Origin of the sequence: Arthrobacter sp. 135MFCol5.1, assembly GCF_000374865.1 — a bacterium.
Taxonomy (GTDB): Bacteria; Actinomycetota; Actinomycetes; order Actinomycetales; family Micrococcaceae; genus Arthrobacter.
The window spans coordinates 1-56,420 of sequence record NZ_KB895468.1 but is presented as its reverse complement, the minus strand read 5'-3'; the positions used below and the strand labels follow the sequence as shown (position 1 = coordinate 56,420).

General features: G+C 67.8%; 54 protein-coding genes (1 of these 54 running past the window's edge). 40 read left to right on the top strand and 14 right to left on the bottom strand.

Features of this window, described 5'->3' with window-relative positions:
• The 3 genes from pgsA to C563_RS0118850 all read left to right on the top strand — a co-directional run.
• Window positions 1-82, top strand: partial view of a CDP-diacylglycerol--glycerol-3-phosphate 3-phosphatidyltransferase gene (gene pgsA, locus C563_RS0118860; protein WP_018763634.1) — the 3' end only. Its footprint begins 557 nt before the window's first position; only the last 82 of its 639 coding nucleotides appear in the window; its start codon lies beyond the left edge, outside the window; the stop codon is at window positions 80-82.
• A complete protein-coding gene (locus C563_RS0118855; RefSeq protein WP_018763633.1) occupies window positions 79-558 on the top strand; it encodes a CinA family protein in 480 nt (159 codons plus the stop codon). The genes pgsA and C563_RS0118855 overlap by 4 nt, the downstream gene beginning before the upstream one ends.
• A gap of 165 nt (window positions 559-723) precedes the next feature.
• Window positions 724-1,176, top strand: coding sequence for a helix-turn-helix domain-containing protein (locus C563_RS0118850; RefSeq protein WP_018763632.1), 453 nt, complete (start codon window positions 724-726; stop codon window positions 1,174-1,176).
• A gap of 79 nt (window positions 1,177-1,255) precedes the next feature.
• Here the strand turns inward: C563_RS0118850 and C563_RS0118845 are convergent, their stop codons facing one another.
• A complete protein-coding gene (locus tag C563_RS0118845) occupies window positions 1,256-1,786 on the bottom strand; it encodes a MarR family winged helix-turn-helix transcriptional regulator (protein WP_018763631.1) in 531 nt (176 codons plus the stop codon).
• A 41-nt stretch (window positions 1,787-1,827) separates the two neighbouring features.
• On the opposite strand from C563_RS0118845, the gene C563_RS0118840 reads away from it, so the two are divergent.
• From C563_RS0118840 to dapF, 6 genes are all read left to right on the top strand, one after another.
• Complete coding sequence (locus tag C563_RS0118840; RefSeq protein ID WP_018763630.1) at window positions 1,828-2,052, top strand: DUF3046 domain-containing protein; 225 nt, start codon at window positions 1,828-1,830, stop codon at window positions 2,050-2,052.
• Between the two features lie 251 nt (window positions 2,053-2,303).
• Window positions 2,304-3,359 (top strand): recombinase RecA, encoded by a 1,056-nt coding sequence (gene recA, locus C563_RS0118835; RefSeq protein WP_026265110.1) that lies wholly within the window; start codon window positions 2,304-2,306, stop codon window positions 3,357-3,359.
• Window positions 3,360-3,470: 111 nt separating this feature from the next.
• On the top strand, window positions 3,471-4,019 hold the full coding sequence (locus tag C563_RS21625; RefSeq protein WP_018763628.1) for a regulatory protein RecX: 549 nt from the start codon (window positions 3,471-3,473) through the stop codon (window positions 4,017-4,019).
• 3 nt (window positions 4,020-4,022) lie between these two features.
• Entirely contained in the window at window positions 4,023-5,579 is a 1,557-nt protein-coding gene (miaB, locus tag C563_RS0118825) for a tRNA (N6-isopentenyl adenosine(37)-C2)-methylthiotransferase MiaB (RefSeq protein ID WP_026265108.1), read from the top strand.
• 3 nt (window positions 5,580-5,582) lie between these two features.
• A complete protein-coding gene (gene miaA, locus C563_RS0118820) occupies window positions 5,583-6,479 on the top strand; it encodes a tRNA (adenosine(37)-N6)-dimethylallyltransferase MiaA (protein WP_018763626.1) in 897 nt (298 codons plus the stop codon).
• Window positions 6,480-6,523: 44 nt separating this feature from the next.
• On the top strand, window positions 6,524-7,468 hold the full coding sequence (gene dapF / locus C563_RS0118815; protein ID WP_026265106.1) for a diaminopimelate epimerase: 945 nt from the start codon (window positions 6,524-6,526) through the stop codon (window positions 7,466-7,468).
• Here the strand turns inward: dapF and C563_RS0118810 are convergent.
• On the bottom strand, window positions 7,440-8,063 hold the full coding sequence (locus C563_RS0118810) for a class I SAM-dependent methyltransferase (RefSeq protein ID WP_018763624.1): 624 nt from the start codon (window positions 8,061-8,063) through the stop codon (window positions 7,440-7,442). The two genes, dapF and C563_RS0118810, sit on opposite strands and share 29 nt — an antisense overlap.
• A 437-nt stretch (window positions 8,064-8,500) precedes the next feature.
• Here C563_RS0118810 and hflX point away from each other — a divergent pair, with 437 nt between their 5' ends.
• Complete coding sequence (gene hflX / locus C563_RS0118805) at window positions 8,501-10,081, top strand: GTPase HflX (RefSeq protein WP_018763623.1); 1,581 nt, start codon at window positions 8,501-8,503, stop codon at window positions 10,079-10,081.
• Window positions 10,074-12,134, top strand: a complete 2,061-nt coding sequence (locus tag C563_RS0118800; RefSeq protein WP_018763622.1) for an ATP-dependent DNA helicase — start codon at window positions 10,074-10,076, stop codon at window positions 12,132-12,134. Before hflX ends, C563_RS0118800 begins: the two co-directional genes overlap by 8 nt.
• 32 nt (window positions 12,135-12,166) lie before the next feature.
• Here the strand turns inward: C563_RS0118800 and lexA are convergent, their stop codons facing one another.
• Window positions 12,167-12,895 carry a transcriptional repressor LexA gene (gene lexA / locus C563_RS0118795; protein WP_018763621.1) on the bottom strand — a complete coding sequence of 243 codons (729 nt, stop codon included), beginning with the start codon at window positions 12,893-12,895 and terminating at the stop codon, window positions 12,167-12,169.
• 353 nt (window positions 12,896-13,248) lie between these two features.
• Between lexA and C563_RS0118790 the strand changes: the two genes are divergently transcribed.
• The 8 genes from C563_RS0118790 to C563_RS0118755 all read left to right on the top strand — a co-directional run bounded on the left by C563_RS0118790 (window position 13,249) and on the right by C563_RS0118755 (window position 19,641).
• Window positions 13,249-13,665, top strand: a complete 417-nt coding sequence (locus C563_RS0118790) for a LysM peptidoglycan-binding domain-containing protein (RefSeq protein WP_231369931.1) — start codon at window positions 13,249-13,251, stop codon at window positions 13,663-13,665.
• Between the two features lie 165 nt (window positions 13,666-13,830).
• Window positions 13,831-14,949 (top strand): histidinol-phosphate transaminase, encoded by a 1,119-nt coding sequence (locus tag C563_RS0118785; protein ID WP_018763619.1) that lies wholly within the window; start codon window positions 13,831-13,833, stop codon window positions 14,947-14,949.
• Window positions 14,950-15,010: 61 nt separating this feature from the next.
• Window positions 15,011-15,637: an imidazoleglycerol-phosphate dehydratase HisB gene (hisB, locus tag C563_RS0118780; RefSeq protein ID WP_018763618.1), complete on the top strand. Its 627-nt coding sequence runs from the start codon at window positions 15,011-15,013 to the stop codon at window positions 15,635-15,637.
• Window positions 15,634-16,401 carry an imidazole glycerol phosphate synthase subunit HisH gene (hisH, locus tag C563_RS0118775; RefSeq protein WP_018763617.1) on the top strand — a complete coding sequence of 256 codons (768 nt, stop codon included), beginning with the start codon at window positions 15,634-15,636 and terminating at the stop codon, window positions 16,399-16,401. The genes hisB and hisH overlap by 4 nt, the downstream gene beginning before the upstream one ends.
• Window positions 16,402-16,560, top strand: coding sequence for a hypothetical protein (locus tag C563_RS22675; RefSeq protein WP_018763616.1), 159 nt, complete (start codon window positions 16,402-16,404; stop codon window positions 16,558-16,560).
• 76 nt (window positions 16,561-16,636) lie between these two features.
• The gene (gene priA, locus C563_RS0118765; RefSeq protein ID WP_018763615.1) at window positions 16,637-17,383 is read left to right on the top strand and encodes a bifunctional 1-(5-phosphoribosyl)-5-((5-phosphoribosylamino)methylideneamino)imidazole-4-carboxamide isomerase/phosphoribosylanthranilate isomerase PriA; all 747 of its coding nucleotides are present in this window, start codon (window positions 16,637-16,639) and stop codon (window positions 17,381-17,383) included.
• A 20-nt stretch (window positions 17,384-17,403) separates the two neighbouring features.
• Window positions 17,404-18,288 carry an SseB family protein gene (locus C563_RS0118760; RefSeq protein ID WP_018763614.1) on the top strand — a complete coding sequence of 295 codons (885 nt, stop codon included), beginning with the start codon at window positions 17,404-17,406 and terminating at the stop codon, window positions 18,286-18,288.
• Between the two features lie 57 nt (window positions 18,289-18,345).
• Window positions 18,346-19,641 carry an MFS transporter gene (locus C563_RS0118755; RefSeq protein WP_018763613.1) on the top strand — a complete coding sequence of 432 codons (1,296 nt, stop codon included), beginning with the start codon at window positions 18,346-18,348 and terminating at the stop codon, window positions 19,639-19,641.
• Between the two features lie 127 nt (window positions 19,642-19,768).
• Here C563_RS0118755 and C563_RS0118750 read toward each other — a convergent pair whose 3' ends face one another.
• On the bottom strand, window positions 19,769-20,155 hold the full coding sequence (locus tag C563_RS0118750) for a DUF1844 domain-containing protein (protein WP_018763612.1): 387 nt from the start codon (window positions 20,153-20,155) through the stop codon (window positions 19,769-19,771).
• 281 nt (window positions 20,156-20,436) lie between these two features.
• Between C563_RS0118750 and infC the strand changes: the two genes are divergently transcribed.
• From infC to C563_RS0118730, 4 genes are all read left to right on the top strand, one after another.
• Entirely contained in the window at window positions 20,437-21,546 is a 1,110-nt protein-coding gene (gene infC / locus C563_RS0118745; RefSeq protein WP_255414774.1) for a translation initiation factor IF-3, read from the top strand.
• Window positions 21,547-21,667: 121 nt separating this feature from the next.
• Window positions 21,668-21,862, top strand: coding sequence for a 50S ribosomal protein L35 (gene rpmI / locus C563_RS0118740; protein ID WP_009358635.1), 195 nt, complete (start codon window positions 21,668-21,670; stop codon window positions 21,860-21,862).
• Window positions 21,863-21,980: 118 nt separating this feature from the next.
• Complete coding sequence (gene rplT / locus C563_RS0118735; RefSeq protein WP_018763610.1) at window positions 21,981-22,370, top strand: 50S ribosomal protein L20; 390 nt, start codon at window positions 21,981-21,983, stop codon at window positions 22,368-22,370.
• Between the two features lie 70 nt (window positions 22,371-22,440).
• The gene (locus C563_RS0118730) at window positions 22,441-23,352 is read left to right on the top strand and encodes a TrmH family RNA methyltransferase (protein ID WP_026265103.1); all 912 of its coding nucleotides are present in this window, start codon (window positions 22,441-22,443) and stop codon (window positions 23,350-23,352) included.
• A gap of 119 nt (window positions 23,353-23,471) precedes the next feature.
• Here the strand turns inward: C563_RS0118730 and C563_RS0118725 are convergent, their stop codons facing one another.
• Together C563_RS0118725 and C563_RS0118720 are read right to left on the bottom strand one after the other, a co-directional pair.
• Window positions 23,472-23,747 carry a GlsB/YeaQ/YmgE family stress response membrane protein gene (locus tag C563_RS0118725; protein ID WP_018763608.1) on the bottom strand — a complete coding sequence of 92 codons (276 nt, stop codon included), beginning with the start codon at window positions 23,745-23,747 and terminating at the stop codon, window positions 23,472-23,474.
• 240 nt (window positions 23,748-23,987) lie between these two features.
• Window positions 23,988-25,196 carry an MFS transporter gene (locus tag C563_RS0118720; RefSeq protein ID WP_018763607.1) on the bottom strand — a complete coding sequence of 403 codons (1,209 nt, stop codon included), beginning with the start codon at window positions 25,194-25,196 and terminating at the stop codon, window positions 23,988-23,990.
• 155 nt (window positions 25,197-25,351) lie between these two features.
• On the opposite strand from C563_RS0118720, the gene C563_RS0118715 reads away from it, so the two are divergent.
• Window positions 25,352-25,798, top strand: coding sequence for a (deoxy)nucleoside triphosphate pyrophosphohydrolase (locus C563_RS0118715; RefSeq protein ID WP_018763606.1), 447 nt, complete (start codon window positions 25,352-25,354; stop codon window positions 25,796-25,798).
• 67 nt (window positions 25,799-25,865) lie between these two features.
• Here the strand turns inward: C563_RS0118715 and C563_RS0118710 are convergent, their stop codons facing one another.
• The 3 genes from C563_RS0118710 to C563_RS0118700 form a co-directional block, all read right to left on the bottom strand.
• Window positions 25,866-26,963, bottom strand: a complete 1,098-nt coding sequence (locus tag C563_RS0118710) for an Rv2578c family radical SAM protein (RefSeq protein WP_043424442.1) — start codon at window positions 26,961-26,963, stop codon at window positions 25,866-25,868.
• 77 nt (window positions 26,964-27,040) lie between these two features.
• Complete coding sequence (locus tag C563_RS0118705) at window positions 27,041-27,694, bottom strand: SIMPL domain-containing protein (RefSeq protein ID WP_018763604.1); 654 nt, start codon at window positions 27,692-27,694, stop codon at window positions 27,041-27,043.
• Complete coding sequence (locus tag C563_RS0118700) at window positions 27,691-28,146, bottom strand: hypothetical protein (protein WP_051083587.1); 456 nt, start codon at window positions 28,144-28,146, stop codon at window positions 27,691-27,693. The genes C563_RS0118705 and C563_RS0118700 overlap by 4 nt, the downstream gene beginning before the upstream one ends.
• 200 nt (window positions 28,147-28,346) lie before the next feature.
• Here C563_RS0118700 and pheS point away from each other — a divergent pair, with 200 nt between their 5' ends.
• The 3 genes from pheS to C563_RS0118685 are packed head-to-tail and all read left to right on the top strand — an operon-like array spanning window position 28,347 to window position 32,690.
• Entirely contained in the window at window positions 28,347-29,408 is a 1,062-nt protein-coding gene (gene pheS, locus C563_RS0118695) for a phenylalanine--tRNA ligase subunit alpha (protein WP_018763602.1), read from the top strand.
• A 2-nt stretch (window positions 29,409-29,410) separates the two neighbouring features.
• The gene (gene pheT / locus C563_RS0118690) at window positions 29,411-31,954 is read left to right on the top strand and encodes a phenylalanine--tRNA ligase subunit beta (protein WP_018763601.1); all 2,544 of its coding nucleotides are present in this window, start codon (window positions 29,411-29,413) and stop codon (window positions 31,952-31,954) included.
• 31 nt (window positions 31,955-31,985) lie between these two features.
• Window positions 31,986-32,690 (top strand): 4'-phosphopantetheinyl transferase family protein, encoded by a 705-nt coding sequence (locus tag C563_RS0118685; protein WP_155845221.1) that lies wholly within the window; start codon window positions 31,986-31,988, stop codon window positions 32,688-32,690.
• Here C563_RS0118685 and C563_RS0118680 read toward each other — a convergent pair.
• The 3 genes from C563_RS0118680 to C563_RS0118670 form a co-directional block, all read right to left on the bottom strand.
• Window positions 32,654-34,015 carry a M1 family metallopeptidase gene (locus C563_RS0118680; RefSeq protein ID WP_018763599.1) on the bottom strand — a complete coding sequence of 454 codons (1,362 nt, stop codon included), beginning with the start codon at window positions 34,013-34,015 and terminating at the stop codon, window positions 32,654-32,656. The genes C563_RS0118685 and C563_RS0118680 overlap by 37 nt on opposite strands.
• Complete coding sequence (locus tag C563_RS0118675; RefSeq protein ID WP_026265100.1) at window positions 34,012-37,935, bottom strand: Pls/PosA family non-ribosomal peptide synthetase; 3,924 nt, start codon at window positions 37,933-37,935, stop codon at window positions 34,012-34,014. The genes C563_RS0118680 and C563_RS0118675 overlap by 4 nt, the downstream gene beginning before the upstream one ends.
• Window positions 37,936-38,179: 244 nt before the next feature.
• Window positions 38,180-39,145: a quinone oxidoreductase family protein gene (locus C563_RS0118670; protein WP_018763597.1), complete on the bottom strand. Its 966-nt coding sequence runs from the start codon at window positions 39,143-39,145 to the stop codon at window positions 38,180-38,182.
• A gap of 159 nt (window positions 39,146-39,304) precedes the next feature.
• On the opposite strand from C563_RS0118670, the gene argC reads away from it, so the two are divergent.
• From argC to C563_RS0118610, 10 genes are all read left to right on the top strand, one after another.
• The gene (gene argC, locus C563_RS21620; RefSeq protein WP_018763596.1) at window positions 39,305-40,336 is read left to right on the top strand and encodes an N-acetyl-gamma-glutamyl-phosphate reductase; all 1,032 of its coding nucleotides are present in this window, start codon (window positions 39,305-39,307) and stop codon (window positions 40,334-40,336) included.
• Window positions 40,333-41,499, top strand: coding sequence for a bifunctional glutamate N-acetyltransferase/amino-acid acetyltransferase ArgJ (gene argJ / locus C563_RS0118650; RefSeq protein WP_018763595.1), 1,167 nt, complete (start codon window positions 40,333-40,335; stop codon window positions 41,497-41,499). The genes argC and argJ overlap by 4 nt, the downstream gene beginning before the upstream one ends.
• A 42-nt stretch (window positions 41,500-41,541) precedes the next feature.
• The gene (gene argB, locus C563_RS0118645; RefSeq protein WP_018763594.1) at window positions 41,542-42,501 is read left to right on the top strand and encodes an acetylglutamate kinase; all 960 of its coding nucleotides are present in this window, start codon (window positions 41,542-41,544) and stop codon (window positions 42,499-42,501) included.
• Window positions 42,498-43,769 carry an acetylornithine transaminase gene (locus tag C563_RS0118640; RefSeq protein ID WP_018763593.1) on the top strand — a complete coding sequence of 424 codons (1,272 nt, stop codon included), beginning with the start codon at window positions 42,498-42,500 and terminating at the stop codon, window positions 43,767-43,769. Before argB ends, C563_RS0118640 begins: the two co-directional genes overlap by 4 nt.
• Entirely contained in the window at window positions 43,766-44,770 is a 1,005-nt protein-coding gene (gene argF / locus C563_RS0118635) for an ornithine carbamoyltransferase (RefSeq protein WP_018763592.1), read from the top strand. The genes C563_RS0118640 and argF overlap by 4 nt, the downstream gene beginning before the upstream one ends.
• Window positions 44,767-45,297: an arginine repressor gene (locus C563_RS0118630; protein ID WP_018763591.1), complete on the top strand. Its 531-nt coding sequence runs from the start codon at window positions 44,767-44,769 to the stop codon at window positions 45,295-45,297. Before argF ends, C563_RS0118630 begins: the two co-directional genes overlap by 4 nt.
• A 45-nt stretch (window positions 45,298-45,342) precedes the next feature.
• Window positions 45,343-46,548 (top strand): argininosuccinate synthase, encoded by a 1,206-nt coding sequence (locus tag C563_RS0118625; RefSeq protein ID WP_018763590.1) that lies wholly within the window; start codon window positions 45,343-45,345, stop codon window positions 46,546-46,548.
• Window positions 46,549-46,553: 5 nt separating this feature from the next.
• Window positions 46,554-48,038, top strand: coding sequence for an argininosuccinate lyase (gene argH / locus C563_RS0118620; RefSeq protein ID WP_018763589.1), 1,485 nt, complete (start codon window positions 46,554-46,556; stop codon window positions 48,036-48,038).
• Between the two features lie 160 nt (window positions 48,039-48,198).
• Window positions 48,199-48,747: a pyridoxine/pyridoxamine 5'-phosphate oxidase gene (locus tag C563_RS0118615; RefSeq protein WP_018763588.1), complete on the top strand. Its 549-nt coding sequence runs from the start codon at window positions 48,199-48,201 to the stop codon at window positions 48,745-48,747.
• A 36-nt stretch (window positions 48,748-48,783) separates the two neighbouring features.
• Window positions 48,784-49,521 carry a maleylpyruvate isomerase family mycothiol-dependent enzyme gene (locus C563_RS0118610; protein ID WP_018763587.1) on the top strand — a complete coding sequence of 246 codons (738 nt, stop codon included), beginning with the start codon at window positions 48,784-48,786 and terminating at the stop codon, window positions 49,519-49,521.
• A 2-nt stretch (window positions 49,522-49,523) separates the two neighbouring features.
• On the opposite strand, the gene C563_RS0118605 is transcribed toward C563_RS0118610, so the two are convergent.
• Together C563_RS0118605 and C563_RS0118600 are read right to left on the bottom strand one after the other, a co-directional pair.
• The gene (locus tag C563_RS0118605; protein ID WP_026265096.1) at window positions 49,524-50,018 is read right to left on the bottom strand and encodes a methylated-DNA--[protein]-cysteine S-methyltransferase; all 495 of its coding nucleotides are present in this window, start codon (window positions 50,016-50,018) and stop codon (window positions 49,524-49,526) included.
• Window positions 50,015-51,490: an AlkA N-terminal domain-containing protein gene (locus C563_RS0118600; protein ID WP_018763585.1), complete on the bottom strand. Its 1,476-nt coding sequence runs from the start codon at window positions 51,488-51,490 to the stop codon at window positions 50,015-50,017. The genes C563_RS0118605 and C563_RS0118600 overlap by 4 nt, the downstream gene beginning before the upstream one ends.
• 117 nt (window positions 51,491-51,607) lie before the next feature.
• On the opposite strand from C563_RS0118600, the gene C563_RS0118595 reads away from it, so the two are divergent.
• Genes C563_RS0118595 through tyrS form a run of 3 tightly spaced genes read left to right on the top strand, consistent with a single transcriptional unit; the run spans window position 51,608 to window position 55,928 of the window.
• Window positions 51,608-52,300 carry a DNA-3-methyladenine glycosylase gene (locus C563_RS0118595; RefSeq protein ID WP_018763584.1) on the top strand — a complete coding sequence of 231 codons (693 nt, stop codon included), beginning with the start codon at window positions 51,608-51,610 and terminating at the stop codon, window positions 52,298-52,300.
• 51 nt (window positions 52,301-52,351) lie between these two features.
• The gene (locus C563_RS0118590) at window positions 52,352-54,580 is read left to right on the top strand and encodes a HelD family protein (protein WP_018763583.1); all 2,229 of its coding nucleotides are present in this window, start codon (window positions 52,352-52,354) and stop codon (window positions 54,578-54,580) included.
• Between the two features lie 34 nt (window positions 54,581-54,614).
• Window positions 54,615-55,928, top strand: coding sequence for a tyrosine--tRNA ligase (tyrS, locus tag C563_RS0118585; protein ID WP_018763582.1), 1,314 nt, complete (start codon window positions 54,615-54,617; stop codon window positions 55,926-55,928).
• The last annotated feature ends 492 nt before the right edge of the window (window positions 55,929-56,420 follow it).

Sequence of the window (56,420 nt, the reverse complement as noted above, 5' to 3'; positions counted from 1 at the left end):
CGGCGTCGAGTATGTCATCGAAGCCCTGCGCCTGCGCGCGAAGGGGCGGCAGGCAGGAACGGCGAAAGGGCAGGAACCGTGAGCAACCTCCACCATCTCGCCGGACAGGCCGTGCGGCAGGCACTTGACGCGGGACTGACCGTTGCCACGGCAGAGTCCCTGACCGCCGGCATGGTCTCCGCCGTCCTCGCCGACACCCCCGGCGCCTCCGGCATGCTTCAGGGCGGCGTCGTGGCGTACCAGAATTCGGTCAAGGAAGGCGTACTCCACGTCCCCGCCGGGCTCCTGGCAAGGGTCGGCTCCGTCGACCCGGACGTCGCCCGCGCCATGGCGGCAGGAGCCCGCGACGTCCTGGGCGCCCACCTCGGGGTTTCCACCACCGGCGTGGCCGGTCCGGAGCCGCACGACGGCAAACCCGTGGGGCGGGTCTATGTCGGGATTGCCACCGCCGCCGGTACCGCGGCATTTGAATACTCCTTCACCGGCAGCAGGCCTGATATCCGCGCCGAAGCGTGTGCGGCGGCCCTCGAACGACTCCTCCAGGCGATCTCCGCCTGACGCTTGCCCGCTCAAGTTACCGCACGTAAAGTTGCCGGGAACAAAAGCCGGTACCGATTAGTTATTACATTGTGTCGCTTCCGGAGAGCGGAGGCGCCTAGGATGAAACGACCAGACGGTCCGCCTTTCGGCGGACCTGACCAATGAGGGAGCAAGGCGATACAGATGGTAAAGCAGCCCGTATCCGTAAACGGCGTTGTCCGCTGGAAGGATGTGGGCCTCGCCGAACAGGCTAAGAGCGAACAGAAGGAGCGCAAGATGGTGGTACTTCGTCACGAAATTGGTGATGTGCTGCGCGATGTCCGCCAGCGTCAGGGGCGCACGCTCCGTGAAGTTTCGCACAGCGCCCGCGTTTCCCTGGGGTACCTCAGCGAAGTGGAGCGTGGCCAGAAGGAAGCCTCGTCGGAGCTCCTGTCCTCGATTTGCTCGGCCCTGGACGTGCCGTTGTCCAGCATGCTTCGGGAGGTCAGCGACCGGGTGGCGGTAGCCGAGGGCGTTGCAGTTCCGGACACCGTACCGCAGGAATTCTCCCAGCGTTACGGCCGTGACCTGGAACGCGACCTCAACGCTGAACTGAACGACGAACTCTCCACAGGCCTTCTCTCCGGCGCCCGTTAGGGGCAGCCCCCACCCGTTGGGTGGGCCGTGGAACCAGGAAGCCCCCGGCATGGCCGGGGGCTTCCTTGCGTGAAGGCGGTTAGCTCTCCTGTGCCGGCGACGCGCCCGGTGCTTCCTTCGGGAATCCGTCGGGCTCGTAGGTGGCGTTCAGCTTGGCCATGTAGCGGGCCAGCTCCTGCAGGTCCTCCACCGGCCATTCCCGCAGCCGTTCCTGAAAGACCTGGCGCCGGGCGTCCTGGACCTGGTGCATCTTTTCCTCCCCCTTGGGCGTCAGCCGGATGGCCTGCGCCCGGCGGTCCAGCGGATCGGCCTCCTTGGAAACCAGCCCCAGGCCTTCAAGGAATGCGATCTGCCGGCTGACGGAGGGCTTGCCCACCCCGATGTTCATTGCCAGTTCGGTCAGCCGGATGGGCCCCTCCCGGCGGATCACGGTCAACAGCCCGTACGCCGCAGGCTCCATGTCCGGGTGCACTTCCCGGGACAGCTGGTTCGAGATGGCCCGGGCCCGCCGCCAAAAAAGACTGATCTGGTGTTCGACGTTCTGCAGGGCCGTGTCGGCGGCAGCCTCGATTGAGACATCAGCCGGCGTGCGATCGGGGGAGTTGCTCATGGCAACAATTCTAGGGTCCCCAATCATGAGAGGATTTACCGATGCGAATCAGCGACTACTGGCGGCTCATGGATGACGAGTTCGGCGCGGGCTACTCCCGAGTGCTGAGCAGTACCCTGGTCCTGGCCGGGGTGGGCGGGCGAACCGCGGACCAGGCACTGGCCGCCGGCGTGGAACCGCGCAAGGTCTGGCTTGCCGTCTGCGACCTCCAGGACGTGCCGGCGGACCGCCGGCTCGGCCGGGACATAGCCCCCCGCCGCGACTGATTCCCGCGGGGCACCCTCCATCCGCCGGCCGGCCGGGCCCTCCTGCCGACCGGTCCGGGAACCCTTGCCGGACACGCCGCGCGACCATCCTCTTCGAATACCTGTTCGGATAACGCTATGCTCTTTCTATTGGGTTTATCCACATAGCCGATGTCCTGAGGCCGGAATGTCAGTGGGTCCCCTTAGCGTCAGAGATGACCAACAAGACGGCCGCACAGGCCACCATCGAGAAAGCATTAGAGGTGTCAACCATGGCGGCAGCCCCGGATCGTGCAAAAGCGCTGGAAGCAGCACTTGCCCAGATTGACAAGCAGTTCGGCAAGGGATCGGTGATGCGCCTGGGCGACGAAGTCCGTGCCCCCATCGAAGTCATCCCTACCGGGTCCATTGCCCTGGACGTCGCCCTGGGCATTGGCGGGCTGCCCCGTGGCCGTGTGGTGGAGATCTATGGGCCGGAATCGTCAGGTAAGACCACCGTGGCACTGCACGCCGTTGCCAACGCCCAGCGGCTGGGTGGCATCGCTGCCTTCATCGACGCCGAGCACGCCCTGGACCCGGACTATGCCGCGAAGCTCGGCGTGGATACCGACGCCTTGCTGGTCTCGCAGCCGGACACCGGTGAACAGGCCTTGGAAATCATGGACATGCTGGTGGGCTCCGGCTCCTTGGACATCGTCGTCATCGACTCCGTCGCCGCCCTGGTTCCGCGTGCTGAAATCGAAGGCGACATGGGCGACAGCCACGTTGGCCTCCAGGCACGGCTCATGAGCCAGGCACTGCGTAAAATTACCGGCCGCTTGAGCCAGACCAAGACCACCGCCATCTTCATCAACCAGCTCCGCGAAAAGATCGGCGTGTTCTTCGGTTCCCCCGAAACCACCACCGGTGGCAAGGCGCTGAAGTTCTACGCGTCGGTCCGCATCGACGTCCGGCGCATCCAGACCCTGAAGGAAGGCGCTGATTCGGTCGGCAACCGGACCAAGGCCAAGATCGTAAAGAACAAGATGGCCCCGCCCTTCAAGGTGGCCGAGTTCGACATCATCTACGGCCAGGGCATCTCCCGCGAAGGCGGCATTATCGACATGGGCGTCGAGCACGGCATCATCAAGAAGTCCGGCTCCTGGTTCACGTACGATGGCGACCAGTTGGGCCAGGGCATGGAGAACTCGCGCCGGTTCCTCCGCGACAACCCCGAGCTTGCCGCCGAACTGGAGCGCCTCATCAAGGAGAAACTCGGTGTGGGCGTGAAGCCGGCGGAGGACGAGTCCAAGGACACGCCCAAGCTGAAAGCCGTCGACGGGTTCTAGCCCTTGACATGGTCTCCCGAGGCGCATCCTCCCGACGCCAGGTCACCCAAATCCGGTTCCCGGCGGCGCCGCTCCGCCAACCCCGCCCGTGGGGCAACGGAGCGGTCTGCTGTGCCCGAAGATCCCCTGGCAGAGGACGCCGAACCGGATCCTGCCGGGGTGGCCAAGGCCATCGTGTACCGGCAACTGACGGCCTCGCCGAAGAGCAGGCTGCAGCTTGCCCGGAAACTGGCCGAACGGAACATTCCGGAACGCGTTGCAGAGGAAGTCCTGGACAAATTCCAGGAAGTCCGCCTGATCGATGACGCCGAATTTGCTGACATGTGGGTCAGGAGCCGATCCCAGTCCCGCAAGCTCGCCAGGGGAGCCCTCCGGCGCGAGCTGTCGGAGAAGGGCATCGACCCCGAAACCGCTGCCGCGGCCCTGGAACAAGTGACCGACGCCGACGAGGAAACTGCCGCCAGGACCCTGGTTGAGCGCAAGCTGCGGCCCGGAACAAACCTGTCAGACCCGGCCGAACGGGATAAAGCAGTGCGCCGTCTGGCGTCCATGCTGGCGCGAAAGGGCTACCAGCCCGGGCAGGCGTTCAGGATCGTCAATGAGGTACTCGGTTCAGTCCAGGATCCCGACGGTGACCCGCTCCAAAGCCGGTACCCTTAACGGGTGAGTTTGACCATTCCTTCCCCCCATTCCGGCACCACCCCTTCCGTTGAACCCGGGACGGGTCCGCAGCCCGGAGCCCGGCCGCGTACCTACCAGGTGCGGACGTTCGGGTGCCAGATGAACGTCCACGACTCGGAGCGGATGGCGGGACTCCTTGAAGACGCCGGGTACGTTCCCGCGGAAGGCGAGCAAGCCGACGTCGTGGTGTTCAACACCTGCGCGGTGCGCGAAAACGCTGACAACAAGCTCTACGGAAACCTCGGGATCCTGGCGCCCGTCAAGGCGGCGAACCCCGGGATGCAGATCGCCGTGGGCGGATGCCTGGCCCAGAAGGACCGGGAAACCATCCTCAAGAAGGCGCCCTGGGTCGACGCCGTTTTCGGCACCCACAATGTTGGTGCGCTCCCGGCCCTGCTCGACCGGGCCCGGCACAACGACGAAGCACAGCTGGAAATCCTGGAGTCCCTGGACGTGTTCCCGTCCACGCTGCCCACCAAGCGCGACTCCGTGTACTCCGGCTGGGTGTCCATCTCCGTTGGCTGCAACAACACCTGCACGTTCTGCATCGTGCCGGCCCTCCGGGGTAAGGAAAAGGACCGCCGCCCGGGTGAGATCCTCGCCGAAATCCAGGCCCTCGTGGACGACGGCGCCATCGAAGTCACGCTGCTTGGCCAGAACGTCAACTCCTACGGAGTGGAGTTCGGCGACCGCCAGGCCTTCTCCAAGCTCCTCCGTGCCTGCGGCGAAATCGACGGGCTGGAACGGGTCCGTTTCACCAGCCCGCACCCGGCGGCGTTTACCGACGACGTCATTGAGGCCATGGCGGAAACACCCAATGTCATGCCCCAGCTGCACATGCCGCTGCAGTCCGGCTCGGACAGCATCCTGAAGGCCATGAAGCGGTCCTACCGGTCCACCAAGTTCCTCGGCATCCTGGACAAGGTCCGGGACAGGATCCCGGACGCCGCCATCTCCACCGACATCATCGTCGGCTTCCCCGGCGAGACGGAAGAGGACTTCCAGGCCACGCTCGACGTCGTCGAGAAGTCGCGCTTTGCCACCGCCTTCACCTTCCAGTACTCCAAGCGGCCGGGGACCCCTGCCGCCGACCTGCCGGACCAACTGCCCAAGGCCGTGGTCCAGGAAAGGTTCGAACGGCTCACCGCACTGCAGGACAGGATCGCCGCGGAGGAGAACCGGAAGCAGCTCGGCCGGCGGCTGGAGGTCATGGTCACCGCCCAGTCGGGGCGCAAGTCTGAGGAGACGCACCGGCTCTCCGGCCGGTCCAGGGACCAGAGGCTGGTACATTTCTCGGTTCCTGAAGGCGCGCCGGCCCCGAGGCCGGGCGACCTCGTAACAGTCACCATCACCGAAGCCGCTGCCTTCCACCTGGTGGCCGACCCCACGCCCGAGGACTACAGCCTGCGCAGGTCGCGCGCCGGGGACGCGTGGGACCGGTCGCAGGCCGATTCCTGCGGCGCGCCGGTGCCGGGGAGCGGGGCTGGACAAAAGGGTGTCTCGCTGGGCATGCCTTCGCTGCCGCTGCGCACCCGCTGACCGGTGGTCGCCCCGCCCGTCATCGCCGTCGTCGGTCCCACTGGCTCCGGCAAATCGGATCTTGCCGTCAACCTTGCCCTGGAACTCGACGGCGAGGTCATCAACGCCGACGCCATGCAGTTCTACCGGGGAATGGACATCGGCACCGCGAAGATCTCCGTGGCCGAGCGCAAGGGCGTGCCGCACCACCTCCTGGACGTCATGGACGTCACGCAGGAAGCGAGCGTCTCCACATTCCAGGAGCAGGCCCGCAACGTGATAGCGGCTGTCCATGCCCGCGGCAAGAGGGCCATCCTCGCCGGCGGCTCGGGGCTCTACGTACGGGCCGCCCTGGACGTACTGGAGTTCCCCGGTACGGACGCCTCATTGCGCGCCCGGCTTGAGGCCGAATACGCGGAACGCGGGACGGCAGAACTCCTGGCAAGGCTCCGCGCGGTGGATCCCGTGTCGGCCGAGCGGCTCTCTGATGCCCGGCGGATCATCCGCGCCCTGGAAGTCCACGAACTCACCGGACGGCCTTTCAGCTCCTTCATGCCCCGCCGGGAGTACCACCAGCCGGCTGTCCAGGTGGGCCTGGCCGTGAACCGTGATGTCCTGCGGGAGCGCCTGGCAGCCAGGGTCCACCGGATGGTGGACGCCGGGCTGCTGGCAGAAGTGGGGACGCTTGACGCCCAAGGCCTGCGGACCGGGAAGACAGCCTCCCGGGCCCTCGGCTATTCACAGTTCCTGCGGGTCCTCGACGGCGCCTCAACCGTGGCGGACGCTGCGGAGGAAACCATTGTGGCCACCCGCCAATTTGCCCGCCGCCAGCTCACATGGTTCCGCGCCGACCCCCGCATCACGTGGCTGGACTGGCAGGATCCGGAACTTGCCGGCAAGGCTGCACTGCTCTGCAGGTAGCCGCGGTTTCAGCGGCAGCGGCATCCGCCGCTACGCTTGGGACCATGAATGCTACCCCCGTCGAAACGTCCGGATCCGCCCTTCGTGCCATGGGCGGCCTCCGCTTTTCCAAGGGGCACGGCACGGGCAACGACTTCGTCCTGGTGGCCGATCCTGAGGGCACCCGCAGCTTCGATGCGCACCAGGCAGCGGCCCTTTGCGACCGGCACCAGGGAATCGGCGCCGACGGGCTGATCAGGGCCGTGCCCTCCCGCTTCCTGACGGAGGGCAGGGAACTGCTGCTGGACACCCCCGGCGCGGAATGGTTCATGGATTACCGGAACGCGGACGGTTCGCTGTCCGAAATGTGCGGAAACGGGGTCCGGGTGTTCGTCCACTTCCTGCGCACCGAGGGGCTGATCGACCTGCCCGACGGCGGTTCACTTGCCATCGGGACGCGCGGCGGGGTAAAGACCGTGGTCCGTACCGGGAACGACTACGCGGTGGACATGGGCCCCTGGGAGTTCATCTTTCCCGGCGAAGCCAGTGCCAAGGCCATGGATTCCCTCGTCGCTGCCGACGGGCTGGAGGTTCCCCGGCCGGCCTTGTCCGTGAGCATGGGCAACCCGCACACCGTGGTGGCCCTCGCCGAGCTGTCCGAGCTGGCCGGCACCCGGCTTTTCACCGCGCCGAAAGTCGATCCCGTCCCGGCAAACGGTACCAACGTGGAGTTCGTCGTTCCGGCTGAGCCCCTTGTGCACGACGGCGTCGGATCGGTGACCATGCGCGTGCATGAGCGCGGTGTGGGGGAGACGCAATCCTGCGGCACGGGCGCCTGCGCGGCCGCCGTCGCCATCCGGCACTGGGCAGGTGCCGAGGCTCCCGACGTCTGGCGCGTCCATGTTCCCGGAGGGGTTGTAGGCGTCAAGTTCTTCGCCGGACCCGGCGGCCACGAGCATGTTGAGCTCAGCGGTCCGGCGGTCATTGTGGCGAGCGGGACGCTTTCCTGACCTTCAGGATCCGGAAGGACTTGGCGGTCGATTCGCGCGTCACGGTGAAGGAGCTGTCCAGTTCGGCGGCCAGCCAGCGCTGCAGCGAGTCCGAGCCCAGGTTCTTCTGGACCACCAGCCACGCCGTCCCGCCCTCAGCCAGGCGGGGGAGCCACAGCTTCAGCAGGGCATGCAGTTCTTCCTTGCCGATCCTGATGGGCGGATTGGACCAAATGGTGTCGAAACGCACTTCGGGGTCTACGGCCTCAGGCGTGCTGGCAACGACATTGGACAGGCCCAGCGCCTCGGCATTCTCGTTGGTCAGGGTGATGCACCGTTCGTTGACGTCCACCGCGTAGACCCTTGACTGGGGCGCCAGCAGAGCCATGGTGAGGGCCACCGGCCCCCAGCCGCAACCAATGTCCAACAGGTTGCCGTGGGGGTTCGGCGCAGGGACCTCCGCCAGAAGTACTGCAGTGCCCTTGTCGATGCCGTCCGGGCTGAAAATGCCCGAGGAGGTCTGGAGCCTGCGCGTTCCGCCGGCCAGTTCCACGGTGAGGGGCTTGCGGGTAAAGGGCCCGGCGGGGGACGTGCTGAAATAGTGAGCGGACTCCATAACTGGCCAGAGTAGTTCCCCCTGCAGCGTAATGGGAAACTGTGCCTGCGCCCCTCTGTTAGGCTAATGGGCATGTTCTTGATCTTCGAGTAGCCGGTACGGGCCCCGCCCGTTCCTGCCGCTGCCCAGCAGAGGCAGCCCGTCCCACAGCGACGCAGGTTCCCATGCCTTCCGCTTGTGCACCGGACCGGACCATTCCGTCCAGGCCCGGCCGCCGGACAGTACTCGAACGTCAGCCTTCTGCTGCGCTTCCTGCAATTCTCCGGCCTCGCCCGCCCAGCCGCCCCTGCAACGCGGCATCCCGGCCCCGGCACCGCCGCCGGCGGCCCCACCATCAGGAGGACTGCATGACCGCAGGCCGTCAGCCCAGCGCGAATTCTTCCCACCTTCCAACTAATCGGCACTATTCTGGAAATGCCGAATCTTCAAAGGAGACCATGACCAGCCAGCCAAACACCGGGTCCGATCCAGCCGCCCAGGACATGAGTCCCGAGGAAATCCAGGCTGTCATCGACCGGATCCTCGCCAAGGACGTACCGGCCCGGAAAGTCAGCACGCCCAGCGGCGACGGCAGCGGCACCGGAAAAGCCGTGCTCGGCAAGGCCCAGGCCATATCCCGCCTCGACGAAGAACATTCAACGTTCGACGGCGACCAGCAGGACCTCGAGGAACGCCGGGCCCTGCGCCGCAGGGCAGGGTTGTCCACCGAACTCGAAGACGTCACCGAGGTCGAATACCGCCAGCTCCGCCTGGAACGCGTGGTCCTGGCAGGGCTCTGGTCCGACGGAACACTGGCCGACGCCGAAAATTCGCTGCGCGAGCTTGCCGCCCTCGCCGAGACGGCCGGCTCCGAGGTCCTCGACGGGCTGGTACAGCGGAGGGCCAAGCCGGATCCCGGAACGTTCCTGGGCTCGGGCAAGGCGCTCGAACTCAAGGACATCGTCATGTCCACCGGTGCGGACACCGTGGTGGTGGACGCCGAGCTCGCACCCTCGCAGCGTCGTGGCCTCGAAGACATCGTCAAGGTCAAGGTGATCGACCGTACGGCCCTGATCCTGGACATCTTCGCCCAGCACGCCAAGAGCCGCGAGGGCAAGGCCCAAGTGGAGCTGGCACAGCTGGAATACCTGCTTCCCCGACTCCGCGGCTGGGGCGAATCGATGTCCCGCCAGGCAGGCGGCCAAGTGGGTGGCGCCGCCGCCGGCATGGGCTCGCGCGGCCCGGGTGAAACCAAGATCGAACTGGACCGGCGCCGGATCCGTACGCGCATGGCCAAGCTTCGGCGCGAGATCGCCGCGATGAAGCCGGCGCGGGAAACCAAGCGGGCCAACCGCCGTCGTAACGAGGTACCGTCGGTGGCCATTGCCGGGTACACCAACGCGGGGAAATCCTCCCTGCTCAACAGGCTCACCGACGCCGGCGTCCTGGTGGAGAACGCCTTGTTCGCCACCCTGGATCCCACCGTCCGCAAGGCCGAAACCGCTGACGGCCTGGGTTACACCCTGGCCGACACCGTGGGCTTCGTCCGCTCGCTGCCCACCCAGCTGGTGGAGGCCTTCCGCTCCACCCTCGAAGAGGTGGCCGATTCGGACCTGATCCTGCACGTGGTGGACGCCTCGCACCCCGATCCCGAGGGCCAGATCGCCGCGGTCCGGAAGGTCTTCAGCGAAGTTGACGCCCGCAAGGTGCCTGAGATCATCGTGCTGAACAAGGCCGATGCCGCCGATCCCTTCGTGATTGAGCGGCTGAAGCAGCGCGAACCACGCCATGTGGTGGTCTCGGCCCGGACGGGTGAGGGTATTGCCGAGCTGCTGAAGGCCATCAGCGACGCCATCCCGAGGCCCAGCGTGAAGCTTGAACTGCTCATTCCGTACGACCGGGGCGACCTGCTCAGCAAGCTGCACGAATCCGACGCCGAAATCATCCACCTCGACCACGTTGAGGAAGGTACCAGGGCCGTGGTGATGGTCCGCGAGGGCCTGGCATCCGAGCTGGAACCATTCGCCCTCAATGACTGACCTCGCGGCCGGGGAAGCTGCGCAGGCGGCCGGCGAGCAGTTCGTCCTTGAACTGCTCGACCGCGCCGTCGCCGGCATGGGCGGACAAAGCCGCACCGGACAACACGAAATGGCCCGCCAGGTGGCCCGGGCCATCAGTTCGGGCAACCATCTCCTGGTCCAGGCCGGCACCGGGACCGGCAAGTCCCTGGCCTACCTGGTACCGCTCATTGCCCACGCGTTGGAAAGCAATAAGCCCGCCCTGGTGTCCACGGCCACGCTGGCCCTGCAAACCCAGATCGTGGGCAGGGACCTGCCCCGCCTCCTGAAGAACATCACCCCGGCCCTGGATCGGCCCGTCAAAGTGGCCCTGGTCAAGGGGCGGTCCAACTACGTCTGCCGCCACAAGGTGGAGGGCGGGTTCCCTTCCGAAGAGCCTTCGGAGGGCCAGCTGTTCTCCCTGGGCGAGGACACCAGCGTGCCGCACTTCGCCGCATCTGTGGGCGGTCCCGCCTCCCAGCTGGGCAAGGAAGTGGTGCGGCTGCGGGAGTGGGCCGAAAAAACGGCCACCGGCGACCGTGACGAGCTCCTTCCCGGCGTGACCGACCGTGCATGGCGGCAGGTGTCCGTGACCTCCATGGAATGCCTGGGGGCGCAAAAATGTCCCATGGCCGCTGAGTGCTTCAGTGAACTGGCGCGGCAGGACGCGGCCGAGGCAGACGTCGTGGTGACCAACCACGCCATGCTCGCCGTCAGCGCCTTCGAGGGGCTCGCCGTGCTGCCCGAATATGACGTCGTGGTAGTGGACGAGGCGCATGAACTGCAGGACCGCGTCACCGGGGCCGTCTCCGGGCAGTTGTCCGTCGCCATGGTGCACGCCGCCGCATCAGGTGCCCGCAAACACACGGCCATCACCGTTGACGCCCTGAACGCTGCGGCCGCCAACCTTGAGCTGGCCCTCGCCGGGGCCCCGAACGGCCTGCTGCCCAACGGCCTGAACGACGAACAGCTGGACTGCGTGGACCAGCTGCGTGAGGCCTGCCGCGCGGCGCTGTCCGATTCCAAGGGGGACAGCAACACCACGGCCGACGGCGGGCGGCAGCTCGCCCGGTCCCGCCTCATGCTGATCCTTGAATTATGCGAACGGCTGCTGGCTGCCCGGGAGAACCGCGAAGTGGTCTGGTTCTCGCGCGCGAGCACCTTCGACCCCGGCCAGGGTTACTCCCAGCCTGACGAGAATGCGCCGGTGCTGGTCAACATCGCGCCGCTGTCCGTTGCCGGGCGGCTGAGGGAAGGACTCTTCGCCGGCCACACTGTTGTGCTGACCTCTGCCACCCTGGCCATCGGGTCCGCGTTCGAACCGGCAGCGGGCGGGCTGGGACTGATAGGCGACGGAGCTCCCAGCTGGACGGGGGTGGATGTCGGCTCACCCTTCGACTACCCCAAACAGGGCATCCTCTACGTGGCGGGACACCTGCCCAAACCGGGCCGGGGTGTTTCGCCGGAAGCCCTGGAGGAGCTCGAGGCGCTCATCAAAGCATCCGGTGGCGGGGCTCTTTGCCTCTTTTCCTCGCGTCGGGCTGCGGAGGAGGCCGCCGATGCCCTGCGGCCCAAGCTCGATATGACCGTGCTCTGCCAGGGCGAGTCAACCATGACCGCCCTGGTCAAGCAGTTCGCGGACGAACCGGATACCTGCCTCTTCGGGACTATGTCCCTGTGGCAGGGGGTGGACGTTCCGGGCGGGTCGTGCCGGCTCGTGGTGATCGACCGGATTCCCTTCCCCCGGCCGGACGATCCCCTCATGACAGCTCGGTCGCGGGCCGTGGCCCAGGCCGGTGGCAACGGTTTCATGTCGGTGTCGGCTACCCACGCGGCCATCCGGCTGGCGCAGGGCGCCGGGCGGCTGATCCGGTCAACCGGCGACAAAGGAGTGGTGGCGGTGCTGGATTCGCGGCTGGCAACCGAACGTTATGCGGGCTTCCTGCGGGCCGCGCTGCCGCCTTTCTGGTCCACTACGGACCGCAGCAAGGCGCTGGCCGCACTCACCAGGCTCGGCGCGGAGGCCTCTGAATAGAGGCCTGCCGCGGCCGGAGGTGACAGGCGGTGTCAGAGGGACCGCAGCACCGAAACCACTTTGCCCATGATGGTCGCGTGGTCGCCCAGGATGGGTTCGTACTGCGTGTTCTGCGGGAGCAGCCAGGTGTGGCCGTCCCGCTGGCGGAAGGTCTTGACGGTTGCTTCGTCATCGAGCAGGGCAGCGACGATATCACCGTTGACGGCGTCCGCCTGGCGGCGCACCACGACCCAGTCTCCGTCGCAGATGGCGGCGTCCACCATGGAGTCCCCGGCCACCTTGAGCATGAACAGTTCACCCTGGCCCACAAGTTGGCGGGGGAGCGGCATGACATCCTCAACGAGCTGCTCGGCGAGGATGGGACCGCCGGCGGCAATCCGGCCCACGAGCGGAACCATGGCGGTGTCCAGCGCGGTAGGCAGCTCCGTTACGGTGGCGCCGGGTGTCTGCGGCGCTGAGGCGGCAATCGGCTCCCCGCCGCCGCCGTCAAGCGTGAGGGGCATGAGCACCTCCATGGCTCGCGGCCGCTTCGGGTCGCGCCGGAGGTAGCCCAGCTTCTCCAGCTGGGACAGCTGATGGGTCACGCTGGACAAGCTCGCAAGGCCCACCGTGTCGCCGATCTCGCGCATTGAGGGCGGGTAGCCGTTGTCATTGACGGACCGCTGGATGGTCTCGAGGATCTTCTTCTGCCGCGGGGTAAGCCCCTTCGGAGTCCTCTTTGGTTGCGGGGCCGTCCTGCCCCCGGCGGCTGCTGCTGCCATGTTCGCCAATGCCTTTCGCTTGCCGCCGGATCTTCCGCCCCACGCCGTAGGCCGGCGTTGCGTGAAGGGTCACCGCTGTCATTGTCAGACCCTGCTGTTCAACTTCAGTGGTGGTTGTTCTTGGTTTCCAAGCTAGGCCAGCCACATTGCTTTTTCAAACATTTGTTCTAGCGAGTCTCGACATTGTTCGTTGATAGGTGCTAAAACTTAGTAAGCAAAGTTCGAATATGTGTTCTAACCATTGCATGGCCTGTTCGAAGACCTGGCCGGAAGAGATTGGTATTCCGGCACGGCAGGCAGGACGGCAGCGGCGGACACCCGGGCAGCACGGCAGGTCCAGGAGGGCTCAGTTCATGTCAGCTTTAACTCTTTCCCACATATCGCGTCCGGAGTTCCTGGCCGGGGAGCGCCACTCGTCCGGCAGCCGGCGGATCAGTGCCGGAACTGCGCCATCACCGGCGCCGCTTCGGTTGACCCGGCGGGGGCGGATCGTCCTGGTGGGAGTGCCGCTGATTCTCCTCGCGGTCCTGCTGCTCTCCTTGGCGGGACTTTTCCACTCCCCGGCCAAGGCCTCCGATTCCGCCGCGGACCTCGCCGTGACGCCCACGGTGACAGTCACGGTCCAGCCCGGCCAGTCCCTTTGGTCCATCGCCGGTGCCGTGGCCCCGAACCGGGATGCACGGGACGTCGTGGCGGACATCGTCCAGCTCAACAACCTGTCCGCCGGCGCGGTCCTGCCCGGGCAGCAGCTCTTCGTCCCCAGCCACTGACCCCTTCTTGAGCGGGTACCGCGGAGCGGCAGCCTGGCGCCGCGGCCTGGTGACTGCGGGTGCGCGTCCCCCGGAGGCTGCCGCCAGCTCTTCGTCCGGGCGTTTCCGAGGCAGGCCAAAAGTGTCATATTTTCCGGTAGTTGCCACGGCAACTAAACTGTTCAGGTGAACGACCAGCTAGAACGCCTGAACCGGCTACCCCTCCGCAGCAACCTTCGCGGGCTGACTCCCTACGGGGCGCCCCAACTGGACGTCCCCATTCTCCTGAACGTCAACGAGAACACCCATGGCGTCCCGGCGGACGTGCGTGCCGCCATCAGCGCCGCCGTGACGGAGGCCGCCGCCGGCCTGAACCGCTACCCGGACCGGGAGTTCACCGAGCTCCGCAAGGCCCTGGCCGAATACCTTGGCCATGGCCTCGACGAAACCAACCTGTGGGCCGCCAACGGCTCCAACGAGGTCCTGCAGCAAATCCTCCAGGCGTTCGGCGGCCCGGGCCGCACCGCCCTGGGCTTCCCGCCCACGTACTCCATGTACCCGCTGCTGGCGAGCGGCACCGACACCGAATACATCACCGGTGTCCGGGCCGAGGGCTACGACCTCAGCGCAGAATCCGCTGCCCGGCAGGTCAGGGAGCTGCAGCCGAACATCGTGTTCCTCTGCTCGCCGAACAATCCCACCGGCACCGGCCTGGGACTGGACGTCGTCGAGGCTGTCTACGAGGCCGGTGCTCCAAGCCAGACCATCGTCATCGTGGACGAGGCGTACCACGAATTCGCCCACGACGGCACGCCCAGCGCCCTGACCCTGTTGCCCGGCAGGGAGCGGCTGATTGTCTCCCGCACCATGAGCAAGGCCTTCGCACTCGCCGGCGCACGCCTCGGCTACATGGCCGCGGCCCCGGAGGTCACCGATGCCCTGCGCCTGGTGCGCCTTCCGTACCACCTGTCCGCGATCACCCAGGCAACCGCCCTGGCAGCCCTGCAGCACCGCGAAGCGCTCATGGCCGATGTGCAGGACATCAAGCAGCAGCGCGACCGCATTGTGGCTGAGCTGACCAGGATGGGCCTCAAGCCTGCCGCGTCCGACTCCAACTACGTGTTCTTCGGCGGCCTGGAGAACCCGCACCAGGTCTGGCAGGAACTGCTGGACGCGGGCGTGCTGATCCGCGACGTGGGAATTCCCGGGCACCTGCGGGTCACGGCCGGTACCGAGCCGGAAACCACGGCCTTCCTCACGTCCCTGGAGCGCATCCTTGCGGGCCACGCCGCGCTTCCCGCCTAGACTTGATACAGCGGCGCTGGGCGCCCTGAACCACTCCTTCTCCCACTAAGGATCCTTCACCATGAGTTCAACCGGTTCGAATACTGCTGCGGCCCGGACCGCCCGCATGGAGCGCGCCACCAGCGAGTCCTCCGTCCTCGTGGAGATCAACCTCGACGGTACGGGTGTGTCCAACATCGACACCTCGGTGCCGTTCTACGACCACATGCTGACCGCCCTGTGCAAGCACTCGCTGATCGACATGACCGTCAAAGCCACCGGCGACACCCATATCGACGTCCACCACACCGTGGAGGATGTCGCCATCACGTTCGGCGAGGTCCTGCGGACCGCGTTGGGAAACAAAGCCGGGATCCGCAGGTTCGGCGAGGCCACCGTGCCGCTGGACGAAGCCCTCGCCAACGCGGTGGTGGACGTCTCCGGCCGTCCCTACCTGGTCCACGGCGGCGAGCCCGCTGGCCAGGAGTACCACTTGATAGGCGGCCACTTCACCGGCTCCCTGACCCGCCACGTCTTTGAGGCCATCACGCTGCACGCCGGCATCTGCCTGCACATGAACGTCCTGGCCGGCCGGGACCCGCACCACATCGTGGAGGCGCAGTTCAAGGCCTTCGCCCGCGCGCTCCGCGCCGCCGTCGAACCCGATCCCCGGGTTGAAGGCATCCCCTCCACCAAGGGTGCGCTGTGAGTGGGCAGGTCCTCAAGGACGGAGCGATCATCGATCCCACCGCCTCACAGAAGCTCCCGTCGCCCGAGGGCAAGCCGACGGTGACGGTGCTCGACTACGGGTCCGGGAACGTCCGCTCCGCCGTGCGCGCCCTGGAGCGCGCCGGTGCGGAAGTGATCCTCAGCGCCAAACCGGACGATGTGCTCAACGCCGACGGCCTGGTGGTGCCCGGCGTCGGCGCATTCGAGACCGTGATGCGCGAACTCAAGGCCGTGGACGGCATCCGCCTCATCGGCAGGCGCGTCGCAGGAGGACGCCCCGTGCTGGGCATCTGCGTGGGTTTGCAGGTCCTCTTCGAGGCTGGCGTGGAACATGGCACGGAAGCCGAGGGCATCGGTGAATGGCCTGGCAAGGTGGAGGCATTGCGCGCCGAAGTTGTCCCGCACATGGGCTGGAACACCGTCAAGGTGCCCGAGGGATCCAAGCTGTTCGCCGGCGTCGAAAATGAACGGTTCTACTTCGTGCATTCCTACGGCGTGCAGGAGTGGAACTTTGAGGTGATCCAGCCGCGGATGGCGCCACCGCTGGTCACCTGGTCCGAGCACGGCGGCCCCTTCATTGCCGCCGTGGAGAACGGGCCGCTCTGCGCGACGCAGTTCCACCCCGAAAAGTCCGGCGACGCCGGCGCCCGGCTCCTGCGCAACTGGGTGGAAGGCCTCCGCAAGCCTGCCACCGGCGAGGCCGGCCATGGCACCTCCCCGGCCGAAGCCGGCAGTGGCGCCTAGATGTGGTCCGTACTCCTGATGGGCCTCGCCGGCATCCTGATTGGCGGCGGCATCTCGTTCCGTCAGCAGCACAAGCCGCTCTGGACGCAGGTGTCGTTCTACGTCCTGGCCGCCATGTCGCTGCTGGCCGCCTATTTGCTCACGCTGCCCGCCAGCTGACCCCGCCGGCCGCCGGCGACCATGCCGGCGTCGGCGCCCCAGCCCCTGTCCCGAAGAACCAACACTGAGGATGAGTATGACCACCGCACATGACCTGCCGGTCCTTGAACTGCTGCCTGCCGTCGATGTCGTCAACGGGCAGGCCGTCCGGCTGGTCCAGGGGGAAGCCGGCAGCGAAACCAGCTACGGCACGCCCTTGGACGCGGCACTGAACTGGCAGCAGCAGGGCGCCGAGTGGGTGCACCTGGTGGACCTGGATGCGGCGTTCGGGCGCGGCTCCAACGCGGACCTGCTCCGCGACGTGGTGGGCCGCCTGGACATCAAGGTGGAGCTTTCCGGCGGCCTGCGCGACGACGAGACCCTCGAAGCGGCCCTGGACCTGGGCGTGGCCCGGGTCAACCTGGGCACCGCTGCGCTGGAGAATCCGGAGTGGACCGCGCGGGCCATCGAACGCTTCGGCGACAAGATCGCCGTCGGCCTTGACGTCCGGGGCACCACCCTGGCCGGCCGGGGCTGGACCAAGGAAGGCGGAGACCTCTGGGACGTGCTGGGCCGCCTCGAGGAGGCCGGGTGCTCCCGCTATGTGGTGACCGACGTGACCAAGGACGGCACCCTGCAGGGACCCAACGTTGAACTCCTGCGCCAGATGGTGGAGAAGACCGGCAAACCCGTGGTCGCCTCCGGCGGCATCTCCAGCCTCGATGACCTCAAGGTCCTCCGCTCGCTGGTGCCGCTGGGCGTGGAAGGCGCCATCGTGGGCAAGGCCCTGTACGCCGGGGCCTTCACGCTGCCCGAAGCCCTCGACGTCGCCGGCCGGCGCTAGGCGCCCGGAAGGTCCAGCCAATGCCCAGCGCCCAGGAACCGGGACATCCCCCAGCCCGCCATCTGCCAGGACATATCGCCGCAGCCCTTGCCGGGGCCGGCGGGCCGGCGGACTCCGCGGGCCGGCCATGGGCCGGGCGCAGCCTAGCCGGCGCAGACGGCAAGATCCACAACTTCGAAGACGACGACGGCACGGCCGACGCCGGCTACCTCACCGCTGTTGCGGCGCTCCGGCAGGGGAGCGGCAGCGAGGCCGGGGTGGTGGCGGCGCTGGCAACGGCCCGGGTCTTCATCCCCATCGTGGCGCAGCTTGCTGAGGAAGCGGAGACGGACCACGGGCTGCACGCCGACAAGCAGGCGGACATGGCCCTGGTCACGCTGAAGGCCGCCGACGGCCGGACGGCGCTCCCGGCATTCACCTCTTCAGCCGCGCTCTCCGCCTGGCACCCCGAGGCCCGGCCGGTTGCCGTGTACGCGGCCCGCGCCGCGCTCTCTGCCGTCGCGGAGGGTGCCGAACTCCTGGTCCTGGACCCGGGGGCAGACTTCACCTTCGTGGTCCGCCGCCCGGCCGTCTGGGCCCTGGCCAAGCAGCACCACTGGGTCCCTTCCTACGAGGACGGTGAGCTTGCGGGTGAACTTGGCCGCGCCTCCTCCGGGTTTCCCGCGGTGCGCGGTATCGAACTCCTGCCTGGCAGGGGAGTGTCCGCCACTGCTGCCGACGGCACCGTGGTTCCCGGCGGCGGCGCCGGACCCGAACTCCAGGTGGTGCTCTACCTTGAGGACGGGTTGGACGCCGCCGGGGTCCAGGAACTGGTGGCCGGCCTGCAGGCGGAGTGGTCCCGGAATGTATTGTTTGGGGAGCGCGTCGATTCCCTGGAGATCAAGCTCAGGCGCGCTCCCGACTAGCTGCCGGCCGGATGGGTGAACCCCGCCCGCGCCGGGGCGGACCCTAAGGATCGCTTCGTGAATTTCGCTCTCTACCGGGAGTTGCTCGCCGTCCGGCCCATCCGGCGGCTGCTGCTGGTGGGCATGGTTGCCCGGATCCCGCACTCGGCTGCCGGAGTCCTGCTCACCCTGCATATCGTCCTGACCCTGGGCCAGGGCTACGCGGCGGCCGGCGCCGCCGCGGCGGTGATGACCATTGGCATTGCCCTTGGCGCCCCGTGGCGTGGCCGGCGCGTTGACACCGTGGGCCTGCGGACGGCGCTTATTCCGTCGGTGATCTCGGAGACCATCATCTGGTCCGTGGTGCCCCATGTGTCCTACCAGTGGCTCCTGCCGCTCGTCTTCGTCGGCGGCCTGCTCACACTGCCCATCTTCAGCGTCGTCCGGCAGTCCTTGGGCGTCCTGGCCCAAGGCGACCAGCGCCGTACGGCCTTTGCCCTGGACGCCATCACCACCGAAATGGTGTTCATGATCGGCCCGGCCGCGGGCGCCGTGGTGGCCACCAGCGGGTTCACCACCGCAGGCTTGACCGTCGTGGGCATAGCGACGTCGCTGGCCGGACTGTTCCTCATGTGGTTCAACCCGCCCACCCGCAGTGCGGACCCGGGAATGGGACGCGAAGCTGACGAGCAGCACGCGGCGGAGGCCGCCGTCGTCTCCACCGCCCCGGCCCATGTCCAGGAAGCCGCCGCGGAACTGGCGGCGCCCGCGGGTGCCGCTGCACCGCAGGAGGGCTCGAGGGGAAGGCCGGCGGGCGGCTTCTCCTGGTTCACCGCCACAGTGGCGGCCCTCTTCGCGGTCGCCGCCGGCGCCGGCATGGTCCTGAGCGGCACCGACGTTGGCATTGTTGCCGCCTTGGAGATCGGTGGACACCAGAGCGAAATCGGCATCGTCTTCGTCTTCTGGTGCGCCGCCTCAGTGGTGGGCGGCATCATCTACGGCGCCATGCACAGGCCCGTCCCGCCCGTCATCCTGCTGCTGGGCATGGCGGCCCTGACGCTGCCCATGGCACTCGCCCACGACACCTGGACGCTCGCTTTCGTCTCCGTCCTGCCCGGCTTGCTGTGCGCCCCGGTGCTCTCGGCGGCCTCCGAGAAGGTGGCGGACCTGGTCCCGGAGGAGCGGCGCGGGGAGGCGATGGGCTGGTACGGCTCGGCCCTCACCGCCGGGGTTGCACTCGGTTCGCCGCTCGCCGGCATCTTCATCGACCTGATGGGCCCCTCCGGCGGCTTCGTCTCGGTCGGGGGCGCGGGTGTGCTGCTGTGCCTGGTGGGGCTGGCCCTGCAGCTGCGCCGGCGCAGGGCCGCCGCCTGAACCCGCTTCCAACGGTTGCTCCCCGCCCGCGTGGATGAGCCGCGGGCCATGTTCAGGGGAAACGACGACGGCGGGACGACCTCGGATGGTCGTCCCGCCGTCGGGCGCTGCGTGGGGGAGTCCGGCGTTAGTTCACGGCCCCGGTGTACTTTTCGCCCGGGCCCTTGCCCGGAGCATCGGGAATCAGGGACTCCTCACGGAAGGCGAGCTGGAGGGAGCGGAGGCCATCGCGCAACGGTCCGGCGTGCTGGGAGCCGATTTCCGGGGCGGCCGCGGTAACCAGGCCGGCAAGGGCGGTGATCAGTTTCCGGGCTTCGTCCAGGTCCTTGAGTTCGGCTGCGTTGTCTTCAGCGGCGAGGCCCAGCTTCACGGCGGCGGCGCTCATGAGGTGCACGGCGGCCGTGGTGATGACCTCGATGGCGGGGACCTCCGAGATGTCGCGGATCTGCTGTGAAACGTCCGCGCCTGCGTCAGCGGGCTCGAAAACGTACGAATTACTGTCTGAGGTGCTCATACTGGTAAGCTTGACACAGACCGACTGGATGTCGTTATTTCAGAGATCGTTCCAAGCGATGGGGTTCCCAGCAGCGCTTCGCGGCGTTGGCGGGAATTTTTTTCTGTAGAATGGCATCCAGTTTGCAAGCGGAGTTCTCTCCCACCCGCGTCAGCCGCTGTTTCCCAGGTTCCTTGCGAACCGCCAGGGGACGAAAGGTTGCCGGGTACCTGGTTGGGCATGGAACCGGTAACAACCGGAGCTGTGCGCGTGCTTCCCGTTTTCGGGACGGCTTCGCCAACCTGTTTGAGGCCTTCGATTGCTCCGGCAATTGGGGGCCTTCTCTATTTGCCGGACACAACAACAAACACAGGAGCTTTAACATTAGCGAGCCAAGAATCAATGAGCGTATCCGCGTCCCCGAGGTGCGGCTGGTCGGACCTGCAGGTGAACAGGTAGGAATCGTCCGTATTGAGGATGCCCTGCGCCTGGCTGCCGAATCCGACCTTGATCTCGTTGAAGTTGCACCTCAGGCGAAGCCTCCGGTGTGCAAGCTGATGGATTTCGGCAAGTACAAGTACGAAGCCGCGGTCAAGGCACGTGAGGCCCGGAAGAACCAGACGAACACCGTTCTGAAGGAAATCCGCTTCCGCCTCAAGATCGACACCCACGACTACGAGACCAAGCGGGGCCACGCCCTTCGCTTCCTCGGCGCCGGGGACAAGGTCAAGGCCATGATCCAGTTCCGCGGCCGCGAGCAGCAGCGCCCCGAAATGGGCATCCGCCTGCTCCAGCGCTTCGCGGACGACGTCGCCGAAGTTGGCGTGGTGGAGTCCAGCCCCCGCATCGATGGCCGGAACATGGTCATGGTTGTCGGTCCGCTGAAGAACAAGGCCGAGGCAAAGGCTGAAGCCCGTCGCGCCACCCAGCGCGCCGAGGCGAAGGCACAGAACGAAGCCAAAGCCTCCGGCCGTGTGGACACGTCCGGCACGGACCAGGCGCCCATGACCCAGTCACTGGCTGACCTCCTGCCGGAAGGCTTCACCGTTTCCACCGAACCGGAGACGGCTCCGGAGGAAACTGCCGCTGCCGAGGCGCCTGCTGCACCGGCTCCCGAGCAGGAAGCCGCCAAGGAGGAAGCTCCCAAGGCTGCCCCGGCTCCCCGGCAGGAAGCACCTAAGGCCGCCGCGCCCAAGGCTGCTGCACCCAAGCAGGAGGCTCCGAAGCAGGAGGCTCCGAAGGCTGCCGCAGCACCGAAGCCCGCGACCGCCGCCAAGCCGGCGGCAGCGGCGCCGAAGCCCGCCGCCGTGCCTGCACCGCCGAAGCCGGTGGCCAGGCCTGCTGCACCGAAGCCTGCTGCCCGCCCTGCCCCCAAGGCAGTGCCCAAGCCGGCGGGTAAGAAGACCAACTAGTTCACAGCTGCCGGAGGTTCCGCCCTCCGGCAGTCAGCAACCAGCATGCTGCCCGCAGGGGCGGCTGCGCGATAGAACTGCCGGCCCCAGGGCCCGCAGACACGTAAGGAGATCGGTTCCCATGCCGAAGATGAAGACCCACAGTGGTGCTAAGAAGCGCTTCAAGCTGACCGGCAGCGGCAAGCTGCGCCGCCAGCAGGCCAACCGCCGCCACTACCTGGAGCACAAGTCCAGCCGCCTGACCCGCCGCCTCGCCGGCGACAAGATCGTCTTCAAGGGCGATGCCAAGGTCATCCGGAAGATGCTCGGCATCTAGTTTCCAAGTTTATTGATGGGCCGCCCCCTGGCGGTTCGTCTTCTGCCAAACAGCCTTCTCAGGCCGCCGGATTTCCGGCAACAGATGCTTGGGATCAGATTTTCGAAGGAGTACGCACGTGGCACGTGTGAAGAGGGCGGTAAACGCCCACAAGAAGCGCCGGGTTGTCCTTGAGCGGGCAAAGGGTTACCGCGGACAGCGTTCGCGCCTGTACCGCAAGGCCAAAGAGCAGCTGCTGCACTCGTTTGTGTACAGCTACGGTGACCGCAAGAAGAAGAAGGGCGACTTCCGCCGCCTGTGGATCCAGCGCATCAACGCTGCGTCCCGCGCCAACGGCCTCACCTACAACCGACTGATCCAGGGCCTGAAGGCCGCTGAGGTCGAGGTTGACCGCCGCATGCTGGCCGAGCTCGCCGTCTCGGACGCCAACGCATTTGCCGCACTGGTCCAGGTGGCCAAGGACTCCCTGCCGGCTGACACCTCCGCCAAGAAGGTCGCCGCAGCCTAGAGGCCGCGCAGTGCTCCTCCCTGAGGGGCCGGTTCAAGAACTGGTGGCAGCAGCTACTACAGTTTCTTGTATGAACGACACCGGGCGCCCGCAAGATTTTCCATTGTCCAACCCCCGAGCCGATCGGGTCAGGGACGTGGCAAAGCTTGCAGGGCGCCCGGCCCGTTTAAAGCGTGGCCAGTTCCTTGCTGAGGGGCCGCAGGCAGTGCGCGAGGCACTCAAGCTCCACCAGCAGCGCCTTGCGGCCGGAGCCCCGGGCATCGTCACGGACGTCTACGCAAGTGAAAGCTGCCTGGACCGTTTTCCCGAGTTCGAGGAGCTTGCCGAGGGGACCACGGCACGGCTGGCCACCGATGAGGTCCTGTCGGCCATGGCCGACACGGTCAATCCGCAGGGAATCGTGGCCGTCTGCCGCTTCGTGGACGTTTCCCTGGCGGACGTGCTCGACGCCGGACCACGCCTGGTAGCCGTGCTCTGCCAGGTCAGGGATCCCGGTAACGCCGGAACAGTGCTCCGCGCCGCCGATTCCGCCGGGGCCGACGCCGTGGTGTTCACTGCGTCCAGCGTCGATATCTACAATCCCAAGGCAGTCCGCTCTACGGCCGGTTCCCTGTTCCACCTGCCCGTTGTCCTGGCTGCCGACCCGGCAGAACTCGCGGCTGCGTGCAAGGCCCGCGGCATCGGCATCCTCGCTGCGGACGGCTACGGACAGTTGGACCTGGATGTCCTCCAGGACGAGAGCGCCCGCCGCAGGCTCACCGGAAAGGGCCCGGATTCCGTGTACGATCTGGCCGGGCCCACAGCCTGGTTCTTCGGCAACGAGGCGCAGGGGTTGTCGGAGGAAGAACTTGCCCTGGCCGACCACCGGGTGGCTGTCCCCGTCTACGGGGCGGCGGAGAGCCTGAACCTCGGTACTGCGGCCACCGTCTGCCTCTACGCCAGCGCCAGGTCCCAACGCCGGGATGGGGCAGTTCCGGAATAAGTTGCCGGCGGCCAGCCAGGAGGGCGCCGCCGACGAAGGAGTGGCCGGGGAAGAAGCGGCCGGGCAAAAAGAAAGGCCCCGGATATCCGGGGCCCGGTGGTTATGTGGTGACGGAGTGGTCAGGGCGCGCGGGTGGCTTTTCCGCGTCCGGTGACGAATCCGTAGATGCCGGCGACAATGAGGCCACCGACGATAGCGAGAATCCACGTGCCGAGGTCGAAGAAGCCCATGTCGCCCTTGGCGAAAAGGAGGCTGCCAATCCAGCCGCCAACAATGGCACCAACAACACCGAGGATGAGGCTGGTGACCCAGCCGCCGCCGACCCGTCCGGGCATAACGGCCTTAACGATGGCCCCGACAATCAGGCCCAAAATAATCCAAGCAAGAAAACCCATGTCTCCTCCTTATTGTGACCGGGAAAAATAGTCCCGATGAGCCTCAAGCTAACATAAGGGCCCCGCAAAGTCAGTAGCCGAACCTGCGCCGTTGCTGCATCGTTAGGGGCGTCCCGGTACGGTATGGACCGGGTGGGGCCACGGCGGGATCCTGCACTGTCCAGCAGCGAAGAACCGGCGACTAGGAAGCTCCCTGGCTGTACATGGCGGTACCGCGGCGATGGTGGGTCGCGGGCGGGATCAGGCTGCCAGCGGACGCTTGCGCTCCAGCACGCCACTGAGCAGCGCGACGCCGAACCCGAGGACGGCGAGTACGGCGCCCACGAGCGCCGGGGCTACGAAGCCCCACCCGAGGGAAATGACGAGGCCGCCGAGAAAGGCCCCCAGGGCGTTGGCAACGTTGAGCGCGGCGTGGTTGAGCGAGGAGGCCAGGGACGGCGCATCCGGTGAAGCATCCAGCAGCCGGGTTTGCAGGGCGGGGACCAGCATGGAACCGGCGGCCCCCACCACGAACACCATGACCAGGGCGCTCCATGCCCAGTGTGCTGCCACGGCGTAGAGCACCAGGGCAACTGCAATCGCGGGCAGGACGCGGTAGAGGGTGCCCATCACCGACTTGTCGGCCAGCCTGCCGCCGATGAGGTTCCCGGCCACCATACCCAGTCCGTACAAGGCCACCACCAGCGGGATCAGCGTGGAGGGGATTCCGGCCACGTTGGTCATGGTGTGGGCGATGTAGGTATAGGTTGCGAAGAAGCCGCCGAAGCCAACAATCCCCACCAGGAGCGCCAGCCACACCTGCAGCCGTTTCAGCGCACCGAGTTCGCGCCGGATGCTCGCGTCCGGGTGCGTCTTCTGGAACGGCACGAAGATCCAGACGAGCACCAGTGCCAGCAGCCCGATGCACCCCACCAGGACGAACAGCAGCCGCCAGCCGAAGGCCTGGCCCAGCCAGGTGGCAAAGGGTACTCCGACGACGTTGGAGATGCTGAGGCCGGCCATCACCATGGAGATGGCCCAGCCGCGCCGCGTCGGCGGGACCAGGGAGGCGGCTATCACGGCGGCCACGCCAAAGAACGCCCCGTGCGGCAGGCCCGCAGCGAACCTCGAGACGAGCATGGACCCGTAGTCAGGTGCGATGAACGAACTGAGGTTGGCAACCGTAAAGAAAAGCAGGAGCCCGAGCGCCAGGTATTTGCGGGGTAGCTTGGCCCCGACGACGGCAAGCAGCGGGGCGCCGACCACGACGCCCAGGGCGTAGGCGGAGATCAGGTAGCCGGCCTGGGGAGTGCTGATCGCCAGTCCCTGCTCCACCTCCTTCAACAGGCCCATCATGGTGAACTCGGTCACACCGATGCCTACCCCGCCCATGGCCAGCGCAAAAATGGCCATCCCAAGGTTCGGGGTTTTGGCGGGTGTTGCCGTGGACTGGGAAAGAACGCTGCTCATGTGCCTGCTTCTCAAAGATGGGTGGAAAAGACCGGATGCCACGGCAGTGGGGCAGGAACGTCCGGACAGAGTCGCAAACCCTTGGCGGCCAGGACCTATTCCCTGAGCCGGAATGCTGTTCCGGGACATTCCATTGTGGACCATAGAATGGCCGAATGACTGGACTGATTCAGGTTGTGGGCGGAGCCATCGTGGACGAGCTGGCGGACCCGGCGGCCCTGCTGGTCGCCAGGCGAAGTGCGCCGGAGCACCTGGCCGGTCTGTGGGAGTTCCCGGGCGGCAAGGTTGAACCCGGCGAGGAGCCCGAGGCCGCGCTGGTGCGGGAACTGTCAGAGGAACTCGGAATCGGTGTCCGGCTGGGACCCGAACTGCCGGCGGAGGATCCCGGCGGCTGGCCGCTGAACGAACGGGCCAGCATGCGGGTCTGGTTCGCGGAGGTCAGCGACGGCGAGCCGCGGCCCCTTGAAGACCATGACGAACTGCGGTGGCTGGACCTCCGGGACCGGGACGCGGTCCTGGGCCTGCCGTGGATCCCTGCTGATTTTCCGATCGTCCGGGCTTTGCTGGACTCGGTGGCATCCCCGCTGAACCAGGCACTCTGAACCAGGCACTCTGAACCAGGCCCGCTGAACCAGGGCCTCTGACACGGGACCGCCACCACAGGACCTGCTAGAAGAGGGCGTCCTGCTGCGAAGGCCGGGCGGGAACCCCCGCGGTGCCCTCTGTAGCCGGGGCGGGGATGCTGCCGGCGGGGTACTGCGCTTCCTCGGCGCGGGGATCGTCCAGGTCCCGGTGGCTGAAGCCGGAGGAATGCGAGAAACCGTGGCGTGCCTTGAAGTACCGGACCTTGGCGGCCAGCCAGGTGCGGTACTCCTTGGAAGCGTAGGACCCCGTCCCGTACAGCCGCCGGTAGCGTCCCGCCAGTTCGGGGTGGTGGGCTGCGATCCACTTCATGAACCACTCCCTGGTCCCGGGCTTCAGGTACAGGGCACCCGCGGTGACTCCCGTTGCGCCCGCGGCCGCCAGGGAGCCGAAGAGAGCATCCAGGGCTTCGTCACTGTCGGAAAGCCACGGCAGGATGGGCATGGCCATCACCCCACACGGGAGCCCGGCTTCGCGCAGCCGGGACACCAGCCTCAGCCGCGCCCTGGGCCCGGGTGTGCCGGGCTCGATGGCTTCCGAAAGGGCCTCATCGGTCATGGCCAGCGAGATTCCCAGGCCTACCGGCACCTGCGTGGCAGCACTTTTCAACAGGGGAATGTCCCGCGCCAGCAACGTGCCCTTGGTGAGGATGGACAGGGGAGTGCCGGAGTCCGCCAGGGCGGAGATAATGCCCGGCATGAGGCGGTACCGTCCCTCGGCCCGCTGATAGGGGTCGGTGTTGGTGCCAAGCGCCACCTGCTGGCGCGTCCAGGACGCCTTGTTCACTTCCTTGCGCAGCACTTCCGCCGCGTTGACCTTAACCACCACCTGGTTGTCGAAGTCCATGCCGGCGTCGAAATCCAAATACGTGTGGGACTTCCTGGCAAAGCAGTACACGCAGGCGTGGCTGCAACCACGGTAGGGGTTCACCGTCCATTCGAAAGGCATCCTGGACCCCGCCGGGACCCTGTTGAGCACCGATTTTGCGGTGACCTCATGGAACGTGATGCCGGCGAACTCGGGAGTGGTGACGGACCGGACCAGGCCGGCCAGCGGCAGCAATGCCGGAGCAGCCCCACTGGCAGTTTCGGGGGTCGGAACCAAAGCCTGTGCTTCCCATCTCATGGCCTCCATTCGAAGACATGTTCGAACGGAAGTCAAGGGCGGCGCGCTGCCTCAGGGCTTCTCCCAGCCAACGCCGGCTAGTGCAGCAGCTCCCACGTGACCGTCACGCCTGCCTCCACCCGGTTCCGGCCGGACTCAAGGGGCAGCCCCTCAACGGCGGAGGCCCGTTGCAGGCCGGCGGCCGGTACCGGGCCGGGAGCCGCCCGGAGGTCGGTCACGGACAAGACCCGGCCCAGTGTGGCCGAGGCGAGCGACGCGAACTGGGCGGCTGCGCGGAGTGCGTCCTGCCAGGCAGCCTCCCTGGCCTGTGCACGGGTGGCTGAGTCATCGGAGAGGACCAGCTGCAGGCTCTCCAGCCGGACGTCGTCACCGCCCGACCCAACGGCGGAGATGGCCGCCGGTGCGTTGCCGACGTCCCGCAGCCTGACAGCAATGCTGCCGACCGCAACGTAGCCCACGAGTTTCTGCCCTTCGCCGTCCCGCCACGCGAGGTCTGCCCGCACTGACAGGCCGCCCGTCCGCAGGTCGGCAGGGGCAACGCCGTGTCCCCGGAGGGCCGCGGCCACGGCGGCAAGGCCCTGGCCGGCCGCCGCATACGCGTCCGCCACGGACGGCGCGCGGCACTCCACCGCCACGGACACCGTCACCAGGTCAGGGACCGCCTCCGCCCACCCGCTCCCGGTGACGGTCACAGTGCCGGCATCTGTGGAGGCCCGCTCCGCGGCGTTCACAGGACCGCGCTCCCCGCCGGAACCGGGTAGCCGCCGGCGGCCAGGCCGGCCCTGCGTTCGAAAATATTCGCTGTTCCCGGATTTCCGCTCCGCAGCACGGACCACCCGGCCGCGGCCAGGTAGAAGGGAATGAACGGCAGGCCGAGGCACCAGGCGTACTGGCTGCAGTGCCGCTCCTCATGGCCCAGCAACGCAGGCCGGGACAACAGGTCGGCGGCCGGACCGCGGTACAGCACCACGTTCCCCACCGTGAAGGCGCGGGCGGCCGGAAGCCGCCAACGGTACCCGGCGGCCAGGACCATGCCACGCGGGCCGCGGCTTAGCCGGGTCCCCGCGGCGAGGGCGACGGCGAGGCCCGCGACAGTACTCCCGTTGAGGAGGTTCGCTGCCCGCCTGAGCCGCTGGGCCGTCGTCGGGACATCCTGGGTACCCGCGCGCTGCCGCAAAGTCATGAGGCCATGGTAGCCGGAGGGTTCAACTAGACTGGAGGGCAGTGGCCGCCGGTCCTGCCGGCGAGCCCTGACCTGGTCATTGAATGAACTGACGTTCAGCGCATTCATCCATGACCTGCCAGCGACGGACGCGCCAAGCGGGAAACCGCGTACGGCTGCCCCGCCCGCCGGCAGCCACGACTCGTAGCTAAGAACAGTAGATGACTGAAACTTTGCCGGGCGCCGCCATTCCGAACCCCACGGATGAGGCCGCCATCAACGCCGCTGTAGACCAGGCCATCACCGCCATCGACGGTGCGGCCACCCTTGACGAGCTGAAGGCGGTGCGGCTTGCCCACAGCGGCGAGAAATCCCCGCTGAGCCTTGCCAACCGTGAGATCGGCCGGTTGCCCAAGGACCAGAAGGCGCTCGCCGGAAAGCTGATGGGCGCCTCCCGCGGCCGGGTCAACAAGGCGCTCGCCGACCGCACGGCCGTCCTGGAAGCCGAGAACGATGCCCGCATCCTGGTTGAGGAAACCGTGGACGTCACCGCCGCGCCGCGCCGTCGCCGTGCCGGTGCCCGCCACCCGCTCTCCACCCTCCAGGACCGCGTGGCGGACATCTTCGTGGGCATGGGCTGGGAAATCGCCGAAGGCCCCGAGGTCGAATCGGAGTGGTTCAACTTCGATGCGCTGAACTTCAAGCCGGACCACCCGGCCCGCGAAATGCAGGACACCTTCTTCGTTGAGCCGCCCGAAGCCCACCTGCTGATGCGCACGCACACGTCCCCGGTACAGGTCCGCTCCATGCTCGAGCGCGAAGTACCCATCTACGTGCTGTGCCCCGGCAAGGTGTTCCGCACCGACGAACTCGATGCCACCCACACCCCGGTGTTCCACCAGTTCGAGGGCCTTGCCATCGACAGGAACCTCAGCATGGCGGACCTGCGCGGCACCCTTGAGCACTTCGCCCGGCAGATGTTCGGCGATGAAGCCCAGATCCGGCTGCGCCCCAACTACTTCCCGTTCACGGAGCCGTCCGCCGAACTGGACATCTTCCATCCCGGGGCCAAGGGGGGCCCGGCGTGGATCGAGTGGGGCGGCTGCGGCATGGTCAATCCGAACGTCCTGCGCGCCGCCGGCATCGACCCGGACGTCTATTCAGGTTTTGCCTTCGGCATGGGCATCGAGCGTACCCTCATGTTCCGCAACGAGGTGGGGGACATGCGCGACATGATCGAAGGCGATGTACGGTTCAGCGAGCACTTCGGGATGGAGATCTAACAGTGCGTATCCCACTTTCCTGGCTGCGTGAATTCGCGGCCGTACCGGCCGATGCAACGGCCGAAGACGTTATGGCCGAACTGGTCAAGGTCGGTTTCGAAGAGGAAGCGGTCCACCGCCCCACCGACGCCCTGCGCGGGCCCGTGGTGGTGGGCCAGGTCCTGAGCCTGGTCAAGGAACCGCAGACCAACGGCAAGACCATCAACTGGTGCCAGGTCCGCGTCGTGCCCGAAGGGCAGGAGCAGACCCTGACAGGAGACGGCATCGACCCCTCCGGCGTGCAGGGCATCATCTGCGGCGCCCACAACTTCGTGGAAGGCGACAAAGTGGTGGTCACCCTGCCCGGCGCCGTGCTGCCCGGCGACTTCCACATCTCCGCCCGCAAGACCTACGGCCACCTCTCCGCCGGCATGATCGCCTCCGTCCGCGAACTGGGCATCGGCGATGACCACGACGGCATCCTGGTGCTCTCCCGCATCGGGCTGGACCCGGAAATCGGCACCGACGCCATGGAGCTCCTGGGCCTCTACGACCAGGCTGCGGAAATCAACGTCACCCCGGACCGCGGCTACGCCTTCTCCATCCGCGGCGTGGCCCGCGAGTACGCGCACGCCACCGGCACCGCCTTCACGGATCCCGCCACAAAGGTCAACGCCCCGGCCGAGCTGTCCGGCGGCTACGGCGTCAAGCTCAACGACGACGCCCCCATTTACGGCACGCCCGGCTGCGACCGCTTCGTGGCCCGCACGGTGCGCGGCGTGGATGCCACCCGGCCCACCCCGCAGTGGATGGTATCCCGGCTGCGGCTGGCCGGCATCCGCTCCATCTCGCTGCCGGTGGACATTTCAAACTACGTCATGCTTGAGCTGGGCCAGCCCACGCACTGCTACGACCTGGACAAGCTGTCCGGCGACATCGTGGTGCGGCGCGCGTCCGCAGGGGAGAAGATCACCACCCTGGACGGCAAGGAGCGCACCCTTGACGCGGAGGACCTCCTGATCACCGACGACTCCGGCGCCATCGGCATCGCGGGCGTCATGGGCGGCGCGGCCACCGAGGTGAGCGATTCGACGTCGAACATCCTGGTTGAGGCGGCACACTTCGACGACGTGTCCATCGGACGTTCCCGCCGCCGGCACAAGCTGCCGTCCGAGGCGTCCAAGCGCTTCGAACGCGGCGTTGACTGGCAGGTTGCGGGCGTCGCCGCGCAGCGCGTGGTGGACCTCCTGGTGGAACTGGCCGGGGGATCCGCCGATGAGGCGGGGACCGACGTCGGCACCGCCCCCGAAACCGTCACCATCGAGCTGCCGGCCGGCTTCGCCGCGGCCCGCATCGGGATCGACTTCACCGAAGCGCAGATTGTCACCTCGCTGGAGGACCTGGGTGCCGTCGTCGTAAAGCACGACGCCGGCTGGACCGTGACGCCGCCCAGCTGGCGCAGCGACCTGGAAACCAAGGAAGACCTCACAGAGGAAATCGCGCGGCTGGTGGGCTACGACAAGATCCCTGCCACGTTGCCCGTGGCCCCTCCCGGCCGCGGCCTCACCCGGGTCCAGCAGCAGCGCCGGCGCCTGATCCAGGCCCTGGCGGACGCCGGACTCACCGAGGTCCTGTCCTACCCGTTCGTGTCCAAGGCGGCCAACGACACCTTCGGCACGGCCGACGAAGCCACCCCCCGGAGCGCCGTCAAGCTCGCCAACCCGATCAGCGAGGAGCAGGGCTACCTGCGGACCTCGATCCTTCCGGGCCTGATCGAGGTGGCCAAGCGGAACCATTCCCGCGGCTTCCGCGACCTCGCCCTGTTCGAGTCCGGCCTGGTCTTCCTTCCCGGCGACGCCATGGGTACCGCCGCCATCCCGCCGTTGGGGGAAAAGCCTGCCGACGAGGTGCTGGATGCCCTCTACGACGGCGTCCCGGACCAGCCGTTCCATGTGGCCGCCATCCTCACCGGCCACGATTCCCCGGCTGCTGCCGGCCACACTCCGCGGACGTGGGACTGGGCTGACGCGCTGGATGTTGCCCGCCTTGCGGGCGACGTCCTCGGCGTCGACCTTGTGGTCACGCAGGGCAGCCACCAGGCGTTCCATCCCGGCCGCACCGCCCGGCTCGCACTGCGGACGGGAGAGACCGTGGGGTACGCGGGCGAACTGCACCCCAAGCTGCTGGCGGCCTCGGACATGCCGGCCCGTTCGGTGGCACTTGAACTCAATGCCGACGCCCTCTTCGACGCCGCACCGGACGTGATCGTGGCCCGCCACATCTCGACCTTCCCCGTGGCCACCCAGGACGTGGCGCTCGTGGTCCCGGCCGACGTCCCGGCCGATGAGGTCCTGGCCGCCCTGCGTGAAGGTGCCGGCGAGCTGCTGGAGGACGTCGCCCTGTTCGACGTCTACGCCGGCAAGGGCATTGAGGACGGCAAGAAGTCGCTGGCCTTCGGGCTCCGGTTCCGGGCCGCCGACCGCACCTTGACCGCGGACGAAGCCTCGGCCGCGCGCGAAAGCGCCGTGGCCCTGGCCGCGGAACGCTTCGGAGCCGTGCAGCGCTAGTTCCTGTTCGCAGCCTCCGGAAGGGCGGGTCATGACGCACTGTGAAATGCGTGCAGTCCCGCCCTTCCTGCTGCCCGGCGAGGCCGCCGCGGTGCGGAAGGACGCCGAACGCCTCCTGGGCGGCGTGGAACTGGCGCGGGCCAAGGCCATGGCGGCTGCCGCCGGGACGGCGTTCCTGGCCGGGCGTTTGGCCCAGCGGGACTTCGCCGCCAGCCTGCTGTCAGTGTCCGCCGCAGACCTCGCCACGGCCTACGGCTGCCCGCGCTGCGGCACGGGCCCGGACCTGGGCCACGGCAGGCCGGGGTACACCTATCGGGGTGCCCCCGTGCCCCTGGCCCTCAGCCTGTCCCGGGCCGGCGGCTGGACCCTGCTCACGGCCGTGCCGGATGCCGCACCCGGAACCCGCCTCGGGACGGACATCGAGGATCCGGCCCGCACCGGTTTCGACGGGTTCGACGGACTGGCGCTGGCACCTGCCGAACGGCTTGCGCTCCGGGGCGTCACGGCGGACCTCCTGCCGGCCGCCAGGGCAAGGTTGTGGGCCCGCAAAGAGGCCTGGCTGAAGATGACCGGCGAGGGACTCAGCAGGATGCCGTCCTCCCTTGGCGTCCTGGAACGTCCCGGACTGAGCGACCTTGGCCCCGCGGAAACCGGGCTGCCCGCCCACCTTGCCGCCGCCGTCGCGCTTTCCTGCCCTGGTCAGGACGCCGGCAATGGCGGCAGCGGCTCCTCGTAGAGCCAAGGGTGCAGCAGGGATTCTGCATCCACGGCTGTTGCCCGGCTGACGGCCATGATGAAGTCCTGTGTGGTCACCGAGCCATGCCGGTGGCTGGCGGTCCAGTCCTGCAGGACGGCGAAGAAGGCAAGGTCGCCGACGGCCATCCGGACGGCATGGACAGCCAGTGCTCCGCGTTTGTAGACGCGGTCATCGAACATCCGCCCAGGTCCGGGGTCTCCCACCAGGATGTCCTGCTCCTCGGCGGCCAGCCGGCGCCAGGCAGCCCGGGCCCGGTCCGCCACGGCCATGACGCCGGCTTCTTCGGACCAGATCCATTCCGCGTAGCAGGCAAAGCCCTCGTGCAGCCAGATGTCCTGCCAGCTGGCCGCCGTCAGGGCATTGCCAAACCATTGATGGGAGAGTTCGTGGGCGATCAGGCGCTGGGACTCCCAGTCCAGGCCCAGGTGGTTGGGGCCAAGGATGGACATTGCCTGCGCCTCAAGCGGGATTTCCAGTTCGTCCTCGGTGACCACCACGACGTACCCGGGAAACGGGTAGGGGCCAAAGCAGCTGCTGAAGGTGCGCATCATGGCCGGCTGGAGCGCCAGGCCGGCCCGTGCCCGGTCCGCCAAGGCGTGGGAGACGGCCACGGTCTGCGGTACGGGGGTGCCGTGCCGACCGCTGTCCAGTTCCAGCAGCGCATACCTGCCAATCTGCACGGTGGCCAGGTAGGCGGGCATGGGATCGGCCTGTTCGTAGACCCAGGTTTCCCGGCTGGACCGGGCGGTGTGCGATTGCAGGACGCCGTTGCACACCACGCGGTAGTTCGCATCGGTGGTCACGGTGAACCGGTAGCTGGCTTTGTCCCCGAGGTGGTCGTTGCACGGGAACCAGGAGGGCGCCCCGTTGGGCTGCCCGGCCACCAGGACGCCGTCCGTGAGCTCCTCCCAGCCCACCTCACCCCAGAGGCCCCGACGTGGCCGCGGGTTGCCTTCGTAGCGCACCTCCAGCGTGAACGGCTGCCGGGCCTCGAAAGGGTTCTGCGCCGCAACCACAAGTTGCCCTGCCCGCTGGCTGAACCGAAGGGGCTTGCGGCCGTCCAGCAGCACTTTGGTGGCGCGCAGCCCGGCAAGGTCCAGCACAATGGCCGACGCCGGGACGCACGTGACGCCGTGCAGCACCGCCCTGCCGCTGAGCCGGTTGCTGGCCACCCGGTAGTCCAGGTCCAGTTCGTACCGCTCCACCCGGAAGGCGTTGGTCCCGGCGCCGGGCAGGTAAGGATCCGGGGCAGCGCCGCCGGCCTCGTTGACACTGCCGCGCGCGGATGATGCTGAAGAACTCATGGGGACCTTCGGTTGGCAGACGGCGATCCGGGGCCGCTCCAGGGACTGACGGGGTTGCCCATCCAGTACGTCGCGGCGGGAACTGCTTCGCCGCGCATCACCAGGGACGCCGGCCCCACTGTTCCGCCTGCGCCGACCCTGGCCTGGGGAAGGATGACCCCGTGCGGGCCCATGGTGGCCCCGTCCTCGAGCGTAACAGCGTCAATGCTCATCACCCGGTCATGGAACAGGTGCGTCTGCACCACGCAGCCCCGATTCACCGTGGAGTTGCGGCCAAGCGTCACCAGGTCGGCTTCGGGCAGCCAGTAGCTTTCACACCATGTGCCGCTGCCGATCTTCGCGCCGAGCGCACGCAGCCACCAGACCAGGGCCGGCGTGCCGGAAGCAGCCCGCGCAAACCATGGCGCGGACACCATCTCGATAAAGCTGTCCACTACTTCGTTGCGCCAGATGAACGAGCTCCAGAGCGGGTGCTCGCCGGGGCGGATCCGGCCCACCAGGATCCACTTGGCGACGACGGACGCGGCTGCGGCCACAAAGCCCGCCAGCAGCATGACCACGCCCGTGAGTACGGCTGCGGCGCCATAGCCCAGGGCTGCAGCGATCCAGTCGAAGGCCAGCATGGTGCCGGCAGCGATGGCCACCGTGAGCATGACCGGCACAAACCGGCCCAGCTCCCACAGGGTCCGGGCCACCTTCAGCTGCGCCGGGGGCTGGAAAGTGCGGGAACCGTCTGAGGCGATCGCGGTCCGCCGCAGCCGGACCGGCGGGCTTCCCAGCCAGGAGGTGCCCGCCTTGGCTTTTGCCGGCGTCGCGGACAGGACGGCCACCAGCGAGTTCTTGGGCACGTTCCGGCCGGCGGCGGTCATGCCGGAATTGCCGAGGAAGGACCGCTTGCCGATCTTGGCCGGTGCCACCCGCAACCAGCCGCCGTCGAGCTCGTAAGAGGCCACCATGGTGTCATCGGCCAGGAAGGCACCCTCTCCCACGGTGGTCATTTTCGGTATCAGCAGCACGGTGGAGGCCTCGACGTTCTTCCCGACCTTGGCGCCCAGCAGGCGAAGCCACACCGGGGTGAACAGGCTGGCGTAGATCGGGAACAGCAGGTCCCTGGCCAGGTCCAGCACCCGCTCGGTGGCCCAGATCTGCCATCCCACCCGGCTGCGGATCCGGTAGTAGCCCTCCGCGATCCCGATGGACAGCAGGCGCGTGGCAGCCAGCACCAGGACGGCGTTCACGGCAAACCACACCAGCGACGCGGGGGCAAGGGCCGGCACCAGCCGGGGGAGGGCTTCGGTGAGAGAGGTACTGCCCTGGATGAAGGCGAACGCGACCCACAGCGCGGCAGCGGCGGACACGTAAGGGATGACGGAAAGGCAAGCCGACGCCAGCGCGAAGCCGGCGAACCAGGCGCGTGCGGCAAACCTGCCTTGGGCTGCGGCATCCGGCACGCTGTGTTTGGCCTTGCCCTGCCGGCGCGCCGGAGACCCGGCCGCCAGCTGGCCTGCCTTGACCTTCCCCAGCACCGCGGAACCGGCTTCCACCTGCGCCCCGGCTCCGATCGAGGCGCCGGGCATCAGCGTGCTGCGTGCGCCCACGCTGGCTCCGCGGCCAATCCGGATGGCTCCAATATGGACATCGTCGCCGTCGATCCACCAGCCGGAGAGGTCCACTTCCGGTTCCACGTTGGCTCCGCTGCCCAGCGTCAGCATCCCGGTAACAGGAGGCAGCGAATGCAGCTGGACGTCCCGGCCGATCTTTGCACCCAGCGCCCGGGCGTAATACGGGACCCATGGCGCACTGGCGAGGCTGACGGCGCCGGCGAGGTCCTGGATCTGTTCGGCGAGCCACAACCGCAGGTGGACGCGCCCGGACCGCGGATAGATGCCCGGTTCCACCCCGCGCAGCAGGAACCGGGCCGCGCCGATGGCCAACAGCATCCGCCCCGCCGGGCTGACGAACACCAGCCAGGACACCGCCACCCACCACCACGAGACCGTGGGAGCGGCAGTGAACCCGGCAAGCCCGGACAACAGGTTGTTCAGGGCCATGACGTAGGTCAGCCACCGCATGCCCACCAGGATGTGCAGCGGCACACCCATCAGGGTCTGGAAAACCTGGGACTTCCTGGCAGTGGGCCGCACGGAGCGCTCCGGTGCCGGGACCGCCGGGCCGCCGGGACGGGACTGGCGTGCCACTTCCACCAGCGCACCGATCCGCGGCGTCGCGTAGATATCGGCCACGGTGATGGTGGGGTAGCGGACCCGCAGGGCCGAGACCAGCTGGGCGGCCGAGAGTGAACCGCCGCCGTACGCGAAGAAATCGGCGTCCAGCGAGCTGACCGGGCTGCCCAGCACGTTGCTCCACTGCTCCACGATCCAGGCGGCGTCATCCGGGATGTTCAGGGGGGCGGCGTTTGCCTCCGCGGCGCCAGCCCCGGCCAGAGGCCATGGGAGTTCGTGCCGGTTTACCTTGCCGCTGGTCTTGGTCGGCAGGGAGTCCACCACGGTGAGCATGGGAACCAGGGCCGCAGGCAGGCTTGCCGTCAGCTGCTCCCGGGCAACCGAAAGGTCTAGGTCCACCCCGGCCGCCGGCGCCAGGTAGCCCACCAGGACGTGGTTTCCGGCGGCCGTGGTTTGGACTGCGGCTGCGCCGCCGGCCACCCCGGGAAGGGACTGGAGCGCGGCATCGATCTCGCCCAGCTCAATCCTGCGGCCGCCGAGCTTGACCTGTTCGTCAGCCCGGCCCTGGAAGACCAGGCCGGCCTGCTCGAAGCGCACCAGGTCGCCCGACCGGTAGGCCCGGTCCCACCCCAGGGTGGGCATGGGCGCGTACTTCTCCGCGTCCATGGCAGGATCGAGGTAGCGGGCCAGGCCAACGCCGCCGATGATGAGTTCGCCAACTTCGCCTTCGGCTACCGGTACCGCGTTCCCATCCACGATGGCCAGGTCCCAGCCGTCCAGCGGCAACCCGATCCGCACGGGACCGGGTGTACCCAGGGGCGCCGCGCAGGCCACCACCGTTGCTTCCGTTGGACCGTACGTGTTCCAGACTTCGCGGCCTTCAATGGCCAGGCGGCCGGCGAGCTCGGGCGGGCAGGCCTCGCCGCCGAAAATGAGGAGCCGGACGTTCTCGAGCGATTCCGCCGGCCAGAGCGCAGCGAGGGTGGGCACGGTCGAAACGGCGGTGATGCCGTGGTTGATCAGCCAGGGGCCGAGGTCCATGCCGGTCCGGACCAGGGCGCGCGGTGCGGGCACCAGGCAGGCGCCGTGCCGCCAAGCGAGCCACATTTCTTCACAGGAAGCGTCGAAGGCGACCGACAGTCCGGCCAGGACCCGGTCCTGCGGACCGAGGGGTTCGTCCTGGAGGAAGATCCTTGCCTCCGCATCCACGAAGGCAGCGGCAGACCGGTGCCGGACCGCCACGCCCTTGGGCGTTCCGGTGGAGCCGGAGGTAAAGATGATCCAGGCGTCGTCGCCAGGTTCCGGGGGCCGTGCGCCTTTGAACGGGCCTTTCCGCCCCTGCCCGGCCGGCCCCGTCCCGATCGATGCGCCCGGCCTGATCGAACCGCCCTGCCCCAGGACGGCTGCCACGTTGGCCTCGCCGAACACCAGTCGTGCGCGTTCCTCGGGATCGTCGGCATCCACGGGGACATAAGCGGCTCCCACCAGGAGGACGGCGAGGATGGAGACGTAGAGTTCGCTGGTGCCGGACGGGATCCGGATGCCAATCCTGTCCCCGGCGCCGAACCCGGCCTGGTGCAGGCGGCGGCCGGTGGCGCGGACAGCGTCCAGCAGCTGCGCGTAGCTCAGTGAGGTACGGCCGTCGTCCAGCGCCGAGGCGTCGGGAAAGCGGGCCGCGGTGTCCTGCAGGATATCGATCAGCGTCCGGGCGGCCGGTGCAGCCGCGGCCCCCGGCATCTGGGGCCGGTGCGGGGCAAGGCCACTGCCGCTGTCGTCTGCCCGGGGCACGGCTGCCGAGGCCGCAGGATCCTGGTGGACGGTGCTGGCCGGCGCTGCACCGGGATGGTCATCCCCGAAGGGGACCTGCTGCTGGGTCACCCGTGCATTTTCCCGGGAGAAGATGAACAAAAGGTGTCCGGCGCGCCCGAAACCGCCGTTTGCGGCGGCCCGGGCGTTTGCCCGACGTTCACGTTGCCGGAGGTTACGGGACCAGGAGGACTTTGCCGGTGGTCTTCCTGCCCTCAAGGTCGCGGTGCGCGAGGGCTGCCTGCGACAAGGGGTAACGGGCCCCGACCCGCACCTTCAGGCTGCCGTCGGCAGCCGCTGCGAACACCTCGTCGGAGCGCCAGCGCCGTTCCGTGGCATCCCGGAGGTAGTGGCCCATCGTGGGGCGGGTCAGGAACAAGGAGCCGCCGGCATTCAGGCGCTGCGGGTCGACCGGCGGGACGGGGCCCGATGCGGCACCGAACAACACCAGCATCCCCCTGATGCGCAAGGCGGCAAGGGAACCGTCGAAGGTGTCCTTGCCCACGCCGTCGTACACCACGTCCACGCCGGTACTGCCCGTGATGTCCCTGACGTGCTCCGCGAATCCTTCGTAGCGGAGAACGTGGTCCGCGCCGGCGCCGCGCGCCAAGTCTTCCTTTTCGTCCGTGGACACCGTGGTGAACACCTCAGCGCCCCGTGCCTTAAGGAGCTGGATCAGCAGCAGTCCCACGCCTCCGGCGCCGGCATGGAGCAGGACCTTGTGGCCAGGTTCCACCTTGAAGGTGGAGTTCATCAGGTAGTGGGCAGTCATGCCCTGCAGGGGCAGCGCCGCGGCGGTAAAGACGTCGAGGCCCCTTGGTACCGGCAGCGCGGCGTCTTCGTCCACCAGCGCGTAGTCCGCGTAGCAGTTGATGCCTTCAGCCGTGGCAATCCGGTCGCCGACGGCAAATCCGGTCACCCCCTCTCCCACCGCCTCCACCGTGCCGGCGGCCTCGGAGCCGGGGGTGAAGGGGTACTGCACTTTGTAGGTGCCGCTGCGCTTGTAGGTATCGATGAAGTTCACGCCGGCCGCGCCCACCTTGAACAGCAGCTGCCCCGGGCCGGGAGTGGGGGGCTCAACCGCGGCGTAGTCGAGGACTTCCGGTCCGCCTGCCTGCCGTGCGACGATTGCGTGCGTCATGGCGCTCCTTTCCCGGGTTCCGGTATTTCCGGCCCGGCTGCCGAAGTCCATCCTAGGGACACCCTGTGCCGGACGGACACGGATGCGGAACAACCGTCCCCGGATTGCGCATGCATAAATATCGGCCCCATTGCATAATTATTGTTGTATGGTGGAGGCATGACTATTTCTGTTGCGGTTTCGGGAGCCAGCGGATACGCCGGGGGAGAGGTCCTCCGCCTCCTGGCCGGGCACCCCGGTGTGACCATCGGCGCAATTACGGCGCACAGCAACGCGGGCTCGCGGTTGGGCGAACTGCAGCCGCACCTGCACGGACTGGCAAGCCGGATCCTGGAAGACACCACGGTGGAGAACCTCTCCGGCCACGACGTCGTCTTCCTTGCCCTCCCGCATGGTGCTTCCGCCGAAATCGCCGCCCAGCTGCCGGAAGGAACGGTCGTCATTGATGCCGGAGCCGACCACCGGCTCGAGGACCCCGAGGCCTGGGAAAAGTTCTACGGTTCCGCCCACGCCGGCACCTGGCCGTACGGACTTCCGGAGTTGCCCGGCCAGCGCGAGGCCCTGAAGGGTGCCAGGCGCATCGCCGTCCCCGGCTGCTACCCCACCTCCGCCCTGCTGGCGCTCACTCCCGGGTTTGCAGCCCACCTGCTGGAGCCCGACGACGTCGTCATCGTTTCCGCCTCCGGCACCTCCGGCGCGGGCAAGGCGGCCAAGGTCAACCTCATCGGCTCCGAAGTGATGGGATCCATGAGCCCGTACGGAGTGGGCGGCGGACACCGGCACACACCGGAAATCGAGCAGGGACTGTCCAACGCGGCGGGGGAGCAGGTCACGGTGTCCTTCACCCCCACGCTGGCACCAATGAGCCGCGGAATCCTCACCACCGCCACGGCCAAGGTCAAGGCCGGCACCACCGCGGCGCAGCTGCGCCAGGCCTGGACGGACGCGTACGATGACGAGCCGTTCGTCCATGTCCTGCCGGAAGGCCAGTGGCCAGCCACCAAGTCCGTCCAGGGCTCCAACCACGCCGCCATGCAGCTCGCCCTCGACCCCCACACCGGGCGCGTGATCGTGACCTGCGTGATTGACAACCTCACCAAGGGCACCGCCGGCGGCGCCGTCCAGTCCATGAACATCGCACTCGGCCTGCCGGAAACCGACGGCCTCAACCTGCAGGGAGTAGCCCCGTGACCATCACCGCACCCCAGGGATTCCGGGCAGCCGGCGTCACCGCCGGCCTCAAGGCTTCCGGCAACCCGGACCTCGCCCTCGTGGTCAACGACGGCCCGGCCAAGGCCGCGGCCGCCGTGTTCACCAGCAACCGGGTGGCAGCGGCTCCGGTCCACTGGTCCCGCCAAGTGGTCTCCGACGGCCGCGTCGACGCCGTGATCCTCAATTCCGGCGGCGCCAACGCCTGCACCGGCCCCACCGGCTTCCAGAACACCCACAGCACCGCGGAGAAAGTGGCAGAGGTCCTGGGGATTTCGGCCACCGACGTCTTTGTCTGCTCCACCGGCCTGATCGGTGAACAGCTGCCCATGGACAAGATCCTGCCGGGCGTCGAAGCGGCGGCGGCAGCATTGAGCGCCGACGGCGGTCCGGCGGCGGGCACCGCGATCATGACCACCGACAGCATTCCCAAATCGGCGCTGTTCATCGGCACCGACGCCGACGGCCAGGAGTTCAGCATCGGCGGCATCGCCAAGGGCGCCGGAATGCTGGCCCCCGGCCTGGCCACCATGCTGGTAGTCCTCACCACCGACGCCGCCGTCGAATCCGAAATGCTCGACGTCGTCCTGCGGGACGCCACCCGCGTCACCTTCGACCGCGCCGACTCCGACGGCTGCATGTCCACCAACGACACCGTGGTCCTGCTGGCCTCCGGCGCGTCCGGGGCCGTACCTTCCGCAGCGGACTTCGGTGCCGGCCTCACCCAGGTCTGCGCCGAACTGGCCCGCAAACTGATCGCCGACGCCGAGGGTGCCAGCCACGACATCGCCATCCGCACCTTCAATGCCGCCAGCGAAGCGGACGCCGAAACGGTCAGCCGTTCCGTGGCCCGCTCCAACCTGTTCAAGGCCGCCATCTTTGGCAAGGACCCGAACTGGGGCCGCGTGCTGTCCGCCGTGGGCACAACGGACGCTGCGTTCGAACCGGACAAGCTCAACGTGGCCATGAACGGGATCCAGATCTGCCGCAACGGCAGCATCGGCGACGACCGGAGCCTGGTGGACCTGGAACCGCGCGAGGTCCTGGTGGAGATCGACCTGCAGGCAGGCGACGCCGAAGCCATCATCTGGACCAACGACCTCACCCACGACTACGTCCACGAGAACAGCGCCTACTCCAGCTAGGAGCTCCTGCTCCCGGCAGGAACCGCTGCGGAAAGTGACAGCATGAACACCCAGACGCGTGAAACCACCAGCATGTCCGCTGCCCAGGACAAGGCCGCCACCCTGATCGAGGCGCTGCCCTGGATCCAGCGGTTCGCAGGCACCACCATGGTGATCAAGTACGGCGGCAACGCCATGGTCAACGACGAACTCCGCCGGGCCTTCGCCGAGGACATCGTCTTCCTGCACCACGTGGGTATCCACCCGGTGGTGGTCCACGGCGGCGGCCCCCAGATCAACTCCATGCTGGGCCGGCTGGGCATCGAATCCGAGTTCAAAGGCGGCCTGCGCGTCACCACCCCGGAAGCCATGGACGTGGTCCGCATGGTCCTCACCGGCCAGGTGGGGCGCGAACTGGTGGGCCTGATCAACTCCCACGGGCCCTACGCCGTCGGCATGTCCGGCGAAGACGGCGGGCTGCTGCGCGCCGTCCGCACCGGCACCGTGGTGGACGGCGAAGACATCGACCTCGGGCTCGTGGGCGAGGTGGTCGGCGTCGACCCCGCGGGCATCGTGGACATCCTGGCCGCCGGCCGCATCCCGGTGATCTCCACCGTCGCCCCGGAGATTGTCGACGGCGGGGAGAACGTGGCAGGTGCCGGGCGTTTCCAGCCCACCGGCCAGGTCCTGAACGTCAACGCGGACACCGCGGCTGCCGCCGTCGCCTCGGCACTGGGCGCCTCCAAGCTGGTCATCCTGACCGACGTCGAAGGCCTGTATGCCAACTGGCCGGACAAGTCCTCCCTGATTTCATCGCTGACGGCCTCCGAGCTGCGGAAGATGCTGCCCCGGCTCGAATCGGGCATGATCCCCAAGATGGCCGCGTGCCTGAAGGCCATCGACGAGGGCGTGGAGCGCGCGCACATCGTGGACGGGCGCCTGCCCCACTCCATGCTTCTTGAAACATTTACGACGGCGGGCATCGGCACCCAGGTGGTCCCGGACGAGGAGAACAACGCATGAGTAAGCACACCGCAGAGGTTGAGCTTGTCGAAACCCCGGTGGCCGAACTGGTGCAAACCAGGGGCCACGCGGGCTCCGAGTGGCTCTCCCGCTACTCCACCTCGCTGATGAACGTCTTCGGCACGCCCCAGCGCGTCCTGGTCCGCGGCGCCGGCTGCCTGGTGTGGGACGCCGACGGCAAGGAATACCTGGACCTGCTCGGCGGTATCGCCGTCAACGCCCTCGGCCACGCCCACCCCTTCGTGACCTCAGTCATCGCCAGCCAGCTGGCAACCCTGGGCCACGTCTCGAACTTCTTCACCAGCCCCACGCAGGTGGCCTTGGCGGAGAAACTTTTGGAGCTGACCCACGCCCCTGCCGGGTCCAAGGTGTTCTTCAGCAACTCCGGCACGGAAGCGAACGAGGCAGCGTTCAAGCTTGCCCGCCGCAACACCGGCGCCGGCGACACCAAGCGGAGCAAAATCATCGCCCTCGAAGGCGCTTTCCACGGCCGGACCATGGGTGCCCTGGCGCTGACCGCCAAGGAAGCCTACCGGGCACCGTTCGAACCGCTGCCCGGTGGCGTGGTGCACATTCCGTTCGGCGACATCGCTGCGCTGCAGGCAGCAGTGGATGACACCGTTGCCGCCGTCTTCCTGGAGCCCATCCAGGGCGAGGCCGGCGTCCGGCCGCTGCCCCCGGGCTACCTGCAGGCTGCCCGTGAGGCCACCACCAAGGCGGGAGCACTCCTGATCCTCGACGAGGTCCAGACCGGCATCGGGCGGACCGGCAAGTGGCTGGCCAGCGAAGACGCCGGGATCGTCCCCGACGCCGTCACCCTGGCCAAGGGCCTCGGTGGCGGATTCCCCATCGGCGCCCTGATCACCATGGGTGAGCAGACGTCGTCGTTGCTGTCCGCCGGCCAGCACGGCACCACGTTCGGCGGCAACCCGGTGGCCACGGCGGCCGCCCTGGCCACCCTCCACGCGCTCGAAAGCCAGGACGTCCTGGCCAACGCCACCGCGGTGGGTGCGCACTTGCGATCCGCACTGGCCGCGGTCCCCGGCGTCACCGAGGTCCGGGGTGAAGGGCTGCTGGTCGGCTTCGACCTCGACGCCGACGTCGCCCCCGCCGTCGTGCAGGCCGCCCTCGACGCAGGCTTCATCGTCAACAGCCCCGGCCCGCGCACCATCCGCCTGGCACCGCCGCTGATCCTCACCACAGCCCAGGCGGACACCTTCCTCGCCGCTTTCCCGGCAATCCTCCAGACAGCTAAGGACGACCAGTGACCACCGCAACCCGGCACTTCCTCAAGGACACCGACCTCAGCCCCGCCGAGCAGGCAGAGGTCCTGGAACTCGCAGCCCGGATGAAGGCCGCCCCGTACAGCGTCCAGCCCTTCGCCGCTGAGCGCAGCGGACGCAAGACCGTGGCCGTCATCTTCGACAAGACCTCCACCCGGACCCGCGTCTCGTTCGCCACGGGCATCGCCGACATGGGTGGCAATGCCCTGATCATCAATCCCGGCGAGGCGCAGATCGGGCACAAGGAATCCGTGGAGGACACCGCCAAGGTCCTCGAACGGATGGTGTCCGCCATCGTTTGGCGCACCGGCGCGCACTCCGGGCTGGTGGCCATGGCTGCCAACTCCAAAGTCCCGGTCATCAACGCCCTGTGCGACGACTACCACCCTTGCCAGCTCCTGGCCGACCTCCTCGCCGTCAAGGAACACAAGGGCGAATTGAAGGGGCTCACCATGAGCTACCTCGGCGACGCCGCCAACAACATGGCCAACTCCTACCTGCTGGCCGGCGTCACGGCCGGGATGCACGTCCGCATTGCCGGTCCGGAAGGTTACCTGCCGGCCGCGGACATCGTGGCGGCCGCGAAGGAACGGGCGGCCGAAACCGGCGGTTCCGTGCTGGTCACCACCGATGCGAAGGAAGCCCTGCAGGGAGCGGACGTGGTGGCCACCGACACGTGGGTTTCCATGGGGCAGGAAGCCGAGAAGGAAGCACGGCTCCAGCTGTTCCGGGACTACTCCGTCGATTCGGGCGCCTTGGCACTCGCCGCGGAAGACGCCGTCGTGCTCCACTGCCTGCCTGCCTACCGCGGTTACGAAATCTCAGCGGACGTCATCGACGGACCCCAGTCCATCGTCTGGGACGAGGCGGAAAACCGCCTGCACGCCCAGAAGGCCCTGATGGCCTGGCTGATGCACCGGTCCGGCCTGGCCGTCGTTGACGGCCTTTCCCCCGTTGAAGGTGCCGGGGAGAGCACGTTCCAGTGACCGCCCAGCCGTCCTCCCCGGGCAGCAGCCCGGCCACCAAGACCGCCCGGCAGGCACGCATCACCGCCATCCTTACCGGGCAGTCCGTTCGTTCGCAGGCTGAGCTTGCGGCGCTGCTGGCGGACGACGGCGTGCAGGTCACCCAGGCAACCCTGTCCCGGGACCTGGTGGAACTGGGTGCGGTCCGCGTCCGTGGCAAGGAAGGCGTCCTGGTGTACGCCGTCCCCGGCGAAGGCGGTGAACGGGCCGCGAAGAGCGGCGTCACGCAGGAAATCCTGGACGCGCGGCTGGCCCGGCTGTGCAGCGAACTGCTGGTCACGGCGGAAGCCTCCGCCAACATCGCCGTCCTGCGGACCCCGCCCGGTGCCGCGAACTTCCTGGCCCTGGCCATCGACCACTCGGTGATGCCATCCATCCTGGGCACCATCGCAGGGGACGACACCGTCCTGCTGGTGTCACGCGATCCGCTGGGCGGCCCGGACCTCGCAGCCCGCTTCCTGCAACTGGCCGAGGAAGCCGGGCAATAAGCTTGACGTCAGAACATCAACCAACCCCAACAAGGAGCATTTAAAGTGACTGAACGCATTGTGCTGGCCTACTCCGGCGGCCTGGACACGTCAGTAGCCATCGGCTGGATCGGTGAAGCCACCGGTGCCGAGGTCATCGCCGTGGCGGTCGACGTCGGACAGGGCGGCGAATCTCTGGAAACCATCCGCCAGCGCGCCCTCGGTTGCGGCGCCGTCGAGGCCTACGTCGCAGACGCCTCGGACGAGTTCGCCAACGAATACTGCGTGCCCACGCTGAAGGCCAACGCCCTGTACCAGGGCCACTACCCGCTGGTGTCCGCCATTTCCCGCCCGGTGATCGTCAAGCACCTGGTGAAGGCCGCCCGCGAATTCGGCGCCACCACCGTGGCCCACGGCTGCACCGGCAAGGGCAACGACCAGGTCCGCTTCGAAGTGGGCATCCAGACCCTCGGCCCGGACCTGAAGTGCATCGCCCCGGTCCGCGACCTCGCCCTGACCCGCGACAAGGCCATCGCCTTCGCCGAGGAAAAGGGACTGCCCATCGAGACCACCAAGAAGAACCCGTACTCGATCGACCAGAACGTCTGGGGCCGCGCCGTGGAAACCGGCTACCTCGAGGACATCTGGAACGCCCCCACCAAGGACATCTACGACTACACCGCCACCCCGGAGTTCCCGCCGGCACCGGATGAAGTCACCATCTCCTTCGAGGCAGGCGTCCCCGTCGCGATCGACGGCGTCAAGGTCACCCCGCTGCAGGCCATCAAGGAACTCAACCGCCGCGCCGGTGCCCAGGGCGTGGGCCGCATCGACGTCGTCGAGGACCGCCTGGTGGGCATCAAGTCCCGCGAAATCTACGAGGCCCCCGGTGCCATGGCGCTGATCACCGCGCACAAGCACCTGGAGGACATCACCATCGAGCGCGAGCAGGCCCGCTTCAAGGCCACCGTTGGCCAGCGCTGGGCCGAACTTGTCTACGACGGACAGTGGTTCTCCCCGCTCAAGCGCTCCCTGGACGCCTTCATCGAGGACACCCAGAAGTACGTCTCCGGCGACATCCGCATGACCCTCCACGGTGGCCAGGCCATCGTCAACGGCCGCCGCTCCGACACCTCGCTGTACGACTTCTCGCTGGCCACCTACGACACCGGCGACACCTTCGACCAGTCCCAGGCCAAGGGCTTCATCGAGCTGTGGGGCATGTCCGCCAAGGTTGCCTCCGGCCGCGACATCCGCGTCGCAGGAAAGTAGCCCGGATGGCTGAGCCGAATTCCAAGCAGGGCCCACGAGCGCAGGGGTCCCCGGCCGAGCGCAGCGAGGTTGGGGTGCGCTCGGGGACGAACACGGGTGCGTTGTGGGGCGGCCGGTTCGCCGGCGGCCCCGCGGACGCCCTCGCGGCGCTGAGCAAGTCCACGCACTTCGACTGGCGCCTGGCCCGTTACGACATAGCCGGCTCCAAGGCGCACGCGCGCGTGCTGCACAAGGCCGGACTGCTCGACGACGGCGAGCTGGCGGGGATGCTGGACGCCCTGGACCGCCTGGACGCGGACGTCGCCTCCGGCGCATACACCCCGGCCGAGTCCGACGAGGACGTGCACGGTTCGCTGGAACGCGGCCTGATCGAGCGCGCCGGCGCCCAGCTCGGCGGCAAGCTCCGCGCCGGCCGGTCGCGTAACGACCAGGTGGCCACTTTGGGCCGGATGTTCCTGCGCGACCACGCCCGGATCATTGCCCGGGGCGTCCTGGCAACAGTGGATGCCTTGGTGGAGCAGGCCAAGGCGCACCACGGTGTTGCCATGCCGGGCCGCACCCACCTGCAGCACGCCCAGCCGGTCCTGCTCAGCCACCACCTGCTGGCCCACGCCTGGGCACTGCTGCGCGACGTGCAGCGGCTCCAGGACTGGGACAAGCGGGCCGGGGTCTCGCCCTACGGCTCCGGTGCGCTGGCCGGCTCCTCGTTGGGGCTGGACCCCGAAGCGGTGGCGGCTGACCTCGGGTTCTACTCGGCCACGCACAACTCGATCGACGGCACCGCGTCCCGCGACGTCTTCGCCGAGTTCGCCTGGGTTTGCTCGATGATCGGCGTGGACCTGTCCCGGATCTCCGAGGAAGTGATCTTCTGGGCCACGAAGGAGTTCTCCTTCGTTACGCTGCATGATTCGTACTCCACGGGGTCCTCGATCATGCCGCAGAAGAAGAACCCGGACGTGGCAGAGCTTGCCCGCGGCAAGGCAGGGCGCCTGATCGGCAACCTGACCGGACTGCTGGCTACGCTCAAGGGCCTGCCGCTCGCGTACAACCGCGACCTGCAGGAGGACAAGGAACCGGTGTTTGACGCCGCCGACACCCTGGAGCTGCTGCTCCCGGCCGTCTCCGGCATGATCGCCACCCTCACGTTCAACACTGAACGGATGGAATCCTTGGCCCCGCAGGGTTTCGCGCTGGCCACGGACATCGCCGAGTGGCTGGTCCGCCAGGGCGTGCCGTTCCGCGAGGCGCACGAGCTCTCCGGTGCCGCGGTCAAGCAGGCCGAGTCCCGCGGCGTGGAGCTGTGGGATCTGACGGATGAGGAGTACGCCGCCATTTCGGAGCACCTCACGCCGGAGGTCCGCACGGTCCTGTCCACGGAAGGTTCGCTGAACAGCCGCAACTCCCAGGGCGGCACGGCACCGGCCGCCGTCGAACGCCAGCTTGTCGCCCTGGAGAGTGAACTCGCGGACGTCCGGGCGTACGCCGGCTGAAACGCCCGCTCACTTCCTGCAGGTTTTGCGTCAACGCCCGCTCACTTTCTTTACGGAAGTGAGCGGGCGTTGGTAGTTCCACTGCAATACCTGAGCGGGCGTCGGGGGTAGGTGTGGGTGGTTGGGCGTGCTGAAACCCGCATGTGGCTAGGCTGGGTCCATGAGCGAAACGTTCCGGAAGTTCCTTCGCACGCTGCCCGATTTCCCGGCCGACCTGCCCGCCTTCCATCCCGGCAGTGCCCCGCGGGATCCGGCTTTGCTCTTCAAACAATGGCTGGACGAGGCCTTGGACGCGGGGGAGCAACAGCCGCACGCGTTCAGCCTCGCCACGGTGGATGCCGCGTCCGGCGGTGGCCCGCAGCCTTCCTCCCGGATGCTGATCCTGAAGAACATCGACGACGACGGCTGGCACTTCGCCACGTCCCGCACCTCCCGCAAGGGCAGGGAACTCACGGCGGAGCCGAGGGCTGCGATGAACTTTTACTGGCCACGCCTGGGCCGCCAGGTCCGGCTCGCCGGGACGGTGACCGGTCTCTCCGCCGAAGCCTCCAGCCTCGACTGGCACGAACGGCCCCGCGCAGACGGCACCGAAAACCCGAACTGGCAGCTCTATGCACTCCAGCCTCGCGAGATTGAGTTCTGGCAGGCAGCCGCCGACGGCCGGCACGTCCGGCACCGCGTTGGACCGGACGGAACACCGCTGGAATAGCCGCCGCCGCGCCGGGCGCTCCGCTAGGCTGACCGCATGACCTCACCTTCCCCTGCGGCGCTCCAGGCCGAAGTGCACAAGGCCGCCGAGGCGCTTGCCGCCGCCCTGGACCGCCTTCCCGACGGCGGCGAAAAGGCGCCGTCAACGCTTCCCGGCTGGAGCCGCGGCCACCTGCTGGCCCACATCGCCGGCATCTGCGACGCCCTCGCCCGGCAGGTGGAGCACGGCCGCCGCGGCGAAAAGGTGGCGCTCTACGACGGCGGCGTGGAGGGACGCAACCGTGCCATCGATCTTGCAGCGGGGCACAGCCTCGGCCAGCACCGCGCCGACATCACCGCAGCCCTCCACCGTGCGCTGGCCGCCTTCGATGCTCTGACCGGTCCTGAGTGGCAGACGCCCATCGCCTTCCGCGACGGAGTCATCTACGACGCAGGCCTGGCGCTGTGGCGCGAACTTGTCATCCACACCTCGGACCTGGATGCCGGCACGGGCCCCGAAACCTGGAACGGCGCCTTCTGCTCGCACCTTTTCGACTTCCTGGCCGCCCGGGTTCCCACGGGAACCCGGCTGGTCCTGCAGCCCGTTGCCCTGCCGCCGATGGGACTCGGCGCCGGCGGCAGCACCGTCGTCGTCAGCGGCATGGTCACTGACATCGCCGCGTGGCTCGCCGGCAGGCAGCCATCGCTGGACAGCCTGCGCGCCACCGCCGCCGGCGACGGCACGGACCTCCCGGAGCTGCTGCCCTGGCCTTCGGCGATGCCGGACCCCAAGTAGCCCTACGCGGCCTCGCGGGCCAGCAGGCTCTCCTTGATACGCAGGCCCCAGCGGAACCCGCCCAAAGAGCCGTCAGTCCGGATCACCCGGTGGCATGGGACAAAAAGGGCCGCCGCGTTGAAGGCGCACGCACTGGCCGCCGCCCGCACTGCCTTGGGGTTCCCTGCCAGGGCCGCGTACTCGCTGTACGTCACCGGGAAACCCGGTTTGACCTCCCGCAGCACATCCCAGGCGTGCGCGCGGAACGGCCCGGACCGCTGCAGGACCGGGACGGCCATGGCGGGCGCCGGGTCGCCGTCGTAGAAGGCCTCGACGGCGGACGAGATTCCCGCCAGGCCGGCCACCTCCTCCACGTCCTCGGGACGCAGCGCGGGGTGGACCTGCCCGATCAATTCCGGCAGGCCGGCCGTCCAGCCCGAGGCCAGGACCATGCCGTCCCTGGCGAGGATGGTGAACGGGCCGTCCGGGGTGGACAGCTTGAGCAGTTGGGCTTTCATGGCATCCCTTTCGCGGGGGTGGATGGAGTGGCGGGCCGTGCCGCGGCGCGCCACAAGTGCATGGTGGCGTAGGAACGCCAGGGGCTGGTTTCCCGGAAGTCCGGTGTGAGGGTGTGGCCTCCGGTGCCGAGGGCGCGGATGCCGTTCCGGACGGCGGCGTCGTTGGCGAGGAAGATGTCCGGGGCCCCCAGGACGCGCATTGCCACGTATCCCACCGTCCATGGTCCCACCCCCGGCAGGGGAAGCAGGGCCCCGGTGAGGCTTGGCACATCGTCGCCGTACCCGAATTCGAGCCGCCCGCCGGCCATCGCATCCGCCGCGTTCAGCAGCGATTCGATCCTTCGCCGGGGTCCGCGCAGCACATGCCCCGCTGCGGCGATCTGCGCCGGCGTCGGAAACAGCCGTTCCAGGCCCCCGCCGGGGTCGCTGGCGGGGCTGCCGGCGGCGGCCAGTTGCGTGAGTGCGGTCCGGGCGGCCGCCACCGTGATCTGCTGCCCCACCATGGCCCGCACCAACAGTTCCTGCGGGTCCAGCGCCCCGGGCAGCCTCATCCCGGGGGCGGCTGAAACGGAGTCCGCCAGCCGGGGGTCCGCAGCAAGGGTGCTGTCGATCGCTTCCGGGTCCGCGTCGAGATCGAACAGCCGCCTCACGCGGCTCAGCAGCGCCGGCAGGTCGCGCAGGTCCACCGCGCCGACGGTGAGGGTCAGCGGCCGCCCCCGCGCGGCGTCGTCGTACTCCACCCGGAACCGGGCGTCGCCGTGCGGGAGGCGGAGGGTCCGGGCATAGGAGGTGGGCGTGCCCTCCTCGATTCCCGGAATCGCACGCACGGCCAGGAAGGAGAAAATACCGGTATCGAAGGGCGCCCGGTAGGGCAGGCTCAGGGTCAGGGCGGTGGCGCCCCCGGCGGCTGCCGGATGCCGGGTGGTCCGCCGCAGTGCCGTGGGGGTCAAATCGAAGACTTCGGCAATGGTGTCGTTGAACTGCCGGATGCTGCTGAAACCGGCTGCGAAGGCCACATCCGCAAACTTCATGGACGTGGACACCAACAGGGTGCGCGCCGTCTGTGCCCTCGCCGCCCGGGCCAGCGACAGAGGACCGGCACCCAGTTCCTGGCCGAGGATGCGGTTGAGCTGCCGGGCGGAGTAGCCCAGCCGGGCAGCAAGACCCGCCACGCCGTCCCGGTTGATGACGCCATCGTTGATCAGGCGCATCGCCCGGCCGGCAACGTCTTGGCGCACGTTCCATGCCGGTGTCCCCGGGACAGCCTCCGGCAGGCAACGTTTGCAGGCCCGGTACCCTGCCTCGTGCGCGGCCGCGGACGTCTCGTAGAACGTCACGTTCGATGCCTTTGGCGTCCGGGCCGGGCACGAGGGACGGCAATAGATCCCGGTGGTGCGGACCGCTGTGAAGAACTGGCCATCGAACCGGGGGTCGCGGGCATCGATTGCCCGGTAGCGCTGCCAGAAGTCCATGCCTCCATCCTGCCAGCCCCGCACCTCTGCTACTAGCGGAAATCGGACATGGCCGTGGTTGGTGCCGGATGCCCGTTGTTCCCGTGGGAACAGCGGATTTCTGGGTACAGTCGAGCAATGGATGAGAGCCCTTCAACCACCGGGCCGCTCCGGGATTTCCTGTCCGGGGACGCCCGGGAACTCGCGCCGCTGCTGCTTGGCGCCGTGCTGACCCACGAGTCCCGGGACGGCACCGTGTCCGTGCGGTTGACCGAGGTGGAGGCCTACCTTGGGCCGGAGGACTCCCTGCATCCAGATCCCGGCTCGCACACCTATCGCGGCCCGACGCCCCGCAACGCGCCGATGTTCGGTCCCGCCGGGCACCTCTACGTCTACTTCACCTACGGCATGCATCACTGCACCAACATCGTGTGCGGACCCGACGGGGTGGCTTCCGCCCTGCTGCTGCGGGCCGGGGAAATCGTCGGCGGGCTGGACGTGGCGCAACGCCGGCGTCCGACGTCGAAGACCCCCGCCGACCTCGCCAGCGGCCCGGCCCGCCTGGCCAAGGCGCTGGGCATGACGACGGCGGACAGCGGCCGGGATGCGCTGGCACCGCCGTTCGGGCTGGAGCTTCCCTCCGGACCGGCCGGTCCCGTCAGCTCCGGTCCGCGGGTGGGCGTGGCCGGGGCCGGGGGATCGGACCGCTACGCCTGGCGGTTCTGGCTCACCGGCGACCCCACGGTTTCCAAATACAAGGCAGCCAAACCGCGGACCCGGAGGCCCGCGGCCGGTGGGCCGCCCGGGGCCGGCACGTTTCGCCTGCGTTAATCGAAATGGTTGTAGAATGGACGGTCTGTCTTTCGCGATAGGGGAACGTTGATGCTCGACGCCGAATTGGCCCACGAACGGGACTATGTTGCCGGCCTGTATGCCCGGCTGGAGGAGCTCCGTGAGGAAAAGCGCCGCCAACTGGCGCAGGTCCGCCGTGCCGGAGCCGTGGGCACCATGCAGAACGTTTCCGAACGTGATGCGTTCGCCGCACTGTATGAGGACCGCCTGGCCCAGCTGGACGCCGTGGATGACCGGCTGGTGTTCGGCCGGCTGGACCTGGATTCCGGCGAGGCCCAGTACATCGGGCGCATCGGGCTGACCACCGAGGACCTGCAGCGGTTGATGGTGGACTGGCGGGCACCCGAGGCCGGCCACTTCTACCAGGCCACCGCCTTCGACCGGCAGGGTGTGCGGCGCCGCCGGCACCTGATCCTGCAGGGCCGCGACGTCAAAGCCATCGAGGACGACGTCCTTGACGCAGGCATGCTGACGGACGCCGAATCGCTCCAGGGCGAAGGGGCCCTGCTTGCCGCCCTGAACTCCAAGCGGACCGGCCGGATGTCGGACATCGTCAGCACCATCCAGTCCGAGCAGGACCGCATCATCCGGTCCTCGATCTCCGGTGCCGTGGTGGTCCAGGGCGGCCCCGGCACGGGCAAGACCGCCGTGGCGCTGCACCGCGCCGCCTACCTGCTCTACACCCATCGTGACCGGCTCAAAAGCGCCGGCGTCCTGCTGGTGGGGCCGTCGTCGTCGTTCATGAAATACATCGAACGGGTGCTGCCCTCGCTCGGCGAGACGGGGGTTGTCATGGCCAGCGTTGGCCGCTTGATGCCGGGCATCCACGCCGTGCCCGAAACCAACGCCGACGTGGCGGCCATCAAGGGGCGCCTGGACATGGCCGCCATCGTGGCCAACGCCGTGTCCAACCGGATGCGTGTCCCCGCCCGGAACCGGATCCTCGAGGTGGACGGGCGCAAGCTGACCTTGACGCCCCGGCAGGTCCGTCGTGCCCGGGAACGTGCACGCGCCACCGGGAAGCCGTACAACGAGGCCCGGGTGACGTTCGTCAAGATCCTGCTGCGCGAGCTGACCGAGCAGATGACCGAACTCGTTGAGGCCGGGAGCATCGGGAACAATGCGGACCGCTCGTACCTGGCCGAGGATGTGCGCACTGCCCGGGACGTGCGGATTGCGCTGAACTTGTGCTGGATGCCGATGACTCCGGAAAAGCTGATCTCGGACCTCTTCAGCAAGCCGGAAATCCTGGAATTCTGCACCCCCAACATGACACCGGAGGAGCGGGCGCTGCTGCTGCGCCCCGCCGACGCTCCGTGGACCGAGCCGGACGTGCCGCTGCTGGATGAGGCCGCCGAGCTGCTGGGCGAGCTGGACCCGGCCGCCGGGCGCGGTCTGGCCCAGCAGGAGCACGACCGGGCCCGGGACCTTGCCAACGCAAAACAGACCCTGGTCAACATGCAGGCCGCCGGCGTGGACCCGCTGATGTCCGCTGAGGAGCTTGCTGAACAGAACCAGGAGCAGGGCGCCCGGCAGACCGCTGCCGAGCGTGCCACGAGTGACCGGACCTGGGCATTCGGGCACATCGTGGTGGACGAGGCGCAGGAACTCTCGCCCATGCAGTGGCGGCTGCTGGTCCGGCGCTGCCCGCTGAAGTCCTTCACCATCGTGGGGGACATCGCCCAGACCAGTTCCGTGGCCGGTGCCAACTCCTGGCAGGGCGCACTGGCCCCGATGTTCGGTGACCGGTGGCAGCTGGAAGAGTTGACGGTCAATTACCGTACGCCGTCCCAGATCGCCGAGGCCGCGGTCAGAATGGCCAACGCCGCCGGCCTGGTGGTGTCCGCTCCCAAGGCCGTACGTGAAGGACGCTGGTCACCCATCATCGATGAGGTTGCTGCCGGCGGCGTGGTGGACCGGCTTCTCGAGGTCCTTCCGGAGGAGTTGGGAGCGCTCGACGGCGGCCTGCTCGCCGTCATCGCCGACGGTGACCTCCTGCCCCAGGCAACTTCCGCCCTGCGTGCGGCCTACGGCCGGCGGATCGGTACCGGCGCGGGAAGCTACGAACAGGACATCGTGGTAATCAGCCCGCGCGAGGCGAAGGGACTGGAGTTCGACGGTGTGGTGGTGCTGGAACCTTCCGTCATGCTCAACCACGAGCACGGCAAGGTGGGGGATCTCTACGTTGCCATGACCCGCGCCACGCAGCGGCTCCGGTTGATTGCCGCAGAACCTGTACCGGCCGGAATAGCCGGCTGACCGGGGTCCCGGCGTTACTGCTAACTTAGGAAGCGTGCCTGAACTGAACAACCTCGAACCGCAGCGCAACGACCCCACTTTCGCCAACATTTGGCAGGAACTGAAGTGGCGTGGGCTGGTCCATGTCTCCACGGACGAAGCAGAGCTGGAGAAGCTCCTCGCCAATGGGCCGGTCACCTACTATTGCGGCTTCGACCCCACCGCGCCGAGCCTGCACCTGGGCAACCTGGTCCAGCTGCTGGTCATGCGGCGGCTCCAGCTGGCCGGGCATAAACCGCTGGGGCTGGTTGGCGGTTCCACCGGCATGATCGGCGATCCCCGTCCGACGGCGGAGCGCACCTTGAACACCAAGGACACGGTTGCGGAGTGGGTCGGCTACCTCCAGGCCCAAGTCAGCCGCTTCCTCAGCTTTGAAGGGGACAACGCTGCAAGGATCGTGAACAACCTGGACTGGACGGCGCCGTTGAGCGCCATCGACTTCCTGCGTGAAGTGGGCAAGCACTTCCGGGTGGGCACCATGCTGCGCAAGGACGCTGTGGCCTCCCGGCTGAACTCCGATGAAGGCATCAGCTACACCGAATTCAGCTACCAGATCCTGCAGGGCATGGACTACCTCCAGCTCTACCGCGACTACGGCTGCGTACTGCAGACCGGCGGCTCCGACCAGTGGGGCAACCTCACCAGCGGTACGGAGCTGATCCGCAAGGTGGAGGGCAAGAGCGTACACGCCCTCGGCACTCCCTTGATCACCAACTCCGATGGAACCAAGTTCGGCAAGAGCGAGGGCAACGCCATTTGGCTCGATGCCGGCATGTGCAGCCCGTATGCGTTCTACCAGTTCTGGCTCAACACGTCCGATGCCGACGTCGTGGACCGGCTCAAGGTCTTCACCTTCCTGACGCGGGCCGAGATCGAAGAGATCGCAGTTTCGGTGGCGGAGCGTCCCTTTGCCAGGGAAGGCCAGCGGAAGTTGGCTTTCGAGGTCACCTCGCTGGTGCATGGCGTCGACGCCACCGAGAAGGTCATTGCCGCCTCGGCGGCGCTCTTTGGCAACGGCGACCTGGCCGCGCTGGACAAGGCAACCCTGCAGGCGGCAACCTCCGAACTTCCCACCACCACGGTGCAGGTGGACGGGATGGGAATCGTCGACCTCCTGGTTGCGTCCGGACTTTCCGAAAGCAAGTCGGCTGCCCGGAGAACCGTGGGGGAGGGCGGCGCCTACGTCAACAACGAGAAAGTCTCGGATCCTGAGGCCGTGATTTCCGAGTCTGAACTCCTGCATGGCCAGTATTTGCTCCTGCGCAGGGGCAAGAAGAACCTGGCCACGGTTGAGGTGCTGGTTCCCTAGCACCTTCGGATGCTTGATGCACGCCTCTCGGCAGCCGATTTGCACGGCCGCCGGGGGGCGTGTATTGTTTTCTGAGTCGCCGCCGCTGAGTGGCGACAACCCCCAACTGATGAGAAGCAATTCTTACCGCGCACAGCGTGGAACTGGAGAAATTGCTTCCCATTCTGCTGGGCGGATTCATTCCACCGAGTGAATTCCGGAAAAATAACCGGATTTGCGAAAGTGAATATGAATGAAATAAGATGGAAACATCGCAGCGAAGAAATACGGAATATATAATTCAGTTTACTGAATTTCTTCCGGGAATATTCGAATGTGTCTGTTGTTTGAGAACTCAATAGTGTGCCAAGTTTGTTGATACCAATTGTTTTATGGATTGGTTGAATTGACTGGATCCGCCACCCCGTGGTGTGGTCTGGTTTTTACAGCTGGTTTCAAATTTTGTGCAGCCGGGTGTGGTGTTATTTCCACCTGCTTGGTTGTGTCTGTTTT

Excerpts from the sequence above, each read along its gene's own strand:
- C563_RS0118850 (WP_018763632.1), top strand. The coding sequence starts at position 724 with ATGGTAAAGCAGCCCGTATCCGTAAACGGCGTTGTCCGCTGGAAGGAT.
- C563_RS0118845 (WP_018763631.1), bottom strand. The coding sequence starts at position 1,786 with ATGAGCAACTCCCCCGATCGCACGCCGGCTGATGTCTCAATCGAGGCT.
- C563_RS0118840 (WP_018763630.1), top strand. The coding sequence starts at position 1,828 with ATGCGAATCAGCGACTACTGGCGGCTCATGGATGACGAGTTCGGCGCG.
- recA (WP_026265110.1), top strand. The coding sequence starts at position 2,304 with ATGGCGGCAGCCCCGGATCGTGCAAAAGCGCTGGAAGCAGCACTTGCC.
- dapF (WP_026265106.1), top strand. The coding sequence starts at position 6,524 with ATGAATGCTACCCCCGTCGAAACGTCCGGATCCGCCCTTCGTGCCATG.
- C563_RS0118810 (WP_018763624.1), bottom strand. The coding sequence starts at position 8,063 with ATGGAGTCCGCTCACTATTTCAGCACGTCCCCCGCCGGGCCCTTTACC.
- hflX (WP_018763623.1), top strand. The coding sequence starts at position 8,501 with ATGACCAGCCAGCCAAACACCGGGTCCGATCCAGCCGCCCAGGACATG.
- C563_RS0118800 (WP_018763622.1), top strand. The coding sequence starts at position 10,074 with ATGACTGACCTCGCGGCCGGGGAAGCTGCGCAGGCGGCCGGCGAGCAG.
- lexA (WP_018763621.1), bottom strand. The coding sequence starts at position 12,895 with ATGGCAGCAGCAGCCGCCGGGGGCAGGACGGCCCCGCAACCAAAGAGG.
- C563_RS0118790 (WP_231369931.1), top strand. The coding sequence starts at position 13,249 with ATGTCAGCTTTAACTCTTTCCCACATATCGCGTCCGGAGTTCCTGGCC.
- hisB (WP_018763618.1), top strand. The coding sequence starts at position 15,011 with ATGAGTTCAACCGGTTCGAATACTGCTGCGGCCCGGACCGCCCGCATG.
- C563_RS22675 (WP_018763616.1), top strand. The coding sequence starts at position 16,402 with ATGTGGTCCGTACTCCTGATGGGCCTCGCCGGCATCCTGATTGGCGGC.
- priA (WP_018763615.1), top strand. The coding sequence starts at position 16,637 with ATGACCACCGCACATGACCTGCCGGTCCTTGAACTGCTGCCTGCCGTC.
- C563_RS0118760 (WP_018763614.1), top strand. The coding sequence starts at position 17,404 with ATGCCCAGCGCCCAGGAACCGGGACATCCCCCAGCCCGCCATCTGCCA.
- C563_RS0118750 (WP_018763612.1), bottom strand. The coding sequence starts at position 20,155 with ATGAGCACCTCAGACAGTAATTCGTACGTTTTCGAGCCCGCTGACGCA.
- rpmI (WP_009358635.1), top strand. The coding sequence starts at position 21,668 with ATGCCGAAGATGAAGACCCACAGTGGTGCTAAGAAGCGCTTCAAGCTG.
- C563_RS0118730 (WP_026265103.1), top strand. The coding sequence starts at position 22,441 with ATGAACGACACCGGGCGCCCGCAAGATTTTCCATTGTCCAACCCCCGA.
- C563_RS0118725 (WP_018763608.1), bottom strand. The coding sequence starts at position 23,747 with ATGGGTTTTCTTGCTTGGATTATTTTGGGCCTGATTGTCGGGGCCATC.
- C563_RS0118720 (WP_018763607.1), bottom strand. The coding sequence starts at position 25,196 with ATGAGCAGCGTTCTTTCCCAGTCCACGGCAACACCCGCCAAAACCCCG.
- C563_RS0118715 (WP_018763606.1), top strand. The coding sequence starts at position 25,352 with ATGACTGGACTGATTCAGGTTGTGGGCGGAGCCATCGTGGACGAGCTG.
- C563_RS0118710 (WP_043424442.1), bottom strand. The coding sequence starts at position 26,963 with ATGAGATGGGAAGCACAGGCTTTGGTTCCGACCCCCGAAACTGCCAGT.
- C563_RS0118700 (WP_051083587.1), bottom strand. The coding sequence starts at position 28,146 with ATGACTTTGCGGCAGCGCGCGGGTACCCAGGATGTCCCGACGACGGCC.
- pheS (WP_018763602.1), top strand. The coding sequence starts at position 28,347 with ATGACTGAAACTTTGCCGGGCGCCGCCATTCCGAACCCCACGGATGAG.
- C563_RS0118685 (WP_155845221.1), top strand. The coding sequence starts at position 31,986 with ATGACGCACTGTGAAATGCGTGCAGTCCCGCCCTTCCTGCTGCCCGGC.
- C563_RS0118680 (WP_018763599.1), bottom strand. The coding sequence starts at position 34,015 with ATGAGTTCTTCAGCATCATCCGCGCGCGGCAGTGTCAACGAGGCCGGC.
- C563_RS0118675 (WP_026265100.1), bottom strand. The coding sequence starts at position 37,935 with ATGCCGGGGGCCGCGGCTGCACCGGCCGCCCGGACGCTGATCGATATC.
- C563_RS0118670 (WP_018763597.1), bottom strand. The coding sequence starts at position 39,145 with ATGACGCACGCAATCGTCGCACGGCAGGCAGGCGGACCGGAAGTCCTC.
- argC (WP_018763596.1), top strand. The coding sequence starts at position 39,305 with ATGACTATTTCTGTTGCGGTTTCGGGAGCCAGCGGATACGCCGGGGGA.
- argB (WP_018763594.1), top strand. The coding sequence starts at position 41,542 with ATGAACACCCAGACGCGTGAAACCACCAGCATGTCCGCTGCCCAGGAC.
- C563_RS0118640 (WP_018763593.1), top strand. The coding sequence starts at position 42,498 with ATGAGTAAGCACACCGCAGAGGTTGAGCTTGTCGAAACCCCGGTGGCC.
- argH (WP_018763589.1), top strand. The coding sequence starts at position 46,554 with ATGGCTGAGCCGAATTCCAAGCAGGGCCCACGAGCGCAGGGGTCCCCG.
- C563_RS0118615 (WP_018763588.1), top strand. The coding sequence starts at position 48,199 with ATGAGCGAAACGTTCCGGAAGTTCCTTCGCACGCTGCCCGATTTCCCG.
- C563_RS0118610 (WP_018763587.1), top strand. The coding sequence starts at position 48,784 with ATGACCTCACCTTCCCCTGCGGCGCTCCAGGCCGAAGTGCACAAGGCC.
- C563_RS0118605 (WP_026265096.1), bottom strand. The coding sequence starts at position 50,018 with ATGAAAGCCCAACTGCTCAAGCTGTCCACCCCGGACGGCCCGTTCACC.
- C563_RS0118600 (WP_018763585.1), bottom strand. The coding sequence starts at position 51,490 with ATGGACTTCTGGCAGCGCTACCGGGCAATCGATGCCCGCGACCCCCGG.
- C563_RS0118595 (WP_018763584.1), top strand. The coding sequence starts at position 51,608 with ATGGATGAGAGCCCTTCAACCACCGGGCCGCTCCGGGATTTCCTGTCC.
- C563_RS0118590 (WP_018763583.1), top strand. The coding sequence starts at position 52,352 with ATGCTCGACGCCGAATTGGCCCACGAACGGGACTATGTTGCCGGCCTG.